Consider the following 57,671-nt stretch of genomic DNA (forward strand, 5'->3'; position numbering starts at 1 on the left):
CACACCCGTTCCCATACCGAACACGGAAGTTAAGCTCTTTAGCGCCGATGGTAGTTGGGGGCTTCCCCCTGTGAGAGTAGGACGTCGCTAGGCACAAAGTAGCCACTGAGAAATCAGTGGTTTTTTATTGTTTAAAAAACGCAGTATTAAACCCCTAAAAAATGTTAGAATTTAATTGAACAAATAAAGGGGTGTGTTGAAATGGCAACAGGGTTATATAGTGAAAATATTCAAATTGAGAAAGCAAAGCTACAAGCGTTTATTCAAAATAAGGAGCAATGGGCTGTACTAATACCCGGTTATTTACATCATGAATTTCCAAATGAACAAAATATGATTTGGGTATTTAAAGGGGACTTTGGCATTATCCAAAAAGCTGTAAAGGTTGAGCTTGAGGACAAGGAATCGAACCCTAATCAAGTTATGTTTGATTTGGTAGGCTTATCAGACCCGATAAACGGTGATGGTTATTTTGAAATTACACAAGATCAGGATGGTATATGTCAGTTAATAGGCAATTTAACAATGAAGGCAAGTGGTTTCTTAGCAGGGATGATGAATCCGGTTTTAGAGAAGTTTGTACCACAATTAGTTGAACAGCTAGTACAAGAGATGGCGGTAAAGGCTAGTATGTTGTAGAGAAATTAGAGTTAAGTACATTTTAAAATAGTTTTACTGTTAAACGTAGAATATCATGTAATATAAAAGAAAGTTGCTATTAGGTGCAATGATCCTTTTATGGTTCATCACCAAAAGTTGTGGATGACATTGTTAATACGTGTGCAGTTGATATAAGTTGATTGGAGTGAAGATTGGGCGACTCCTCTGGCATTAATGTCACAGAGAGTTCCTGCAGCGAAGTGGCTTATCGGACGCCCCGAAAAAGCGCCCAATCGGAAACGGAAATCACTTTATGATGAGGAGCTTTGGGGGAAAAGGAGGAACCATCATGGAACAATGGGTAGGTATCCAAACACTTATTTGGTTATTTCCTATTATGTTTATTCTTCATGATTTTGAAGAGATTATTATGGTTGAAAAGTGGCTAAATAAGAATTCTACTATTTTGTACGAAAGATTGCCGAAAAAAATTGCTGATCGAATTATGAAACAGTTTTCGATGTCGACAGCGCAGTTTGCGGTAGCAGTCATCGTAATATTCACGTTTGTAAGTAGTTCCACTTTTGTAGCAAATCAGTATGTGAATCATGGGCCATATGGAGAAATCTACTTTTTTACTGTTGTTACGCTAACCTACTTTCTACATGCGTTCACTCACCTTACACAGTCTATTTTTCTTCGTTCCATTACACCCGGTGCACTCACATCTTTGATAATCGTTATTCCATACAGTTTAGTTTTGTATCATTCGTTATTAGTCAATAAAGTCATAACATGGAACATTATTTTTGTATGCTTACCATTTTGTCTTTTATTGATACCTATTGCATTACTAGCACATTGGATCGGGAAAAAGGTTATATGAATTTCACTTTATTTATATCCAATCAGCAAATGTTTTCGTACCGTAAGTGTTATAATTAACTGAGAATATAACGGAAATGGGTGTATTGTTTTGCAAAAGAAAAGGCCGATTGTAGAAGGATTAGAGCGCTTTCGACAACAACAAAATATTTCCTTTCATGTCCCAGGGCATAAGCATGGAGCACTCTCCCATCTTCCTCAGCCATTTAAAGATGTAATGCGATATGACGTGACAGAATTATCAGGACTTGATGACTTACATCACCCAGAGGAAATGATATTAGAGGCGGAAAATTTGTTAGCAGATACATATGGGGCGATGAAAAGTTTCTTTTTAGTAGGGGGATCTACTATTGGAAACTTAGCGATGATTTATGCCACATGTAAAAAAGGGGATAAGATTATTGTCCAACGTAATGCACATAAGTCTATATTTCACGCAATAGAGCTTGTTGGAGCAAAACCTGTATTTGTTTCCCCGCTTTGGGATGAACGTACATTAACTGCAACACATGTTTCTTATAAAGATTTAAAAGATGCAGTTGATAATTATCCGGGGGCCCGTGCTGTCGTTTTAACGTATCCTACTTATTATGGTATGGCATCTCAAGAAATGCAGCAGCAGATTGCGTATTGTCATGAGAAGGGTATTCCTGTTTTAGTGGATGAAGCACATGGAGCCCATTTTAGTGCATGTACTTTATTTCAACCATCAGCATTGACATTTGGTGCAGATATAGTAGTACAATCTGCACATAAAACATTGCCTGCTATGACAATGGCATCCTTTATGCATGTTAATTCTGATTTAATCGATGTCGACAAAATAAATCACTATTTACGTATGTTACAATCTAGCAGCCCATCCTATCTTTTATTGGCTTCATTAGATGATGCACGCAATTATATACAGACATATATGGAGAGTGACGGTGCATATATAATAGAAAAAAGAGATCAATGGGTAGAGGCATTACAAGCTATTGGCTCTTTGGAAGTTATTGAGGTAGACGACCCTATAAAATTATTGTTACGTGTTAATGGCTATAGCGGTTTTCAATTACAAGAGGCATTAGAAGCAAAGCATGTATATGCAGAACTAGCAGATGCAAATCAAGTGTTGCTTGTGCTACCTTTATTGAAACAGGGACATAACTATCCATTTGCAGAAATACGTGTTCGTATTAAGGACGCTATAACATTGTTAGTAAGTACACCAAAGGCAGAAATAATAACAGCTTCACAAACAGCTTATAATTTTGTAGCTATTACGGAACCAGCCTACACATTTGATGAAATTGATAAGGCGGAAAAAGAATGGTTACCGTATATGCGAACAATAGGACATATCTCTGCTAATATGATTATTCCTTATCCACCAGGCATTCCATTGCTTGTTCCAGGAGAAAAAATAACAGTAGCAAAGCTAAGTCAGCTGGAGGAATTACTGGCTTGTGGTGCAACGTTCCAAGGAAATCACCGTTTAGAAGAAAAGATAATTGAGATCATTAAATAGTTGGAGGCAATAACAGCATGAATTGCAATTTATTTATTACATTTGAAGGTCCAGAGGGTGCCGGAAAAACAACAGTTATTCAAAAAATAGCCGAGCGACTTGCAGAGGAAAATATTGATGTATTAGCAACGAGAGAACCTGGTGGTATTGAAATTGCTGAGAAAATTAGGAGCATTATTTTAAACCCAGAACATACAGCTATGGATGAGCGTACAGAAGCATTATTATACGCAGCAGCAAGAAGTCAGCACTTTTTTGAAAAAGTACGACCTGCGTTGGATGCTAGTAAAACTGTTATTTGCGATCGATTTATCGATTCTTCATTAGCATATCAAGGATATGCGCGTGGTATCGGCGTTGATGAAGTATTATCTATTAATGAGTTTGCAATCGGTAAGATGTTACCTGATATGACAATATTATTTGACCTTGCACCAGAGGTTGGCTTGGCACGCATTCATGCTCATGGAGAGCGAGAAGTAAATCGCTTAGATGTTGAAAGTTTAGCTTTTCATAAGAAGGTTCGGGAAGGATATTTACAGTTAGTGGAGCGTTACCCTGAGCGTATACATGTCGTCAATGCGGATCAAAATATTGAGCGTGTTGTTGAAGATGTATGGTCATTAATATATGAAGCAATACAGTAAATGCATGAAGTTGTCTACCACAATGTGATATAATGGTAACATCTATAATCATTCAGCAAATGTTTTCTGCGCGAAAGCGAAGCGACAGCGACAAATGTTTTCTGCGCGAAAGCGAAGCGACAATAGCTGAATGCGGATATTGTTCCTATTCAGGAGATATCCAAACACCTACTGAAATAGAGGAACTCTGGCGTATACCATGGAATCGGAAAGGAGTACTTTGTGCAAGTACGAATCCGAATCCGAACACAATTATGCCTTGGCATAATTGAAAAGGTAATAAAGTTTATTTAGATGAATTTTATCAAAGGGGTGAGTGCGAATGAAGTTAGTCGTAGCTGTAGTGCAAGATCAGGATAGCAGCCGCTTATCGAATGCTTTAACGAAAAATCAGTTTCGTGCAACTAAGTTAGCAAGCACAGGAGGATTTTTACGCTCTGGAAATACGACGTTTCTTATTGGGACGGAAGACTCTCTCATACCCAAAGTTTTAGATATTATTCGTGATAATTGTCGAGCGCGAGAACAAATGGTTGCTCCTGTTTCGCCATTAGGCGGGAATACAGATTCCTATATACCGTATCCTGTAGAGGTAGAGGTAGGAGGAGCGACAGTTTTTGTATTACCAATTGAACAGTTTCATCATTTTTAAATCAATGCCACGTTAAATGAGAAATACAACACATTATATATATTTGATAGCAAGTGGGGGCGAACAGCTTGAAGATCAATCAAGATATACGTGTCGGGTTAAATACTAATCGTAAAGAGCCGCTGCATAACAATAATCAAAATAACCGATTTGGAGATATGGTCGTCAAGCAAGGAACCAAATTACAGACTGAACAGCTTACACGATTGCTAGGGGATATTTCTACAGCAGGTGATCGTGTTGCAAGATCACGTAATTTACGAGAACTTGCTCGTTTTAAAATGCTTGTTAAACGATTTCTACAAGAAACGGTAGAGCATGGTATGGATTTAAAGCAATCACATACTTGGAATCGTTTTGGTGAAGGAAGACGCTTGAAAATAATCGAAACTATTGATACGCGTCTTGTAGAACTTGCACAAGATATTTTAGATGAAGAAAAGGAAGCAATTGACCTTCTTGATAAAATCGGTGAGATTAAAGGCTTATTAATTAATTTGTATATGTAAAACCCGTGTCTCGTTCTCTTGTAGGCGCGGGCTTTTTTCGAATCTATTCAGCAGCCAAATTTATTTGTTGAATGACATAAAACCAATCTATCTGCTCTAAAGCCACAGATATTTCTGTACTAAAATTGAGCAATAGGAAACAATTATGCTAAAAGTGTAGTTTAGGAAGGAATTTAAATATATGGCCAAGAATGTTGAAGAGCTATTCACACTACAGCCAGTTGTAATGAAGCAGCTTCAAACGATTTTTGACAAAAATAGATTAGCGCATGCATACATTTTTGATGGCGAAAAAGGGACAGGCAAAGTAGATATTATGCAGTTTTTTGTCAAATTAATGCTATGTGAGCAACCAAAGCAAAATGTTCCATGTGAAACATGTCGAAATTGCAGACGTGTTGATTCGGGTAATCATCCAAATATTCATCAAATTTATCCAGAAGGTCAATTTATAAAAATTGATCAAATACGTGAATTAATTGCAGAAATGAAGATGATGGGTGTGGAAGAGGGACGTAAAATTTATGTACTTCATCATGCAGATCGTCTCAATATTGCATCTGCAAACATGATACTTAAATTTTTAGAGGAACCAGAGGGTGAAGTAACTGCAATTTTGTTAACGGAGCAAATGCAGTCAATTTTACCAACGATTCGTTCTCGCTGCCAGCACATTAAATTTCAAAAAATGCCTCGACACATATTGTTAAAGCATTTGCAAGATAACAACATTTCTTATTCGATGGCTTCTACAGTGAGCATGATGACGAACGAACTCGAAACAGCTATGATTTTAGCAAATGATGAGCAGTTTGCACATGCTCGAAAAACAGTGTTAAAATTAGTAGAGGCAATTCGCCAGAATGTACATGAGGCAATGCTTGTTGTACATGAAGAATGGTTGCCACTGTTTAAAGAAAAAGGCGAGATGGAGCAGGCATTAGATTTACTACTATTTGCTTACCGTGATATAGTGTCAATAAAAGCTAATCCCGAAGCAACTTGTACTTATCCAGACATGTTACAAACATTTAAAGAAGCTGCGCTACATTCGACTTATGAACGTCTATCAAGTCAAATGGAGTCAATTTTACAGGCACGTTCATCTTTACAACGTAACATGAATAGGACGTTAATGATGGAGCAGTTAATGCTAAATCTGCAGGAGGGATATACATTTGTATAATGTAGTGGGAGTCCGTTTTAAAAAAGCGGGTAAAATATATTACTTTGATCCAGCATCATATCTACTTGAGGACAGCCAATATGTCATTGTAGAGACAGCTCGCGGTGTAGAATATGGTAAAGTAGTTGTCCCCCAAAAGGTTGTTGGGGATAATGATGTTGTATTACCACTTAAACAAGTTCTACGACCAGCGGATGAACGTGATCGTATCCAAGTAGAGGAAAATGCAGCCGAATCAAAGCACGCATTTGAACTAGCAAGCGCAAAAATCATTGAGCATAATTTAGAAATGAAGCTCGTTGATGTTGAATATACATTTGATCGTAATAAAATCATCTTTTATTTTACGGCTGAAGGACGCGTTGATTTCAGAGATCTTGTAAAAGATTTAGCTTCAGTTTTTAGAACACGTATCGAACTTCGTCAAATTGGTGTTCGTGATGAGGCGAAGTTGTTAGGTGGAATTGGCCCTTGTGGCCGAATGCTTTGCTGCTCAACGTTTTTAGGAGATTTTGAGCCGGTTTCTATTAAAATGGCTAAAGATCAAAACTTATCTTTAAATCCATCCAAAATTTCAGGTCTTTGCGGTCGTTTAATGTGCTGCTTAAAGTATGAAAATGATGAGTATGAGGAAGCAAAAGAGGGCATGCCAGACGTTGGTGATATGACGATGACACCAGATGGCCGCGGTAAAGTTGTAGGTTTAAATGTACTAGAAAGACTCATTCAAGTATATTTACAAGAGCAGGAGCGCACAGTCGAGTATACATTAGAAGAACTGCTAGCATGCGAAAAAAATCTTATTTAAGATAGAGGATTGGACGAGGTGGCTTGGGTGAAGGACCGTAATTTCTTAGATACCGTTATGGAGTTCGAACAACAGCTCGAAGCAATGCAGGAGCAATTTAGTGCATTGAAACAATTTGTAGCGTTAATGATGGAGGAGCATAAGGCACTCGAAACAGAAAATCAACACCTTCGTACACGTCTAGAAGAACTACTTTCTAATGAAAACTCTGTACAAGCTTCTGATGAGAAGAAAGAGAATCCGTTAGATATTGGCGAAGGTTATGATAATCTAGCACGTTTATACCAAGAAGGCTTCCATGTTTGTCATGTTCATTTCGGAAGTTCCCGTAAAGGTGAAGACTGTCTGTTTTGTCTATCATTTTTAAATAAACAAAATGTGTAATAGAAGGCTGATTCCCACTATAGTGGTGTCAGTCTTTTGTTTTGTATAGTAGGAGGAAGAAAAATGGAAAATTGGTTGAAGGGTGATGAACGATTAGACTATTTATTAGCTGAGAATTTGCGTATTATTCAAAGTTCCTCCGTCTTTTCGTTTTCATTGGATGCAGTGCTACTTTCTAAATTTGTCAATGTCCCATATCATAAAGGGAAAATTGTTGATTTGTGCTCAGGCAATGGTGTTATCCCACTTTTTCTAAGCGCCAAAACGAAGGGACATATTACAGGAGTAGAAATTCAACCACGTTTATTTGATATGGCTGAGCGAAGTATCCGTTACAATAAGTTAGAAGAACAAATTCATATGGTCCTTGGTGATGTGAAGGAAATTCCTAAGGAGCTTGGTATTGAAAAATATGATGTTGTAACCTGTAATCCACCATATTTTTTAGGACATGAAGCTAGTGATAAAAATTTAAGTGAGCATTACGCTATTGCACGTCATGAACTATATTTAACGTTAGAGGAAGCAATACAATCAGCAAGCAAATTATTAAAGCAAGGCGGAAAGGCAGCTTTTGTTCATCGTCCTGGTCGGTTACTAGATATTGTTACGGCAATGCGCGCAAATCGTTTAGAGCCTAAACGTATGCAACTTATTTACCCAAAAGAAGGTAAGGAAGCCAATACACTATTAATAGAAGGAATTAAAGACGGTAAGCCCGATCTGAAAATATTACCGCCCTTGTATGTTTATAATGCGAATAATGAATATACAGCAGAAGTGAGAGAAATCCTTTATGGAAAAGAGCAATAGCCATTATTTTTATGTGTTAGAGTGTGCCGATCAATCCTTTTACGCTGGCTACACGAATAATGTAGACAGGCGTGTTGATGTGCATAATGCTGGTAAGGGAGCAAAATATACGAGAGCACGAGGTCCAGTGGAATGTATTTATGTAGAGGAATTCGATACAAAACAAGAAGCAATGCGTGCAGAATACGCTTTTAAACAGCTAACACGAAAGCAAAAAATGAAATATATAGGGAGGGATGACGCATGAAATCTCAGAAAAGTACAATGCACGGTCATACAGGTTGTTTATATTTAGTGGCAACGCCTATTGGTAACCTAGAGGATATGAGTGTACGTGCGTTACGTATTTTAAAGGAAGCAGATATTATTGCTGCCGAGGATACACGTAATACAAAGAAACTATGCAACTACTTTGATATAGAAACACCACTGATCAGCTATCATGAGCATAATTTAGAGGTAGGGGGGGAAAAGCTATTAGCCTTCTTACGTGAAGGAAAAACAGTCGCATTAGTTAGTGATGCTGGTCTACCTTGTATTTCCGATCCTGGTGCAGATATAGTCGAAAAAGCAATTGATCAAGACTTTCCAGTTGTGCCGGTACCAGGTCCCAATGCTGCAATATCAGCATTAATCGCTTCTGGATTAACACCGCAGCCATTTTTCTTTTATGGATTTTTAAATCGAGGAAAAAAGGATCGTCGACAGCAATTAGAGCAACTAAAAAAACGTCAGGAAACTATATTGTTTTATGAGGCTCCTCATCGTTTAAAGGACACTTTAAAAGATATGGAATCCATTCTTGGTAATCGTCGAATCGTATTAGCTCGTGAGTTAACTAAAAAATTCGAAGAGTTTTTACGTGGTACGTTGGCTGAAGCAGTGGAATGGTCACAAACAGAGGAAATTCGAGGGGAATTTTGTATTGTCCTTGAAGGAAACGAGAATGCCGTGGAAGAAATAAACGAAGAAGCCTATTGGATGACAATGTCTGTCGTTGAACATGTCGATTATATTATTAATGATACAGGCATTACATCAAAAGAAGCTATAAAGGAAGTAGCAAAACTACGTCAAGTAGCTAAGCGAGAAGTCTATAATGAATACCATAGTTAATGGAAAGAAAGAGGTTGCCTTAATAGGGCGACCTCTTTCTTTCCATTAACTATTGAAATGGAGGCTACTCACCAATAGTCTTCGGAATGATATTTGTTAAAACATGCCATGTGAGGCTGGGCGACTCCTTGGGGATTAGCAATAGAGGAGCGGAGGCTAAAACCATCACGTCCTGTGATAATGCCTTCGTGACCAACATCGTAATGGACGAGACCCTGGAGCGAGCAACACGAGTGATGTGGCTATCGGACGTCCCCAGGAAGCTTTGCTTTGCGCGAAAGTGATGCGTCAGTCACAAAAGCGTCAGCAACAAATGTTTTAACTGTGCGAAAGCGAAGCGTCAGCAACAACAAAACGCCTAGCCGGAACGGAAATCAACCCCACATTATTAGAGATGAGTCTATAAATCATATAAATTGATAATAATTGTAAAAAATAGTATCCTTATTCATAAAAGGTCTGACATGGACATTATAAGGGATTCAAAAATTGGGCATATTATAGTTATCTTCTATTGAATGAAGATAACGCCTGTGAACCCAATTAAGCCAAGGCGAAATTGATAAAAAAACACCTAAATCACAGTGCTTGATTTAGGTGAGTATATCAAATTATTTTTTTAAGTTAGATTGGATTTCTTTCACTAACATTTCTGCGCCTTCAGGGCTTAAAATTAATTTGCCTCCAACTAGACGGAAGTTATCATCAGAAACTTCACCAGTTACAGCACATGTCATGTTTGGCATATATTTTTTTAAGATGATTTTGTCATCATCCACATAGATTTCTAAAGCATCTTTTTCTGCAATACCTAATGTACGGCGAAGTTCGATAGGAATTACTACACGTCCTAATTCATCGACTTTACGAACGATTCCTGTTGATTTCATAATTATTTTTCCTCCTAATGTTAAAAAGTTATATTGGTATTTCGTCAAATTTCGACATAATTTCCTTGTCTGATAGTTATCATACCAAGTAATGCCATAAACGTCAATTAATTAATGCACTAAGATTATTGTTTTTAAAAAAATTTTTGAGGAGAAAACAGATATTTTGGTTATTTTAAAAGGTTTTTATTATATATTTTAATTTCTAGTAAAAAAGCTTCTCATTTAAGACATTAAATGGATTGATTCTATCATTCGACATTTTTCGCGTCCGGCATCGCCTTTGTGCTAGGTCAGTTAGCCGTTATCGCATGGATGCGATGGTTTTAGGCTAACTTCCTATATAAGAGCTCCTTTCCGATTCCGTGATATTCGCCGAGGCTTTAACTTCTCTGGAGCGAGTGTTTGGATACCCGCTGAAAGAAGTTGAAACGAATTTCGTACTTAGTTAGAATAGATAGTATACTGTGAAACAATGGAGGCAGTTCTTGTGAGCGAACAAAACAAAACATTCTATATAACAACCCCTATTTATTACCCAAGCGGGAAATTCCATATCGGTACAGCGTATACAACTGTAGCATCAGATACAATTGCACGTTATAAACGTTTACGTGGTTATGATGTACGTTTTTTAACTGGAATGGATGAGCATGGGCAAAAAATTCAAGAAAAAGCTGCAGAAGCGGGTAAACATCCCCAACAATACGTGAATGAAATTGCAGATGCTGCAAAAAAGCTTTGGGCATTAATGGACATTTCATACGATGACTTTATTCAAACGACGCAAGAGCGTCATACGAAAACTGTCGAAAAGATTTTCCAAAAGTTTTTAGATAATGGTGATATTTATAAAGGTGAGTATGAAGGGTCGTACTGTACACCATGTGAATCATTCTTTACTGAGACACAATTAGTAGAAGGTAACTGCCCAGACTGTGGTCGTCCAGTACACAAAGTTAAAGAGGAATCCTACTTCTTTAATATGAAGAAATACGCAGATCGTCTATTAGCTTATTATGAAGAAAACATTGATTTCATTGAGCCTGAATCTCGAAAAAATGAAATGATTAATAACTTCATTAAACCGGGGTTAGAAGATTTATCTGTATCAAGAACTTCATTTGATTGGGGCATCAAAGTTCCTGGAGATCCTAAACATGTCATTTATGTATGGGTAGATGCCTTAACTAACTATATCACGTCATTAGGTTATCTTTCAGAAGATGAAACATTATTCAATAAATATTGGCCGGCAGATGTACATGTAGTTGGTAAAGATATCGTTCGATTCCATACTATTTATTGGCCAATTTTCTTAATGGCACTAGATTTACCACTTCCGAAAAAAATATTTGCCCATGGTTTTATAATGATGAAAGACGGTAAAATGTCTAAATCAAAGGGCAATGTTATTTATCCTGAAATGTTAATAGAACGTTATGGGTTAGATGCGACACGATATTTCCTATTACGTGAGTTACCATTCGGATCTGATGGTGTATTTTCGCCAGAATCTTTTGTTGAACGTACAAACTTCGACTTAGCAAATGATTTAGGCAATTTATTGAATCGTACTATTTCAATGATAAATAAATATTTCGACGGCATGATTCCAACTGAAAGTCTTCAGTCGACAGAATTTGATGCGGCTTTAAAAGAACAAGCTGAATCGGTACGTATTAAATATGAAGAAAGTATGGAAAAAATGCAGTTTAGTGTCGTATTAGCAGATGTATGGACACTTGTTTCAAGAACGAATAAATATATAGATGAAACTCAACCGTGGGTACTAGCAAAAGAGGAATCAGATAAGCCAAAATTAGGAGCTGTTATGCGAAATTTGGCGGAGAGTTTACACCAAATTGCTGTCATGTTACAACCATTTATGACATCTACTCCCAAACGAATGATTGAACAATTAGGTTTGGATGACAAATTCTTAGCATGGGAAACAATTGAAACATTCGGCAATACTATTCCAGTAAACATTAAAGTGGTAGAAAAAGGTATTCCGATTTTCCCTCGTTTAGAGAGTGAAGTTGAAATTGCGTATATTCGTGAAGAAATGCGAGGCTCAGTGAAAACTCCACAAGTGGAAGAAACAAAAAATGAGCAAAAAGACGCAGAAGTTCCAGAAGTTCCTGAAATTACTATCGATGATTTTATGAAAGTTGATTTACGAGTAGCTACTGTAACAGCGTGTGAAACGATTCCGAAGGCAGACAAATTATTAAAGCTTCAAGTGGATCTTGGATATGAGCAACGACAAGTAGTTTCAGGTATTGCAAAGTTTTATTCTCCAGAAGAATTAATTGGTCAAAAAGTGATTGTAGTCACTAACTTAAAGCCGGTTAAATTACGCGGTGAATTATCACAAGGAATGATTCTAGCTGGTGAAAAAGATGGGATTTTAAAATTAGCATCGGTTGATCCGAAACTAGAGAACGGCGCAAAAGTAAAGTAATAAATTTTGAGGAAGGCCTGCTGAATGTAAAAAGTTCAGCAGGCTTTTAAAATCCGTTTCGAAAAGGAGTAGTTTATTATCTTGAAATAATTTATGCACACTATTCATTGGGTTTTTTTAGGTATATAGTAACAGGTGTGGTGTCTGAGGTTGTGAGTAATGTTATAAAACAAAATTGTTTGTAACATAATTGTAACACTGACGAAAAATATGAAATAATAATTTTTAATAAAATCTATGTTAGGAGAATGACGATGTTCATTGATACACATGTACACTTAAATGCAGATCAGTATGAAGAAGACTTACAAGAGGTTATAGATAGAGCTCTTGAAGCCAAAGTAGAAACAATGGTTGTTGTTGGTTTCGACCGCAAAACTATAGAAAAAACAATGCAACTGGTTGAACAGTATGATTTTGTTTATGGTGTCATTGGTTGGCACCCTGTTGACGCCATTGATTGTACAGAAGAGGATTTAAACTGGATTGAGGAATTGGCAGCACATCCGAAAATAGTAGGTATTGGTGAAACTGGATTGGATTACTATTGGGATAAATCCCCGAAAGATGTTCAACAAGCGCTTTTCCGCAAGCAAATTCATTTAGCGCAAAAGCTGAATTTACCAATTATTATTCATAACAGGGATGCTACTGGAGATGTTGTACAAATTTTACGTGAAGAAAACGCGGCTTCCGTGGGAGGCGTTATGCATTGTTATAGTGGCAGTGTGGAAACCGCACAAGAATGTATTGCTATGAATTTTATGATTAGTCTTGGTGGGCCGGTGACATTTAAAAATGCACGAATGCCGAAAGAAGTGGCGACAGAAATACCTTTAGAACATTTGATGATTGAAACTGATGCACCGTATTTAGCACCTCACCCATACCGAGGAAAACGTAATGAGCCAGCTTTAGTGCCATTAGTTGCAGAAGAAATTGCCCGTTTAAAAGGATTAACAATTGAGGAAATTGCACAAGTAACGACAGCCAATGCGAAAATTTTTTTTAGGATTGACAATTAACTAGCTGAGATGCCTCCAATACTGGGTTTGTGGTTGGCTAAAAAGGTAATGTCAATTTTCTTTGAAATACATTCGGGTTGACAGTGCCAAATCTAGTACGTATAATCCAACTTTGTATTAAGGAGGCGTTTTTTCATGTCAAATAATTCCATGAAAAACTTGTTCTTAGGATCATTGAGGAGTAAGCAAACAGTGATAAGCATTATTTCACTTGTCCTGTTTGTATCTGTAATTTCATTTGTACTTTATCAAGGTACTAAAAAGTCCGTAACGCTTGATGCGAACGGAGAAACAATCGAAGTAACAACACATGCCAAAACTGTAGAACAATTATTACAAGATCAAAATATAGACATAGCAGAGCATGACAAAATATCACCCTCTCTGAACACCAAAATTGTTAATGGATTAGCAATTTCATGGGAACAGGCAAAAGAAATAACTATTTCAGTTGATGGAAATCAGTCAAAAGTTTGGACAACTGAAACACAAGTGAAAGACATTTTGAAAGAAGCAAATATTGAAGTATCAGAGCATGACTCATTAGTACAAAGTCTAGATACAGAAATAGGAGCAGACAACAAGATTGATATTCAAAAGGCGTTTCAAGTATCGCTTGTCGATGGCGTAAACAAGAGACAAGTATGGTCCACTTCGACTACGGTCGCTAACTTTTTAAAACAACAAGGAATTCAACTAAATGAATTCGATCGTGTCGAGAATAACCTGAAGGACGTAATCACTCCGCAGAGTAAAATCACAGTAGTTCGCGTAGAAAAGGTTATCGATGTAGTGGAAGAATCTTTAGATTTCGCAATTGAAAAGAAGCAGGATGCTTCATTGCAAAAAGGAAAACAAAAAGTTGTAACAGCAGGCCAAAAAGGATTAATGACTAAAACGTTTGAAGTTGTGAAAGAGAATGGCCAAGTTGTAGCTAAAAATTTACAATCAGAAAAAGTTGTAAAAGAATCGCAAAAGCAAGTGGTTGCAGTAGGTACTAAAACTGTAGTAGCTAGTGCTGCGACTGTATCACGTGGTTCATCAGAGCCAGCTAGTGGTAAAGAATTTTATGTAACGGCAACCGCTTATACACCTAATTGTAACGGCTGCTCGGGGATATCTGCCACTGGAATTAATTTAAAATCAGGATCGGGGTTGAAAGTAATAGCTGTAGACCCTTCTGTTATAAAGCTTGGTTCAAAAGTTTGGGTTGAAGGCTATGGAACAGCTATTGCAGGAGATACTGGTGGTGCAATTAAGGGTAATCGGATCGACATACTTGTACAATCTGAATCCCAAGCTAGTAATTGGGGAGTAAGGAAAGTGCGTGTAAAAGTATTAAATTAAAAAAATTGTAAAATTAATCAAAAATGTTTTTCGCTATTATTAGCTTTCCTGTTTTGACTGGCGGGAAAGCTTTTTTATTTTTTTCCGTAATTTGTTTTGGAGAATCACCGATAGCAAAATTAGGGGGGGAATATTATAAAGGTGAATAGCCGTGTATTTCTGTACAATCGTACAGGGCAGTTGTAAAATGGTCTGAAGATAAGGTAGAAAAGAGGAGCCTTTTTGCAAATAAAAGAAATCATTGTTGTTGAAGGAAAAGATGATACAACAGCTATTAAGCGAGCTGTACAAGCAGATACTATAGAAACGAATGGATCGGCTATTTCAGAGGAAACACTGAAGAGAATTCAACATGCACAGGATAAAAGAGGTGTTATTGTTTTTACTGATCCAGATTATCCAGGACGTCGAATTCGTTCCATTATCGAGGAGCATGTAAAAGGTGTAAAACACGCTTTTTTACCGAAAGCCAAAACAATTGCGAAAAACGGTAAAGGACTAGGCATTGAGCATGCAGCAGATGAAGATATACGTGAGGCGCTGCAACATGTCTATACCCCAAATGAGGTTGAATCAACCACAGATGATATCACTCTCGAAGATTTAATGACGGCACATTTAATTGGCCATCCACGGGCGAAGACTCGACGTGATCGTCTTGGAGAAATTTTGAATATCGGTGCAACAAACGGCAAACAGCTTCATAAAAGATTGAAAATGTTTCAAATTACAGAAAAGCAATTTGGTGCGGCAATCGCACAGTTAGATCAGGAGGAAAACGATGCATAAGGATATTGCAACACCAATTAGAACACAGGAAATTTTAAAAAAATATGGATTTTCATTTAAAAAAAGCTTAGGTCAAAATTTTTTAATAGATCCGAACATTTTACGAAATATTGTTAGTCATGCAAATTTAACTGAAAATAGTGGTGCAATCGAAGTTGGTCCTGGCATTGGAGCATTAACAGAGCATTTAGCAAGAAGTGCAAAAAAGGTTGTATCTTTTGAAATTGATCAGCGATTATTACCTGTATTAGAAGATACACTTAGCCCATATAATAATGTAACTATTGTACATTCAGATGTTTTAAAGGCGGATGTTGCTAAAGTGATTCAGGAAGAGATGCCGGGTATTGAGGATATTATGGTTGTAGCGAATTTACCTTATTATGTGACGACACCGATTTTAATGAAATTACTCAATGACCGTTTGCCGATTCGCGGTTTCGTTGTCATGATGCAAAAGGAAGTTGCAGATCGTATTACAGCTAAGCCAGGAACGAAGGAGTACGGTTCTTTATCAATTGCGATTCAATATTATGTAAAGGCGGATATTGCCATGACGGTACCGAAAACTGTTTTTATGCCGCAACCAAACGTGGATTCTGCAGTGATCCGTCTTATTAAGCATGATGAACCTCCAGTAAACGTAATTGATGAGGATTTTTTATTCGTTGTTACTCGTGCGTCGTTTGTACAACGACGAAAAACGATCTTCAATAATTTACAATCAGGTTTACCAAATGGGAAGGTACACAAAGAAAAAATTATGGATGCTTTAAAAGCGGTAAATATTGAACCGACACGTCGGGGAGAGACCTTAACCATTCAAGAGTTTGGAAAATTAGCCGATGCACTATACCCTACATTTGCAAAGTAAAAAAATTTTGTTAACATTTTTGGGTATAAGTAAAAAAAACATGCCCTTTTTATGAAAAATAAGTTGACAAAATTTATTAGAGGCTGATAAAATATTATATTTTGTTGACATTTTTGGGCGAATCGCTTATACTATTTATTAGTGAGGTGTAAGCGAAAATGCCAAAAACTTTAGCGGACATTAAAAAGTCGTTGGATTGTCATTTGGGTAAACGTTTGCAGTTAAGAGCAAACGGAGGTCGCAAGAAAACGGTCGAGTGTGCAGGGGTATTGCGTGAGACATATCGCGCTATCTTTGTAGTTGAGCTTGATCAAGAAGACAATGCGTGCAAACGCGTATCGTATAGCTACACAGATATTTTAACTGAGGCAGTAGAGATTACATTTTTAGACGAAGCAAAAGCTGCTATCGCAAAATAGTTTCTAGTACTTTTTCTATATTTTGAAACACTCATGTAAAAACTACATGAGTGTTTTGCTTTTTCTGGGGCATACTAAAATCGTCAGTTGTTAAGGAGGAGTTTATATGCCTAGAAAAGGTATCATGTCACCTCGTTTAAAGGAAGAGATCGCTAAAGAGCTTGGATTTTATGATGTTGTGCAACGAGAAGGCTGGGGCGGCATAAAAGCTCGAGACGCCGGTAATATGGTCAAACGTGCCATCGAAATGGCTGAAAGAGCAAGTAGTGAGCAAGAGCATAATAAGTAGCCTCTTTGTGAAAATAGACCACTTATTATTTTGAAACTTCAATTACAGGATGAAAACTTCCTGTATACACAACAACACGACTGACGAAAGAGAACCGTTACACCAAATAGGGGTATACGGTTCTTTTTTTCCATTTTCACATTCCCATTATGGTAAAATAAAATGAATAATCTTGTGAAAGATGAATGAAAGTTTATCTTCATTCAGAAAATGTTTTATATAGCGAAGTGAACGCCAGTTACTGATGTTTTGTAACAGTTACAGAAGACTCCTACATCTAAAGGCAGAAGGAAGTGTAATTTTTATTCAGGGTGTATTAAAATATCAAACTGAATGATCTGTCAGATGTTACGGTTTTAAAGGACAAGCTAGGAGGTTAGCCTTAACTCTCCATGCGTGCGATAAGGCTTACTAACCTGCAATTTAAAATTAGGAGCATTGTTTATCTGTGCGAGGCGAAGTGTCAGCAAATTGCGCTAATGCGTAATTGATAAGTGTAGCTATAAGGAGGAAGAAAGATGCTTTATGTAAAGGCGCCTGCAAAAATAAATTTAACATTAGATGTGCTTTATAAAAGACCAGATAATTTCCATGAGGTAGAGATGGTCATGACAACTGTGGATTTAGCAGATCGTATTTGCCTAGAATCTCGAGAAGATGGCGTAATTGAAATAATTTCTACTGATAATTTCGTGCCAAATGATCACCGGAATTTTGCTTATCAGGCAGCGCGTCTAGTTAAAGATACATACGGCATTGGACAAGGTGTATCCATTACTATAGAAAAAGAAATACCGATCGCAGCAGGATTAGCAGGTGGCAGTAGCGATGCAGCTGCTACACTAAAGGGTTTAAATGAGCTGTGGAATTTAGGATTATCTATAGATGAGTTAGCGGAATTAGGTGCGAAAATTGGTTCGGATGTTTCATTTTGTGTCTATGGTGGCACAGCATTAGCAACGGGGCGTGGAGAAAAAATTCAGGAATTGCCTGCACCACCAAATTGTTGGGTAGTCTTAGCTAAACCTAAAATAGGTGTCTCTACTGCAGAAGTGTATGGAGGATTAAAGGTTGAAGGGTTAGAACATCCAAATACGAAGCAAATGATTCATGCTATTGAAACGGAAGATTATGACCTACTCTGTGCATCATTAGGGAATGTTTTGGAAACTGTAACTTTTAAGCTACATCCAGAAGTAGTAATGTTAAAGGAACAAATGAGGCGCTTTGGCGCAGATGCAACATTAATGAGTGGAAGCGGTCCGACGGTGTTTGGTTTAGTGGATAGTGAAGCTCGAGTGAGCCGAATTTATAATGGTTTACGTGGTTTTTGTGAAGAAGTATATGCCGTTCGGATTTTGGGCGAGCGAAATACACTTGCTTAAAACCGCAAATTTATGTTAATTTTACCTATAAATATTCGTGTTTAGGAGAGGGTCGCATGAAATGGAAGCGTAGTGAACGACTAGTTGATATGACGTACTATTTACTAGAACATCCACATCAGCTGATCCCGCTAACTTATTTTTCTGAACTATATCAATCTGCAAAGTCTTCTATTAGTGAAGATTTGACGATTGTAAAAGAAACTTTCGAAGAAAAAGGAATCGGGTTATTGATGACAGTACCGGGCGCTGCAGGAGGAGTTAAATATATTCCTAAAATGTCCGAGGCTGAGGTCCGTTTAGTTATTAATGATTTAAAGGCGGAGCTTGAGCATTCAGATCGTTTGTTACCAGGCGGTTATTTATTTATGACGGACTTACTCGGCAATCCAGATTTAATTAATCGGGTTGGAAAGGTATTTGCATCCGCATTTGCTGATCAACAAATTGACGTCATAATGACTGTCGCAACGAAGGGAATTTCTATTGCCCACGCGATTGCAAGACATTTAAATGTACCAGTTGTTGTTGTCAGAAGAGATAGTAAGGTAACTGAAGGCTCTACAGTCAGCATTAACTATGTATCGGGTTCTTCCAGAAGAATTCAGACAATGGTATTATCAAAAAGAAGCATGAAGAGTGGGCAACGAGTGCTTATTACTGACGACTTTATGAAGGTCGGTGGTACAATGAATGGCATGAAAAATCTATTAGAGGAATTTGATTGTCAGCTAGCTGGTATTGCAGTGCTTGTAGAGGCTGAGCATGCAGACGAAACTTTAGTAGATGATTATTATTCACTAGTAAAGCTTCATGAGGTCAATGAAAAAGACCGTACAATTGCATTAAGTGAAGGTAACTATTTTTCTAAAAGGGGAAATGACAAATGAAAGTAGTAGCAACAACAAATGCACCAGCAGCAATTGGACCATACTCACAAGGGATTATTGTAAATGGCATGTTTTATAGCTCAGGTCAGATTCCGCTAACAGCAACAGGCGAATTAGTGGAAGGCGATATCACTGTTCAAACAAATCAAGTATTTGCAAATTTAAAAGCAGTTTTAGCTGCTGCTGGATCATCTTTGGACAATGTTATTAAAACAACCGTTTTTATGAAGGATATGAACGACTTTGTTGCAATGAACGAAGTATATGCTAGCCACTTTGGTGATCATAAACCAGCTCGTTCAGCAGTAGAGGTTGCACGTCTGCCAAAAGATGTGCGCGTAGAAATTGAAGTTATTGCCATCGTTAAATAAGAATTTTTTAAAGCTCACTAGAAGAGAAGCTCTTTTAGTGGGTTTTTTTATTTTCATTCAGCAAATGATTGTTGTAACGTCAGCTACAAGTGTTTTCTGCGCGAAAGCGAAGCGAGTGGCGATCGCTGATAAAGACAAACCTGCTAATAAAACTCTGAAAAGTAAATCCGTTTTACTGTGAAACGTTGAATGGTTAACCCACAATTACGTTCAAAGTCATACCAATCTGAAAGGGAGACTGACAAAAAATTGTCAAATTTAAAGTAAATTAAAGGAAATATTATACTGTTGAGTATTCAAATTTTTTAGATAATTTGGTAGACTAGAAAAAGGAAAATATTCGGTAATAAAGAATATTATATTTTCATTTAGACATCTAGAAGAGAGGTGGTGAGAAAATGGAAGTTACTGATGTAAGGTTACGTCGTGTACAGACGGATGGTCGCATGCGTGCGATTGCTTCCATTACACTCGACAATGAGTTCGTAGTTCATGATATTCGTGTGATTGATGGCAATACAGGTTTGTTCGTTGCTATGCCAAGTAAACGAACGCCAGACGGTGAATTTAGAGATATTGCACATCCTATCAATTCTACTACTCGTAATAAAATTCAGGAGATAATTTTAAACGAGTACCATAATTCAAGCGAGGTAGAAGCAACAGAAAAACCAGAAGAATTAGAAGGAATTGGCGTATAGTTAAAAAGAGCTCTTCTTAATTGGAGAGTTCTTTTCATTTTGAGAATAAGAGAAAACGAGCAGTTTTAGGACATACATATTAACATTCGAGCAAAAGGTGCATTTGATTTGGAAATTCATCTTTTTGTCAAGTCAACATGCCTTGAAAATAGATGGATTTTGCTATATAGTCATAAGAGAAAATGAGCGTATTGGAGGACTTACAGATGAGCAACATTTTTGCTGTCATTTTGGCTGCAGGTCAAGGTACACGTATGAAGTCCAAATTATATAAAGTGCTCCATCCAGTATGTGGGAAGCCAATGGTACAACATGTGGTGGATCACATTCAAACGTTAGATGTGAATCGCATTGTAACGGTTGTAGGACATGGTGCAGAAAAGGTGAAACAACAGCTTGGCGATAAAAGCGAGTATGTTTTACAGGCTGAACAGTTAGGGACAGCTCAAGCTGTACAACAGGCTGAGGCAATTTTAGGTAGCGAGGAAGGGACAACACTAGTTGTTTGTGGCGATACACCACTTATTCGCCCTGAAACGATGCAAGCTTTGTTCGAGCATCATCAAGCAAAGAATGCAAAAGCAACAATTTTAACAGCTATTGCTGAAAATCCAACAGGCTATGGTCGTATTTTACGTGGCGACAATGGACAAGTGGAACAAATTGTTGAGCAAAAGGATGCTTCAGCAGAGCAGCAATTAGTTAAAGAGATTAATACGGGCACATATTGCTTCGATAATAAAGCGTTATTTGAGACATTAAAGCTTGTGAAAAATGACAATGCTCAGGGTGAGTATTATTTACCTGATGTGATTGAAATTTTACAAAAACAAGGCGATGTCGTTGAAGCATTTGTAACGGAAGATTTTGAAGAAACACTTGGTGTCAATGATCGTGTTGCTCTGTCTCAAGCAGAGACGCTAATGCGTACAAGAATTAATGAAAAGCATATGCGTAACGGTGTCACAATTATTAATCCAGAAACCACATATATTAGTGTAGATGCAATGATTGGTCGTGATACTGTCATCCAACCAGGTTCTATGATTGAAGGTACAACTGTTATCGGTGAAGATTGTATAATCGGGCCTAACACACAAATCGTAGATAGCCGTATTGGTGATCGAACAACTGTGCATTCTTCTGTTGTGCGTGAAAGCGTTGTAGCAGAAGAAACAGCTATTGGACCGTTTGCACATATTCGACCACTTTCTGACATTGGTAGCCATGTGAAGATTGGTAACTTTGTAGAAGTGAAGAAAAGTAAACTAGGTAATGACACGAAAGTATCACACTTAAGCTATATTGGCGATGCTGATATCGGAAGTAATGTCAATATTGGCTGTGGTTCCATTACAGTAAACTATGATGGGAAAAACAAGTTCCAAACAGTTATTGAAGATGATGTATTTGTAGGATGTAATACTAACTTAGTAGCGCCAGTGAAAGTTGGAAAAGGTTCATTTATTGCAGCAGGATCTACAATTACAAAAGAAGTTCCTGAGGATGCACTTGCAATCGCTCGTGCAAGACAAGAAAACAAACCGAATTACGTAAGTAAATTAAATTCAAAATAATTATCAACTAAACAGGAGGCCATCATGCCGTATCATTATGCAAACTCACAATTAAAAATATTTTCACTTAATTCTAATAATCCACTTGCTCAAGAAATTGCTCAAGAAATGGGTGTTGAATTAGGTAAATCTTCTGTTAAGCACTTCAGCGATGGTGAGGTTCAAATTAGCATTGAAGAAAGTATTCGTGGTTGTGATGTGTTTATCGTGCAATCTACTTCTGCACCTGTAAACGAACATTTAATGGAGCTTTTAATTATGGTAGACGCTGTAAAACGCGCATCTGCTCGTACAGTAAACGTTGTAATGCCTTACTATGGCTATGCTCGTCAAGACCGCAAAGCAAAAGCACGCGAGCCAATTACAGCTAAATTAGTAGCAAACTTACTTGAAACAGCTGGTGCAACACGTGTGATCGTTTTAGATTTACATGCACCTCAAATCCAAGGTTTCTTCGATATTTTAATCGACCACTTGATGGCAGTTCCTTTATTATCTGATTACTTTAAAACAAAAGGTATCCCAGAAGATGAAATCGTTATTGTTTCTCCAGACCATGGTGGTGTAACACGTGCTCGTAAAATGGCAGAACGTTTAAAAGCACCTATTGCAATTATTGACAAACGCCGTCCGAAACCAAATGTTGCAGAAGTAATGAACATTGTTGGTAATGTTGATGGTAAAGTGGCAATCTTGATTGATGATATTATTGATACTGCAGGTACGATTACAATTGGCGCGGATGCATTACGTGCAGCTGGTGCAAAAGAAGTTTATGCTTGTTGTTCTCACCCAGTATTATCAGGTCCGGCAATCGAGCGTATCGAAAACTCGTCGATTAAAGAATTAGTTGTAACAAATACAATCCAACTTCCTGAAGAGAAAAAATCTCCAAAAATTACAGAGCTTTCAGTCGCTAAATTGATGGCAGATGCAATCTCTCGTGTCTATGAAAATAAATCTGTAAGTACTCTATTTGATTAATATAAAGCAAGTTTACCTTGGCGTAATTGCGTCCGGATTTTGAATTGCGCGCGCACAATTTATTCCTTTCAAAATTCGTGATATTCGCCGGGGGCTTTATCTTCACTTAGCAGATGTGATGGAACACATCCGCATTCATCTCTCTACCTTCAAGATGAGAGTGTTCTGTTGAATGAAGATAAATAAACACCACATGCAGTAAGATGTGACGTATTAAGGACAAATCTACGTTTGCAAGTAGATTTGTCCTTTTTTATATGTCCTATTTGTTTGAATTTTCTTATAAAAGGGTATAATAGAAATTGTGACTTAATAATATTTACTCTACTTTATAAAAAATAGTTTGCCGCCTAAGGTTGGGATACATTTTGTTAAGACGTAAGTTATATGAATAAGTTGATTCGAGTGGAGGCTGGGCGACTCCTTGGGGATCAGCGTCACAGATGAGAGCCTGGAGCTCAAGCGAAGCGGCTCTCGGACGCTTCTGGTCGAAATGAAGATCAACCCCACGCCATGGCGATGAACCAAAAAAATAAAGGTAAATATTATTATAGCCTTAACAAATGTCATTAATTTAACTTATGTAGCGAAAGCAAAGCAGCAGCTACAAATGTCTTTTGTACCGAAAGCGTACAGAAGTCTCCTACCTCTTTAGGTGGTGAGATGAATGCGGATTTAAGCTGCTTTTCAGAGGGTATTCAAGCACCTGCTGAAAGAAGTAATAATTCGAAAGTAGTGACATTCTAATAAGGCGTAAATAATTTTTCTTGGAAGGGGAAGATAGATATGAGTACAGTATTAAGTGTTAAAACGCGCGAAGCTGGGCATCGTTCGACATTAACCCAACTTAGAAAAGGGGGAGCCATTCCTGCGGTTATTTACGGCTATAATTTAGATTCGACCCCAATTTCTATTTCAGCGAATGAATTCAGAAAATCCATTCAAAAGAATGGGCAAAACGGTGTGTTTTTGATGGAGTTAGATGGGAAAAAAGTGAATGTTGTTGTGTCTGAAATTCAACAATGTTCTATGAAAGATGAAGTAAATCATATCGACTTTTTAGCAATTAATATGTCCGAAGCGATAGAGTCTGAGGTGCCTATTAAACTCGTTGGAGAGTCAGTTGGTATTAGTTTAGGTGGCATATTAATGCAGCCTAACTTAGACGTAAAAATTAAAGTAAAGCCAGCAGATATCCCAGAAGCTATTGAAGTTGATATTACTGAGCTTAAAATTGGTGAAACAATTACAGTAGCAGATATTCGAGATACGATTGATTTTGAGATTATCAGTGAAGATGATCATACATTGGTAACAATTATGGCTCCAGTCGCAGCTGTTGAAGAAACGGCAGACATTGCACAGGAACAAGAGTAAAAAGATATGTTAAGGAAAGGCTACTAAGGAAGACTAAAAACTTCTTTAGTAGCCTTTTGAATTTAATGGTCGACATTATTCGTATGTTTGCTTTTGCTTCTTTAATTACGGCATGTATTATTTTACCGATATGTATGGTTAAAGTGAGGATTTCAAATAATATCAAGCCATTATTGAACTTTTACTTTCAAAAACTGTACAAACTGCTTTCTTAGCGTATGATATGGTAAAATAATGACTATTAGATTTGAAAGAAGAGGAGTACTTATGAAAATTATCGTTGGTTTAGGAAATCCGGGTAAGCCTTATGAGCATACAAGACATAATATTGGCTTCGATGTTATTGATGCATTAGCTGAAAAATGGGGTACACCTTTAACTAATTCAAAGTTTAATGGTATGTATGCAACGGTACATCGTCCAGAAGGAAAGGTTCTACTTGTTAAACCTTTAACATATATGAATTTATCGGGGGAGTGTGTTGGGCCCCTTATGAACTATTTTGATATTGATGTGGAAGACTTAATTGTTATTTATGACGATTTAGATTTAGAAACAGGAAAATTGCGCCTGCGTCAAAAAGGAAGTGCGGGTGGACATAATGGTATTAAATCATTAATTCAGCATTTAGGTACACAAGAATTTAATCGCATACGTGTTGGGGTTAATCGCCCACCAGCTGGTATGAAGGTAGCAGATTATGTGTTATCAAAATTTTCAAAAGAAGATCAAGCTATTGTTGGCGAAGCTGTTGAAAAATGTGTAGATGCTGTAGAAGAATCTCTTTCAAAGCCATTTCTTGATGTGATGAATCGCTTTAACGGGTAATAATGGATTAAAGCGTAGTGTGGATATTACAGTTGTTTTACGCCTAAAGCTGGGGAAATATTTTGTTAAAACTTATGTTATATAAATAAGTTGATCTTCGTTCCGATTGGGCGACTCCTTGGGGATCAGCAATAGAGGAACGAAGGCTACAACCATCACGTCCTGTGATAACGCTTTCGTGTCCAATATCGTGCCGCTGCGCTATCGCACAGAAGCATTTGCCGCTACCGCTGCGCTTTCGCGCAAAAAAACATTTGTTGACCTAAGCGGCTCATCGGACGTCCCTAGGAAAGCGCCCGGTTGGTACGAAAATCAACCCAAGTTTCTATATTCTAAATGGCGCTAAGGCGGAATTGGAAGTGCATAATCTGTTTTAGAAATGTCTATACTTTAAGTAGTAAGTTGCTTAAAGGAGGATGATTTGGAGATGTCAGTTCGCTATCGATGTCGTCATTGTGAAGTAGAAATAGGAACACTACCATTTGATGCAGATGATACAATTCGAAAACTACATATTTTCGAAATGGGTGAAGCGGATGATTATGTTGAGAAAGATCGGCATGGTCACACGACGGTGCACTGCATTTGTGAGCAATGTGAGGATTCACTGAAACAATATCCAGATTATCACGCACTCAATAAATGGATTCAATGATTGGAAGGATGCTTTGGCGCACATCTAGTGCGTTCAAAGCTTTTTCCATTTAAGTTTTATGTACTGAAAGCGTAGCGACAGGTACAGAAGTCTCCCACCTTTATAGGTGGTGTGATGAATGTGGTTTTAAGTCACTTTTCAGCGGGTTCCAAACAGCCGCTGAATAGAGGAACTCAGGAAGAACTCATATCCTGTGAAAATGCCTGAGTGACCAACATCGTGCTGCTGACGCTGCGTTAGCACTACGCTTTCGCGCAAAAGACATCTGTTGGCCAAAAGCCTCCGGCGGATGTCAAGGAATCGGAAAGGAGTACCTTGTGCAAGCACAAAGCCGATTCCGGACGCAATTATGCCGAGGCATAATTGATAAAAAATACAATAAAGATGCATATTATAGTACTAGATTACTAGTAATGGTGAATAGAATTATGCGCTGAGAGGAGCTTTTGACATTGGAAGTTTTACGACAGCTTGTGATGCAGGACAAACATATCACATCATTTTTACAGGAGATTCAGAGCGGTCATTCTGCAACACAGCTTATAACAGGATTAACAGGAAGCGCGCGCCCGGTAATGGTCGATGCGTTATTTGAATATGTAAAAAAACCTATTTATATTGTATCTCCTAATCTATTGCAGGCACAAAAAATGGTTGACGAGCTGGCGGGACTTTTAGGTGAGGAGCATGTTCATTATTATCCTGCCGATGAGTTTATTGCTGCAGATTTGTCTGTTGCCTCTCCAGAGTTACGAGCTGAGCGTATTGCAACGCTTGATTGCCTAGCAAGAGGCGAAAAAGCTGTTTATGTGATACCAGTTGCGGGCTTACGCAAAATAATGCAGCCTAAAGAGCATTGGCAACAGTATTTTTTACAAATTTCAGTAGGCGAAGATATTCAGATTGATGAATGGCTACAAACGTTAGTAGAGATGGGGTACGTGCGTAATTCGATGGTGACAACACCTGGAGAGTTTGCGCTACGTGGAGGGATATTAGATATATATCCACCATATTTAGAGGAGCCGATTCGTATAGAATTATTTGATACGGAAGTTGACTCGATTCGAACATTTTCTGCGGACGATCAACGTTCCATTGATAAATTGCAGAAGGTTCGTATTCTACCAGCGTCAGAAGTTATTTTGACAAAGGAAGAAAGAATGACTTTGGCAGGCCGTTTAGAAGCTGCATTAGCGACAAGTTTAAAGAAAGTCAAAAAGCAGGAGACGAAGGAATTACTGTATCAGCATATTCAATATGATATTGAATTGTTACAACAAGGGAATTTACCGGACTATGTAAATAAATATGGTTCGTTATTATATGAGAAAAAAGCCTATTTAGGAGATTATTTTGTACAGGATGGCATTGTGCTGTTTGATGAGCTAGGACGTATTCAGGAGGTTATGGATGCCTGGGAGCGTGAAGAGGATGAATGGTTTTTATCATTAATTGAAGAAGGAAAAATGGTGCATGATGTAAAGCCAGCATTCTCCTTGAAAGAAATTCTAGCAATGCTGTCTCAACAAAAACTATATTTCTCATTATTTTCACGAACTTTTGCAGGTGTATCCTTTAATAAGACGACGAACTTTTCTTGCAAGCCAATGCAACAATTTCATGGCCAAATGTCATTATTACAAAGTGAGATTGAACGCTGGCTGCTTGGTAAATTTACAGTACTAATTGTTGCGAGAGATAAAGATCGTGTTAAACGTGTACAGCAAATGCTCGGAGAATATGATATTCATACGACAATTGGTAAGCCGACAGAAGCCGGTATTTATATTGCGGATGGCTCACTATCTAGTGGCTTTGAATTACCACTACAACGCTTGGTGATTGTCACAGAGGATGAGCTATTTAAACAACAGGCGAAGAAAAAGGCACGTCCTCAAAAAATGACGAACGCAGAACGTATTAAAAGCTATACAGAAATTAAACCGGGCGACTATGTTGTACATGTACATCACGGTATTGGGAAATATATAGGCTTAGAAACATTAGAGGTAAATGGTACACATAAGGATTACTTACACATTCGATACCGTGCTGATGATAAGTTATATGTTCCAGTAGAGCAAATAGATTTAATCCAAAAATATGTAGCATCTGAAGACCGAGAACCGAAGCTACATAAATTAGGTGGAGCAGAGTGGAAAAAAGCTAAAGCAAAGGTATCCTCTGCTGTGCAAGATATCGCTGATGATTTAATTAAGCTGTATGCGAAACGTGAAGCAGAGAAAGGCCATGCATTCGCGATTGACAACGACGATCAGCGTAATTTTGAGGCTTCTTTCCCTTATGAAGAAACAGAGGATCAGCTACGGTCAATTATCGAAGTAAAACGTGATATGGAGCGTGAGCGTCCGATGGATCGTCTTGTATGTGGAGACGTAGGGTACGGTAAAACAGAGGTAGCGATTCGCGCGGCATTTAAAGCAATTCAAGATGGCAAGCAGGTAGCGTTCCTTGTGCCGACAACGATTTTAGCGCAGCAACATTACGAAACGATTTGTGAGAGATTCCAAGACTTTGCTATTAATGTAGGTCTCTTGTCTCGTTTCCGCACAAAAAAAGAGCAAACAGCGACGTTAAAGGGTTTAAAAGAAGGGCAAGTTGATATTGTCGTTGGAACGCATCGGATTTTATCTAAAGATTTAACATTCCAAGACCTTGGACTGCTGATTGTTGATGAGGAGCAACGTTTTGGTGTAACGCATAAGGAAAAAATTAAACAACTAAAGACGAATGTTGATGTATTAACGCTAACGGCAACTCCAATTCCAAGAACACTTCATATGTCGATGGTAGGTGTTCGTGATTTATCGGTAATTGAAACGCCACCAGCGAACCGTTTCCCTGTGCAAACTTATGTAATGGAGCATAGCGGTGCATTAGTGCGGGAAGCTATTGAGAGAGAAATGGCGCGTGGTGGGCAAGTATTCTACTTATACAATCGTGTAGAAGATATGGCTCGTAAGGTTGATGAAATTCAAATGCTTGTCCCAGAAGCGCGTATTGGGCATGCACATGGCAAAATGAAGGAATCAGAATTAGAATCTGTTATATTAGCCTTTTTAGAAGGTGACTATGATGTGCTTGTAACGACAACCATTATTGAGACTGGCGTGGATATACCAAACGTTAACACATTGATTGTTCATGATGCGGATCGAATGGGCTTAGCGCAACTTTATCAATTGCGGGGACGTGTTGGGCGTTCTAATAGGGTGGCGTATGCTTACTTTATGTATCAACGTGATAAAGTTCTTACGGATGTAGCTGAGCAAAGATTACAGGCGATTAAAGAATTTACAGAGTTAGGTTCAGGATTTAAAATTGCTATGCGTGACTTATCTATTCGTGGTGCTGGAAATCTACTTGGAGCGCAGCAGCATGGCTTTATTGATTCTGTTGGTTTTGACTTGTATTCACAAATGCTGGAAGAGGCGATTGCTGAGCGCCAAACAGGTGTGAAAAAAGAAGAGAAGCCTGACATTGAAATTTTATTGAGTGTGGATGCGTATATCCCGGATGTATACATCCCTGACGGCTATCAAAAAATTCAAATGTATAAACGTATAAAAGCAATGGATCAAGTGGAGGAGTACAGCGAAATCATAGAGGAATTACAGGATCGTTTTGGTGATCTTCCAATTGAAACAGAGCGTTTACTGCGAGTTGCGCGTATGAAGGTATGGGGCTTAGGTACAGGTGTTTTGTCTGTAAAAGAAAAGCAAAAAATCATCACAATATTGTTGTCAGAAGAAGGTACAGGGCAAGTTGACGGCGGTAAAATTGTGGAAGAATCTATGAAATTTGAACGTGCTGTCGGGTTTGGTATGGATGGTATGCAATTGAAATTAACGATTGATGAACGAAAGTCTGGGAAATATCAACCCTTCGATATTTTAGAAGAAATGATGCATATTATTGCTGACGCAAAAAAACAACAATAGAAGAAAAGCTGATCTTATCTCCTAGGATAATGATCAGCTTTTTATTATTAAAAACAAAAAATTACAAGGAAAACTCTGTGAATGTTGTGGCGCTTTATCTCCATTTGTTAGTTTTACTGTAGACTGTGTGGCTCCTTAGAGATCAATATTACAAATTGAGACTCAGGAGCTAGATAGTAGGGAAAATAAGGGTAAAAGTATCACTTTTTGTTATGGTTCTTTTGTGATAAACATCCTTTTGTCTTATTGACGCAATGGTGAATGTTGAATTATTATTATTTCTTGTTAAAAATATTTTATAAATTATTTATAAAAATTTGTTTTTGTGGTTAATCTAAGATAAGTTGATTGAAGTTGAAAATTCTACAGGTATTTGTTTAGGTTTTAAGGCCTTTTTTGAAAATATTGTTGGATGTGAAATCCTTTTTCTTCAGTTTTTGCATAGATTGCTTCATAAAAAACCATACTAAAATTGAAAAAATTTCATTGTAGCGAAAGCGAGGATTAAGAATGAAGGCAACAGGAATTGTTCGTCGTATTGATGATTTAGGGCGTGTGGTTATTCCAAAAGAAATTCGTAGAACGTTACGTATTCGTGAGGGAGACCCGCTAGAAATTTATACAGACCGTGAAGGTGAAGTCATTTTAAAGAAATATTCTCCAATTAACGATTTGGGGGAATTCGCAAGAGAGTATGTGGAAACATTATATGAAACGTTAGGTACTCCAGCTTTTGTAACTGACCGAGATGAAGTAATTGCTGTCTCAGGGATCGGTAAAAAAGAGTATATTAATCGTCGTATTACATCCTTTGCGGAAAGTTTTATGGACGAACGTTCAACAAAAATAGAAAAAATGGAAACAACTATCGAGATTGTTCCTGGACAATATGAGCAAGTTAAGTCTTATTGTGCAACGCCTATTATGGTAAACGGTGATCCGATCGGCTGTATTATCGTTTTGTCTAAAGTACATTTTATCGGTGAAGTTGAAGTGAAAGTTGCTGAAACAGCTGCTAACTTCTTAGCTAAACAAATGAATAGTTGATGAGAATTGAAAGTTATTGCGCTGACCTTTTTAGGCTGAACAATAACTTTTTTTCGTACATAGTTTTACGGTAGTGCTACCCGCGCGCGTCAAACTTTGGAGATATGCTATACTATTGGCATTGTTAAAGAAGGAAAGAGGGCAATTTATGTCGGAACGTTTTGGCATGAAAAGCTACATGAAGGGAGCGGCCTTACTTACAATTGCTGCTCTTGTTGTGAAGGTTCTTAGTGCAATTTATCGTGTGCCTTTTCAAAATCTTGTTGGTGATGAAGGGTTTTATATTTATCAGCAGGTGTATCCGGTTATATCTATTTTTGTCGTATGGACAGCTAGTGGATTTGCAGTAGCTATTTCTAAAATGCTTGCAGATAATGATTGTATTTTAGACCCGCTAGAGAGGGATCAGAAACGAAGCGGTATTATGCGTATTGTCTTTCGTTATTTAACAGTACTATCGTTATTGTTTTTTGTCGCTTTATTTAGTGGTGCTGAAATAATTGCACAGCTTATGGGCGATACTCAGCTTGCGCCTTTAATACGGACGGGTTCATTTATAGTACTTGTTATGCCAGCACATGCTATTTTAAAGGGCGGGTTTCAATCAAGAGGCATTATGGAGCCGATTGCTTATGCGCAAGTCCTTGAACAGGCTGTGAGAGTATCAGTCATTTTAGCAGGAACATTTATCATTATGAAGACGACAGAATCACTATATAGTGCTGGACAAATGGCTATCATAGGTACAGTTATTGGCGAAATTGTAGGCTTTGTATTACTTGCGTTTATTTTTAAAAAACGTTTTGGTTTATTTAATGATAAGAAACAACAGCGGCGTATCGAAAGTTTCCCCATTATTAAAGAGGTAACATTGCTAAGTTTAAGTGTGAGCATGAGTGGTCTATTGTTACTTGGCTATCAGTTAGTTGATTCCTTTACAATTTATTCGCTATTAATAGATGGTGGAATGAATCAGACGGTAGCTAAGGCAACAAAAGGCGTTTATGATCGCGGGCAGCCATTGGTACAGCTCGGAGTTGTCATTGCTTCTTCACTTTCACTTGCTATTGTGCCCCTTGTCGCGCATATGTCCAGACAACAGGAAGGTCGTAGTGCCATTCCGTTTATTCAACTAACGTATAAAGCGTCTGTATTATTTGGCTGGGCGGCATCTCTAGGTTTAATACTCGTTATGCCGTATATTAATGCCATGCTCTTTAAAACAGATGCACTGTCGGAAGTACTTATGGTATATGTATTACAAATTGTGCCATTGTCGGTTATTTTAACATTTACAGCTATTTTGCAAGGCTATGGAAAATTAAAAAAGCCAGCTTTATTTTTGATTATAGGTTTTATGTTAAAAATAATAGTGAATGTGCTGACAATTGGTTTATTTGGTGTATTAGGTGCAGCTATTGCTAACAATGTGGGTCTTTTGTTTACTGCTCTAATGCTTATTTTTTATTTAAAGAGAATGACTGCTATTCAATTAGCGTCAGCCAATTTTTATAAAAAAGTTGGAATTGCATCACTCAGCATGGCAGCTGTAGTGCTAGTTTGGCTGCAGTTTATACCACCGTTGTTAAACCAATTTTTATCACCTCGATTTGTCGCGGTGGTAGCCGGTTTTTCAGCCGTGTGTTTAGGAGCGTTTGTAATGATCACCATAATTGCTAAGTTACGAGTACTAGTCGAAAAAGAGTGGTACTTACTACCGTTTGGGCGCAAAATGGCAGTTTATCAATTATGGTTAAATCGGAAAAAGTAGGTGGATTGATTGAATACTTTAACAGTTATAGGTCTAGGTGCGGGTGATTTTAATCAGTTGCAAATGGGTGTCTATAAAAAACTAAAAGCGGCAAGAAAATTATATGTTCGTACAGTGGATCATCCGGTATTAGAAGAATTATCTGCTGAGGGCTTACAATTTGAAAGCTTTGACGCAGTCTATGAAAAACATAATTCGTTCCAGCCTGTGTATGAGGAAATTGCAGAAAAGCTTGTGGCTGCTACAACAAATGAAGATGTCATGTACGCTGTACCGGGGCATCCACTTGTCGCAGAGCAGACTGTACAATTGCTTATTGCTGCTGCGGATGAGGGAAAAGTAAAACTAGTCATTGAAGGTGGGCAAAGCTTTTTAGATCCAATATTTGGCGCGTTAAAGATCGACCCAATTGAGGGTTTTCAACTGCTGGATGGCACTAGCTTTTCTATGCATGACATTAACATGCGTCAACATATTTTAATAGCCCAAGTATATGATACATTTAGTGCATCAGAAGTAAAGCTAACGTTAATGGAGAAATACAATGACGAATACCCTGTTACAGTCGTTACAGCAGCAGGCTCGTCACAGGAAAAATTAGTGACAGTACCACTTTATGAGCTCGACCAAAGCGTTGAGGTGGATAATTTAACAACGGTATATGTGCCGCCTGTGAAATCACAAGAGGATGCTTTACGAGACTGGACAACTTTCCGTCAAATTATTGCTGTTTTACGAGGTCCGGATGGCTGTCCGTGGGATCAAAAGCAAACACATGAGTCACTGAAAAAATATTTACTAGAAGAAGCACACGAATATTTGGCAGCAGTAGATGCAGAGGATGACTTTGCGATGATCGAGGAGCTTGGAGATGTACTGTTACAAGTGTTCCTTCATGCACAAATCGGAGAAGATCAAGGTTACTTTACGTTGGAAGATGTATTGGCTTCGATAAGTGAAAAAATGATTCGTCGACACCCGCATGTATTTGGAGATGTATCGGTGGAAGATGCAGAGGGTGTTGTAGCAAACTGGGAAGTTATAAAAGCGGAAGAAAAGGGTATAAGTGATAAGCCACTATTAAAAGAGGAATACCGGGCGTCCTCTGCTCTACAAACAGCCTATAATTATCAGAAAAGAGCTGCGAAGGTAGGATTTGATTGGCCTGATGTAGAGGGCGCATGGGACAAGTTTGCAGAGGAATGGCAGGAATTTCGTAATGAAGTGACGAAAGGTACAAATGCGTCACGTCTTGATGAATTTGGGGATGTCTTGTTCACACTTGTGAATTTAGCGCGTTTCTATAAGCTATCTCCAGAAGAGGCTATGTTACATGCGAATGAGAAGTTTGCGAGACGCTTTGGTTACGTGGAAGCAAAGGTAAAGGAAAGTGGAAAGCCATTTTCTAATTATACATTAGAACAATTAGATGCTTTCTGGAATGAAGCGAAGCAGCAAGAAAAGGAGTAAAAATATGCGATTAGATAAATTTTTAAAAGTATCACGTTTGATTAAACGTCGTACATTAGCGAAGGAAGTAGCAGACCAAGGCCGTATTACGATTAATGATAAGGTCGCGAAAGCTAGTAGTGCTGTTAAAGCTGGGGATGAGCTAGCTATTCGTTTTGGACAAAAAATTGTGACAGCACGTGTAGAGGAATTACGTGATACTGTGAAAAAAGAAGATGCCGCAAAAATGTTTACTATTTTGAAGGAAGAGCGTCTTGAAAAAATTGAACCTGAATTTATTGATGATGAGGACTAATGAATAATAGTGTAGGAGTCTTCTGAAGTTGTCGTTTAGCTTTTGCCATAAAGGTGCTGAAGTGGAGATAAAAGTGTAACAACTTTAATAAAGTTGTCATGCTTTTAAGGTTGTCCGCATAAAGTGAACAGAAGCTAGGACGACTAAAGGAGGAAAAAAATGACGCTACATCAAGAAAGTAACCGTTACACAATTCCATCTGGAGAACATATTTTAACGATTCGTAATCGTAAAAGAATGGACATGACTTCTGTAAAATCAATTGAACGCTTTGATCAGGAAGAATTTTTCATCAAGACGTCCCAAGGGCATTTGTTAATCCGTGGAGAAGAACTGCATATCGTTCACTTAGATGTTGACAAAGGGTTATTGACGCTTGAAGGAACTGTAAAAACTTTGCAGTATGACGAGGAGGAAAGTGGCTTCTCGAAAGGTTTCCTTCATAAATTGTTTGGATGATTGTTAGTGAACAATTTGTTCAGCTATTAGTCATGGTTTTGAGCGGTATAGCAGTTGGGTTCATTATTGATAGTGTAAGACTCATTGTTTTTTCAACTCCAAAAAGGTCAAGCCTTCGAAGATGGATGATGGTATTTGAACTACTTACCTGGATTCTGCTTGGAGGTCTGACATACTATTTGTTATTTTGGCTAAAAGATGGCGCTTGGCGGGCTTATGACCCGCTAGCGCAAATAGCCGGAATTTTTTTGTATCAAACGTTTTTTCAAACTTTTTTACGTTTCGTCGCAAGGGTTTTGGTGAATATAACATGGAGACCCCTGTGGTTCATCATACGACTAATAAGTGCTATTATTCGACAAATTTTTAAATTCTTAATAAGTATTTGTGCGTTTGTTTTAAGACCTTTTGTCAAAATTTATTCGTATTTGTCCAACACTTTTTTTAAAAAAGTTCGATTTATCAAGTATAATAAAAGACAACAATAATTTTCGGAGGTGCGGGCATGACTATACGTCGTTCATCAAATGATGATCAACAAAACTATACTAAACTTGATAATGACTATGTCCGTAACACGGATAAAGCTATAAATCGTAAAATTCAAGCGCGAAAACGGAAAATGCGCCGTATTGCCTTTTTTGCGATTGTGCCAGTCGTTATTATTGCCTTTCTCTTAAATATACTTTTGAATCAAAATGAAACGCTAGCTGCAAAAGAGCAAGAAAAGGTTGAAGCGAAGAAGCATCTTTCTGAATTGAAAGATGAGCGAGATTCGTTAAATCTTAAAATTAAACAGTTAGAGGATGATGAGTATATCGCAAAATTATTACGCAAAGATTATTTTCTATCCGAAAAAGGTGAAATAATTTTCATTATACCGGACGAAAAAGGGCAAAAAGGCGATATACCGGAGAAAAAAGATAAAAAAGACAGCATATCAGAAAAGAAAGGTAAAAAAGAAGACTGAAAAGCTATGTATTGTTGACACTCTTTTATTGTTATATATAATGAAAAGAGAAACTTATTGTAGTAAAAAGTTTGATTAAATTGATTACATGACTCAAATGAGTCGCTTAATTTTTAAGGAGGAGCATTTTTTTTATGTCAATTGAAGTAGGCAGCAAGGTACAAGGTAAAGTAACAGGAATCACAAATTTTGGAGCATTCGTTGAGCTGCCAGACGGCAAAACAGGCTTAGTACACATCAGTGAAGTTGCTGACAATTATGTTAAAGATATCAATGAGCATCTAAAAGTTGGAGATGAAGTTGAAGTAAAAGTGATGAATGTTGAAGCGGACGGGAAGATCGGTCTTTCAATCCGTAAAGCAAAGCCTCAAGCAGAGAGACCAGAGCGTCCAGAGCGTCCAGAGCGTCCTGCACGTCCACGTCGCGATAATCGTTCTAATGATCGCAACGATCGTCATCAGCCGAAAGAGAATTTTGAGCAAAAAATGGCACGTTTCTTAAAAGATAGTGATGAACGCCTAGCAACACTTAAACGTGCTACAGAATCAAAACGCGGTGGTCGTGGAGCTAGAAGAGGGTAGTTTGCTGACTGTTTTAATCGTAGAAAAAGTGTATTAAATAGATTTGGGATTAGCTTTTTAATAAAGCTAATCCCTTTTTTTAATAATCTTTGCATACACCTCATCTAGCTATAAGTCGTAAAACCCTTCTAGTAGGATCTATGTGTCCTCCTAAAACGTGGATGTCGGTCTTTTCTTCTTTTTAGGAGCTTGTGCGGATGCTTGTTCTGTTAGTGTTTCTAAAGACTTTTCGGGTGGCTTAACGACCATTTTGACAAGTAAAAACACACCATAAACACTAACCGCTAATCCGGTGAGGAGTAAAAATGTTTGTACGGCAAATGGTAAATTAATAAGAATGGATACGAGAATAATCATAGAGCCACTTCCACAAATTAAAGCAGCTTTAGTTAATGAACCCAAAGGAAATAAACCTCCTAGTTTACACGCTTTTTTCATTATTAGTATGCCATATTTTTATTCTTATCACCATAACTTGGGTTAATTTTCGTTTCGGCTAGGACCTTCCGAGGGGACGTTAGGAGCAACGAGTGTTTTTTATGTGCGAAAGCGAAGCGACAGCAACAACGGGGTATTGTCTGTGTGAAGCGGTAGCAACGCAACAACAGCTGCAATAACAGAGGGAAACTGCTCATGTAACCATTATCGCAGGATGTTCCTAAACTGAATGCTCCGGGGTCTCGGGTAGTAAAAAGAATAAATAAATTCGATGTTTCTAGTATCCAACTAAATGTGCAAAAAAAATAGGCGCCTCAGAAATCGTTCTGAGACGCCTATTTGAGATGACCCCTACGGGATTCGAACCCGTGTTACCGCCGTGAAAGGGCGGTGTCTTAACCACTTGACCAAGGGGCCTACTATGGTGGCGGCCGAGGGGATCGAACCCCCGACCTTACGGGTATGAACCGTACGCTCTAGCCAGCTGAGCTAGGCCGCCATTAAATATTATGGAGCGGAAGACGAGGTTCGAACTCGCGACCCCCACCTTGGCAAGGTGGTGTTCTACCACTGAACTACTTCCGCATTTTGTCTTAAGCAACAAGTTATATAATACATGCCTTTGTAACTAACGTCAAGAGTTTTTTATAGAAAAATTAATAAAAATATATGGTTTTATAAATTATTTAACCTATTTTATACGAAAGTGAAACGGCAGTTACAAATGTTTTGGTAGCGAAAGCGAAGCGTCAGTTACAGAAGTAGTCTTCTACTGAATGAAGATAAATAGAATAAGTTTAACAAATGTCATCTACTACTTTTGGTAGTGAGCCTTGTTTATCAAACTTTTTGTTCTTAAGTAGAATATCGGTGTAATTGTTGTCTATAGTATTTTGACGAAATTGGGAGCATCGATCAATGAAAAAGAAGGGCCCAACATGCACTAGACCTCTCATGTAAAAAATTTGCAATGTTTTTATGTAGCGAAGGTGGGACTGGGTTATGTAATTTTCGTAATTTTTAAACAAATTATATAGAAAGCGATGTTTATAATGATGTGCAGCTTCTCGTTTTCGTAGATATTGTTGCCATTTCTCGTATTTATGCATATGTATTCGTCGAAATGTTTATATTTTTTTCTGTCACCGTCAGACAATCTTTCCATACATAATTTTTTATAATAGTTCCAAACGTGCAGAAAGGGGATAGTGAAATGACGAGTATTGAATGGTATAACACGGCAAATGTAGACGAACAGAAATTAGGAGTGAGAAAAAGGCAATTGTTAATAGGCTCTTTATTTTTTTTAACATCCTTCTTTTTAGCTCAGTCTGTGGTATTTGAAGCGGCCGTACCTTTCTCAGTCCCTTTTTGGGCAATTATTCGAACGAAATATAAAGAATATGCCAAATATGTTTTGTTCGGTGGTTTAATAGGGTGTTTTTTCCTCGGTTTTGGACAAGTCTTCATTTTAGCATTGCAGATCGTCTTGTATGAATGTATTATGCGCTTCCGTTATTGGCAGCTACCACAAAGTATAGCAGTATCTTTAGCGGTACTACTCGTGCAGATATTGTGGCAGGGAGCTATGTATCAAGGTTTACCTCCGATGCTTGTACAATTTTATGTAGGCTGTGAAGCGGCTTTAGCTCTTATTATGACGCTGTTCATGCAAGTGTTGTTTGTCAATTCTCATGAATGGTTTACGAGTCATTGGACTTATGAGAAGCTAGGCTCTGGATTAGTTGTATTTGCTGCTATGCTTACAGGGATGCAAGCGATTGTCATTAGCTATTTTTCACTTCCCACTTTTTTATTACAACTATTCATTTGCTTCGGTGCGTTAGTAGGAAGTGTACCATTAGCGACGGTTATCGGAGCCGTGCTCGGGACTCTCATTGGGGTTGCAAAACTTTCATTTACGGGTATGCTGTCTGTAGCCACCTTAACAGGATTGTGTGCCGGGATGGGGGCTCGTGTTGGACGATTCGGTGTAGCAATTGGCAGCATTTTGCCAAGTGTGTTTTTTTTATTTTACGATGCAACATTGCCGTTAGATAGCGTTTATTTTACATCGATTGTTGTTGGGAGTATCGTTTTTATAACTATCCCTAGTAAATATTCTGAAAAGGTGCGGGACAAGCTGTTTCCACAGCGTGAGGAGATCTTACTCGCTCGTCAAAATTGGTTAACGGAGCATGTTACGTTTAAATTGGAGCATTTTCAACATTTTGTACAGTTTATGAAGGAGCTTGTGTTTGAGCGTTTTATGACAACCCCTATAGAAGAGGCGAAGGAAGTGTCGCCGATGAATACATGCTTAAGTTGTTTTCGCTATGATCGCTGTTGGGGAGCGCAAAATAATGGAATGGACAAGCTCGTGACAGACTGGTTTCATATGAAAGGTGTAGGCAAGGATTCTGGTATTCATCGTGTCGAAGAACAAATACGCTATAAATGTGTGAAATCAACGAAAATTTTCGAGGAATTGGAAACGGAGCTGTACAGAGAGCGCATTAATGGTCAGTATTTTCATGGTAAGAAAATGATAGCGCTTCAGCTACGTGATATGAGTAATCATCTAAATCAGTTAATAGCGGAGATGCAAGAAGAGACTATTTCATTCGTTAGTGTGGAGAAGGACATTACTCAACGATTAAAAGATGCTCATATTGAATGTTTTCAACTAGATGTGCTTAGTAATAAGCCTGGAGCACGAAAAATTGTCTGTGCTTTAGCACCAGCACGAGTCAATTGGGAGGAAGACACAACAGTAGCTGAGCGGATGATATTGCCGATTTTATATGATATTTTTGAAGAACCATTTGAAATTGAAAAAGTAGTAGCAAGCGATATACCATTTCGTCACATTCAAGTAAGCTTTAGATCAGCTATTAGCTTTGAAGTAGAGTATGATATATATAGCATGTCTAAAGATGCGACGTTATATTCCGGTGATTCCCATGCATTATTTCAATTACATCCAGGACTATTTGCAATTTTATTGTCAGATGGTATGGGTCAGAGTAAAGAAGCACAGCATGAGAGTAGAAAGTTAATACACTTAATGCGAGAATGTTTAAATTACAATATGAACCCAGAGACTGCGATGCATACGTTGCATTATGTCATGTCCTTGAAGCAACAAGATGATATGTATGCAACGCTTGATTTTGCACTTGTCGATTTACAACACGGAGATTTATGGTCGTGGAAGGCTGGGGGTATGTCTACGTATATTTTACGTGGAAAAGAGGTGCTGAAGGTTGAAAGTAATGCAGCGCCTGTAGGTTTTTTATCCATTTCAGCAGTCGAGGCTGAAAAAAGAAAGCTTAAAGCTGGCGATGTAATTTTAATGCATTCTGATGGATTATTTTCAAGTGTTGATGATTGGGACGAGCAGGAAGAGATATTTTTAGCGAATGCACAGCAAGTAGCTGGAACTACTAAAACCATCCAAGAAAAACTAACAACGATTATGCAATCTTTCCAAGCTTACTATGCTATTGAAGACGATTGCACTGTATTAATGCTAGAGGTTACACATGTTGTACCTACGTGGGCTGTATTTAAGCCAGTTCAACACTCTATGAGCAATTCATCATAAAAGAGAACGAAAAGGGGAGGAGAAGCGTTTGTCACTTGAATTAAAGGTCAAAAAATTTATCGAAGAAGAGCAATTATTGCAGCAAGACGACCATCTTCTCATCGCCGTTTCGGGTGGAGTGGATTCAATGGCTTTGCTCCATTATTTTGTCAAAACAAAAGAGCAGTGGGGAATTACGATAGGAGCCATACATGTTGATCATATGCTAAGAGGTGAAGCGTCTGCTGAGGACAGAGCTTTTGTCCAAAAATATTGTGATGAGTATGGTGTATACTTATATGCAAAGGCAATTCCAATACCAGAGATTATGGCTTCAGAAAATGGGAATACACAGCTTATTTGTCGTAGAGAGCGGTATCGATATTTTAAAGAGGTCATTGAAAAAACAAATGCTAGCAAGCTTGTAACTGCACATCATGCGGACGACCAACTGGAGTCAGTATTAATGGCCCTGACAAAAAATGCAACGATAAATGGTATGCAAGGTATACGTTCACAACGTATTTTTGAAGGAAAAACATTAATTCGTCCGTTTTTAACGGTTACAAAGTTAGAAATAAGGGAATATTTACTTAAGCAAGGTTTAGATTATCGGGAAGACGCTAGCAATGCTAAGGATACCTATGTACGCAATCGTTTTAGACATCATGTGGTGCCTTTGTTGGAGGCAGAAAACCCAAGAGTAACAGAGCAGGTAACCCATTTTACAAAACAATTGCAAGAAGACGATGCCTATTTAATGACATTAGCGGAGGATGTATTTTCTAGAATAGTAAAAAGAAAAGACGGAAATACATATAGCATGGAAATTAAGGCTCTTCAATTGGTACCACTTGCTTTACAAAGGAGGCTCATTTTAATACTATTAAACTATCTTTACAAAGATTCAAATACGATACAAAGTTATGCTTTATTGACTTCAATTTCAAAGCTTTGTGATACGACAGCAGGGTATGCTGAAGTTCACTTGCCAGAAGATTTTATAGCAGTTCGCCGTTACGGAAAATTAACGATTCAGAAGAAAGAGCCATTAGAAGGTCACGCTTCTCCTGAGAAAAAGATTATTTCGACTGCTAATGGGTGGACAACACTGACGAATGGTGAACGTTTATGCGTAGTCGAGTTGCCTGATTTATCGTCTGAAATGCTGACGGATACTGCACAACTTTTTTATTTTAACGCTAGCAAACTCAAACTTCCACTCTATGTTAGGGCGCGTAAGGAAGGGGACAGAATACTGTTAAAAGGAATGGGTCAGCCTAAACGCTTATCTCGCCTTTTTATAGATGAAAAGATTCCTTTAAATGAGCGAAATAGCTGGCCGTTACTGATTTCTCAATCTGATGAGGTCGTAGCGGTAATTGGTGTGCGTATGGGAATGTTTTTTTCAACCTTTCCGCAACCAAACGATGATACAGTGCTCATCGTAGACTAAGGTCTTTGTAAAATTTCACCGCTAATGGTTGAATATTTTTTTATACACACGAGGAGGAATCGCTATGTTACAAAATGACATCGAAAAAGTTATGATTACAGAAGAACAATTACAAGAAAGAATCGCTGAGTTAGGGGCACAATTGACAGAGGAATACAAAGATTCATTCCCGTTAGCTGTTGGTGTTTTAAAAGGGGCAATGCCTTTTATGACAGACTTGATGAAACGTTTCGATTCTTTCATTGAGCTAGATTTTATGGATGTTTCTAGCTATGGCAATGCTACAGTTTCATCAGGGGAAGTTAAAATTCTAAAAGATTTAAATACAAGCGTTGAGGGACGGGATGTATTAATCATCGAGGATATTATTGATAGCGGCTTAACGTTAAGCTATTTAGTAGACTTATTTAAATACCGCAAAGCAAAATCCATTAAAATTGTTACATTGTTAGATAAACCATCAGGTCGTAAAGTAGACTTAGGTGCTGATTATGTTGGTTTTGAAGTGCCAGATGGCTTTGTTGTAGGGTATGGTTTAGACTACGCAGAAAAATACCGTAATTTACCGTATATCGGCATTTTAAAGCCGGCAGTTTATTCTTTCTAACAAGTAAGAAAGTAACGAAAGAACACCAGCTATGAAAAGTAAGAGCCTCCAGTGAAGGTCATAGATTTTTATTTTTTAACTTCATTCAACAAAGAAAGCAAAGTGTCAGCTACAAATGTTTTCTGTACCGAAAGCGCAGCGACAGGTACAGAAGTCTCCCGCCTCTATGGGTGATGAGATGAATGCGGTTTTAAGTCACTTTTCAGCGGGTTTCCAAATATCCGCTGAAATAGAGGAACTTAGTCTAAGAACGTCACGTCCTGTGGCATGAGGCATAATTGATCATAATTCAAAGATTTAGGTACATTGTTAGATACAACTACGCTGGAACATACTTGATAAATGCATAAATATTTTTCGATTTCGACAAAAATGGGACGAAACTTTTTTTATGTAGGGCTTTTCGTTGTATGATGAAATCATGATATGTTAAGATTTTACTTATAATTTTTCTGTTTGTAATGAGGAGGCTGGAGATGAATCGAATATTTCGATATACCATATTCTATTTACTGATTTTCTTAGTGATTATCGGTATATTTGGTACTTTCAATGGTGGAAAGGCGCCAACGAAAGAGTTAACTTATTCTGAGTTTCAAGATGCTCTAGATAAGAAAGAAATAACAAGTGCTACAATTCAACCTGATAAATCAGTATACATCGTTGAGGGTACGATGAAGGGGTATGAGAAGGGTCAAAGCTTTACAGCGAATATCCCTCGTGATAACCAATCTTTATTGAACCGCATCGATGAGGCTGCTAAGGATAAGAATAGTAATATTAAATATTTAACAGCGCCAGAAACAAGTGGATGGATTCAGTTCTTTACAGGGATTATCCCTTTCATCATTATCATTTTCTTATTCTTCTTCCTAATGAGTCAATCTCAAGGTGGCGGTAATAAAGTGATGAGCTTTGGTAAAAGTAAAGCCAAACTTTATGACGATCAGAAGAAAAAAGTTCGTTTTACAGATGTAGCGGGTGCTGATGAAGAGAAAGCAGAGCTTGTAGAGGTTGTTGACTTCTTAAAGGATCACCGTAAATTTACTGAAATCGGTGCCCGAATTCCAAAGGGTATCTTGCTTGTAGGTCCTCCTGGTACGGGTAAAACATTACTTGCACGAGCGGTAGCAGGTGAGGCAGGCGTACCATTCTTCTCGATTTCAGGTTCTGACTTCGTAGAAATGTTTGTCGGTGTCGGTGCATCACGTGTTCGTGACTTATTCGAAAATGCAAAGAAAAATGCACCTTGTATCATCTTTATCGATGAGATTGATGCAGTAGGTCGTCAACGTGGCGCAGGTCTTGGTGGTGGTCATGACGAGCGCGAACAAACACTGAACCAATTGCTTGTTGAAATGGATGGTTTCGGAGCAAACGAAGGTATTATTATTATCGCTGCAACAAACCGCCCAGATATTTTAGATAAAGCGTTATTACGTCCTGGTCGATTTGACCGTCAAATTACAGTAGGACACCCTGATGTAAAAGGTCGTGAAGCAATTCTAAAAGTACATGCGCGCAACAAGCCTTTAGCTGATACAGTAGATTTAGCAGCTGTTGCACAACGTACACCAGGTTTCTCAGGTGCTGACTTAGAGAACTTGTTAAATGAAGCTGCACTTGTGGCGGCTCGTAAAAGTAAACGTACAATTAATATGGCAGATATCGATGAGGCATCTGACCGAGTAATTGCAGGTCCAGCAAAAGCTAGCCGCGTTTACTCAGCGAAAGAGAAGAAACTTGTATCCTTCCATGAAGCCGGCCACGTAGTTGTTGGTTTAGAGCTAGATGAAGCGGATACAGTACACAAAGTAACAATCGTCCCTCGTGGCCAAGCTGGAGGTTACGCGATTATGTTACCGAAGGAAGAACGTTTCTTCACAACAAAACAAGAACTATTAGACCGTATTGCAGGCCTACTGGGTGGTCGTGTTGCAGAGGAAATCGTACTTGGCGAAGTATCTACTGGGGCACATAATGACTTCCAAAAGGTAACAAGTATTGCGCGTGCTATGGTCACTGAATATGGTATGAGTGAAAATCTTGGAGCAATGCAGTTTGGTTCAAGTCAGGGTGGGAATGTATTCCTTGGTCGTGACTTTAATTCAGATCAAAACTACTCTGATTCAATCGCTTATGAAATTGATAAGGAAATGCAAAAAATTATCGATTCGCAATATGAGCGTACTAAACGAATCCTAACTGAAAAACGTCATTTACTTGATTTAATTGCTAACACATTAATGCAAAAAGAAACATTGAATGCGCAAGAAATCGAGCATTTACGAGATCACGGTGTCTTACCTGAACCAGAGGTAGAAACGGTTGTGGAAAAAGCTTCTAAAGCTGAAGTTCAACCAATATTAGATGTAGTTGGTGAACAGGCAATTAAAAAAGAATTGCTTAGCAATGAGCCAGATCCAACAACAGCTGATTTACCTAAAGAAGGTAGAGAATCGAATGATACACCAAAAGGTATCGATGAAAAGCGTGATTAATATGAGAAAGACTGTTTACGATTTTAGTAAGCAGTCTTTTTCTTTGCCTTTTCTCGGTAATAGGTATTACGATGGAATCTATATTACGCAACTGCGTATATAGATTCTTAAATTTTTTTAGGACCAAAATAGATAGGAGTGTTGTAACGTGGGAAATGTAACATTGAATAATGGTTTAGAGATGCCGTTAATCGGCTATGGCGTTTTTCGAGTACCTGAAGGGGATGACTTGGCTGAGGCAGTAAAAACAGCTATTGCAAAAGGTTACCGTAGCATTGATACAGCTCAAGTATATCGCAATGAAGAAAGTGTTGGGCGAGGAATTCGCGCAGCGATTGATGAGGGCTTAGTAACACGTGAAGAACTATTCGTAACATCAAAGGTATGGAATGATGGACTCTCCTATGAAGAAACACTTGCAGCTTATGATAGTAGTTTAGAGAAATTAGGACTAGATTATTTAGATTTATATTTAGTTCACTGGCCGGGAATAGATACAAATTATATTAATGTTTATAAAGCGCTTGAAAAAATCTATCAGGATGGACGTGTACGCTCAATTGGCGTTAGTAACTTCCATGTTCAACATTTAGAAAATTTATTAAAGGAAACATCAGTTGTTCCCGTTATTAATCAAATTGAATTCCATCCTCACTTAACTCAAGAGGAAGTTCGTGCATATTGTAAGGAAAAAGGAATACAAGTAGAAGCGTGGTCGCCACTAATGAATGGTTCTTTATTGGAAGAATCATTGATTCAGCAGCTAGCTTCTAAATATGGCAAAACACCTGCACAAATCGTTTTACGCTATGATGTGCAGCATGGTGTAGTCACAATTCCAAAAACAATGACTCCTACACGAATGACTGAAAATCTAACGGTCTTTGACTTTGCGTTAACAGAGGAAGAAATGGCTCAGTTAGATGCACTAAATGATGGCTTACGTTGCGGACCAGACCCAGAAAAATTTAATTTTAAATAATTTGAAAGGAGCTACCTAATTTGAGGGTGGCTCCTTTAGTACGGTTCTTCGGCAAAACGAGGGGTTGATTTCCGTTCCGGCTGGGCGCTTTGTAGCTGACGCTTCGCTTTCGCGCAGAGCGGGGTGCGTCCGATGAGCCGCTTCACTCGCGATGTGATCTGCCCCCCAAGGAGTCGCCTAGTCTCCACTTCAATCAACCAATTCACAAAGATGTATTTTCTGGCATGGCCTAATTTATAGTTATAAAACGAAACTTCAGCAATATTGTTTATCTGTGCGTAAAGCGAAGCGTTAGCAATAACAGTTGAACAATTTCTTCTCTGTTATAAGTCGCAATATTATACACTTTTGAAATGAATAAGATTTATAAAAATTTACACTATCGCTGATTGGAGTGGAAGGCTACTCGACTCCCGTGGGAAAGCGAGACAGGCGAGACCCTGCACGGAGCGCAAGCGGAGGAAGCGGCTCGACGCTCGCCCACAGGAAAGCGAGTAGCCTGGAACGGAAATCAACTTCACGTTTTAATATGAGATTTAATTTGAAAGAGCTATCTAATATGAGGGTGGCTCCTTTTTGGAGTGAGATGAATGTTATTTCATAGAAATAAAAGTGTGGTATCATTTTCTAAAGTGTTTTAACTTCTTTCTGATTCCGGACGCAATTATGCCGAGGCATAATTAATTTGATTTTTTGTGCATGAATATGCATTGTTTTAGTTGTATCAATCGCATAGTGACAGGTACAATTACGATGAAGGGCAATAAATAGGAGGCATCAACCATGATTTTAGTTTTAGATGCAGGAAATTCGAATATCGTATTAGGTGTCTATGATGACAACGATCAATTGGCCTTCCATTGGCGTATGGTGACTGACCTTCATAAAACAGAAGATGAATACGCAATGCAAGTATTATCTTTCTTTAATCATGCAGGCATTTCATTTGAACAGGTTACAGGCATTATTATATCCTCTGTTGTACCACCAATAATGTTTTCGTTAGAAACGATGTGTCAGAAGTATTTTCGTAAAAAACCGCTCGTTGTAGGACCAGGTGTGAAAACAGGACTGAATATTAAATATGAAAACCCGCGTGAAGTTGGCTCAGACCGCATAGTGAACGCTATTGCAGCTCTTGATGTTTATAAAGCACCACTGATTATTGTTGATTTTGGAACTGCTACAACATATTGTTACTTAAACGAAAAGGGCGATTATATGGGCGGTGCTATCGCTCCAGGTATTTCGATTTCAACGGAGGCGCTTTATACACAGGCAGCTAGATTGCCGCGTATTGAAATATTGCGCTCTACACATATTGTTGGAAAGACAACCGTATCTGCGATGCAGGCCGGGATATTTTATGGCTTCGTTGGGCAAGTTGAGGGAATTGTTAATCGCATGAAAGCACAAAGTAAGGAAGAGCCTTTAGTAATTGCTACTGGAGGATTAGCAAATTTAATTGCTGGTGAGACGCAAGCTATTGATGTAGTCGATCCGTTTTTAACATTAAAAGGCTTATATAAGCTATATAAACGCAATCAATAAGAAATGAGGGACATTTCATTTATGAAAGACTATTTAGTACGAGGTTTAGGGTTCAACGGACAGGTTCGTGTTTTTGCAGCTTGTACGACAACAACTGTAGGAGAAGCACAACGTCGTCATAATACATGGCCTGTTGTGTCGGCAGCCCTTGGTCGTTCTATGACTGCTGCGGTGATGATGGGTGCCATGTTAAAAGGTGAGGAAAAAATCACTGTAAAGATTGAGGGGAACGGTCCAATCGGTCCGATGGTAATTGACAGTAACGCGCACGGTGAAGTACGTGGTTTTGTAACAAATCCCCACGTTCATTTCGATTTAAACGAGCACGGTAAGCTTGATGTTCGAGCGGGTGTTGGGGCAGAGGGTTCATTAACAGTTGTAAAAGATCTTGGTTTGAGAGACATGTTCTCTGGACAAACGCCAATTGTATCGGGTGAAATTGCTGAGGACTTTACTTACTATTTCGCTACATCAGAGCAAGTGCCTTCATCAGTTGGATTAGGGGTTTTAGTAAATCCTGATAACACAATTCTAGCGGCTGGTGGGTTTATCCTTCAATTAATGCCAGGCTGTGAAGAAGAAACAATCGACGAAATTGAGCAGCATCTTGCTTCTATAGAGCCTGTTTCAAAAATGATTGAAAAAGGTTTTACGCCGGAGCAAATTTTAGAAGCTGTATTAGGAAACGGTCATCTGCAAATTTTAGATTCCATGCCGGTAGAATTTAAATGTCAATGTTCAAAAGAGCGATTTGGTGCAGCGATTTTAGGGTTAGGGATACACGAGATTCGAGAAATGATTGAAGAGGATGGCGAAGCAGAAGCACAATGTCACTTCTGTTTAGAGACATACCACTTCTCAAAAGAAGAGTTAGAAGGATTCATCGATGAGCTCAACGCGTAATCGACGACCTTTATCCGCTGAAACACCCAACCAAACGCCCTTATTGCAACGTCGTCTGAAGACAAAACCTGCATTAACAGTTATGGCAATCTTATTATTAGGAAATATTTTGTGGTTTATAACTTGGCTAATTCCTAATAAAGACCAGGAAATTGGTAGCGACGAGCAAGTCGCTGCCGTTGACGGGGATATTATTACACGTCAAAAGTGGATGGTTGCCATGGAAGAACGCTATGGTAAAGAGACGCTACAAAATTTAGTGAATGAATCAGTGATGGAAAAGGCAGCTGAAAAGTTTAAAATAAAAGTAACGGATAAGGAGATTGATTTAGAGTTAGCCTTAATGCGTTCTGCTCAAGATAAATTTGATACTGCAATGCAAAACCTTTCATCAGAGCAACTGCGACAAAAAATTCGCTCACAGCTTATATTGGATAAGGTACTGACAAAAGATGTGGTTATAAAAGAAGGTAGTATTGAAAAATATTATGAGGAAAATCAGGCACTGTACAATACGAAAACAAGTTATCGTACGAATTTTATAGAAGTGAATTCAAAAAAAGCTGCTGAGGAAGCATTAAGTGAAATAAAAAATCCCGCTGATTTTTCGGTGCTAGCACGTGAGGTTTCAGTAGACAGTGCTTCAGCTAGCTTAGGTGGAGATATTGGTTTCCTCACAGAAAAACAGGAAAATGTCGATCCTGCCATTTTAAAAGCAGTGAAGGCTTTAAAAGCGGATGAGGTTAGTAAAGCATTTAAGCTTGCTAACGGTCATTACGGAATTGTACAAGTTCAAGAGATAACAGAAGGACAATCCTTTACATATGACGATGTGAAAGAACATATTGAACGTGAGCTTGCGTTAGAACAATTGCCACAACATGTTACACCGGAATCATTCTGGTCTGAATTCAATGCGACTTGGTATTACGGAGAAGCGAAAAAAGGTAAATAACAGATTGCTCTGAAATGAGTATCAATTATGCCTCGGCATAATTGCGTCCGGAATCGGCTTTGTGTTTGCACAAAGAACTCCTTTCCGATTCTGTGACATCCGCTGGAGGCTTTGACTTCTTTCAGCTCACCATCTATAGAGGTGGGAGACTTCTGTCGCTTCGCTTTCGCTACAAAAAATATGTGCTGAAAGAAGTTAAAGAATCTGCAAGATATCTGCGGGAAAAGTGAGCCAGGGAAACCCTGCAGACGTTAGCGTCAACAGAGTAATGGCCACCCCGGGGTATTGAGCAGATTTTTGTTTCCCTTCATTCGCCAATGTTGGCCAATAACCTTTGACGTAGGTGAAGCAATAAATATTCTGAAAATATAAGTTATATTTATTGACAATCGAATGGAAAAATTGATAAAATCAAAAATAAGTAAAACCTATAAAATTAGTAGGGATTAGGAGTGGATTGATAAATGAGTAGATTAGCAAACTCGGTAGCTGAATTAGTAGGTAAAACGCCAATTGTTAAATTAAATCATGCAACAGGTGAAAACGAAGGTACTGTTTATGTAAAATTAGAATATTTTAACCCAGGTAGCTCAGTGAAAGACCGTTTAGCTTTAGCGATGATTGAAGCGGCAGAAAAAGACGGTACATTAAAGCCTGGTGGTACAATTATTGAACCTACTTCTGGTAACACGGGTATTGGTCTAGCGATGATTGCTGCGGCTAAGGGCTATAAAGCGATTTTAGTAATGCCCGAAACAATGAGCTTAGAGCGTCGTAACTTATTACGTGCATATGGTGCAGAGCTTGTATTAACACCTGGGCCAGCAGGTATGAAAGGTGCGATTTCTAAGGCGGAGGAATTAGCTGCTGAGCATGGCTACTTCTTACCACAACAATTCACGAACCCAGCAAATGCAGTTGTTCACCGTTTAACAACAGGTCCTGAAATTGTAGAAGCATTTGAAGGTTTAAAATTAAATGCATTTGTTGCTGGTGTTGGTACAGGTGGTACAATTACGGGTGCGGGTGCTGTGCTAAAAGAGAAGTATCCAGAGCTTGAAATTATTGCTGTTGAACCAAAAGATTCACCAGTACTTTCTGGCGGTCAACCAGGGCCTCATAAAATTCAAGGTATCGGAGCTGGCTTCGTACCTGAAGTGTTAGATACAGATGTGTATTCTTCTGTATTCCCAGTTGAAAATGAAATTGCTTTCGAGGTAGCTCGTAAAGTAGCGCGTGAAGAAGGTATCTTATGCGGTATTTCATCAGGTGCAGCTATTCATGTTGCGATTGAAGCAGCAAAACGTTTAGGTAAGGGCTCAAATATTCTTGCGATCGTACCTTCTAATGGGGAACGTTATTTATCAACACCTTTATATCAATTTGAAGACTAATCCAATTATTTGAACGTAAAGGCTCCTTAAACGAGGAGTCTTTTTTATTTGTTAAAGAATCTAATTCTATTTTCAAATTATGGATTAGGAGGTGTTTCGTTCGCAAAAGAGGTGGAGCGCGTATTGTTCCTTCGGTTCTCCAACTTTTTTTGGATGTAAATATGCGCTTTAGCATATTTGTTCATCACCGATCGGATGTAGAAACATTCGGTAATTAAATTTTAAGTGGCTACCTGAAAATATTCGCTTCCAAGCAATATTCAAGTTAAGATGGAATCACATCATATGACTTAAAGGGGAATAGCGACTTGAAGACAATACTGACGAAAACAATATCGATGGATGCAGACTCGTTTTTTTATAGTTATAAGAAGCAAACAGAAGCAGAACAAGCACATGTATTTTTAGAAAGTGGACGTGGAGGGAATTTTACAATAGCTGCTTGGAATCCACTAGCTACAGCACAATCGATCGAGAATGGTTTACTTGTAAATTGGAGAAATGGTGAGACTGAAAATTTAAACGGTGAACCTCTTGCTTTGTTAGAGAAATTAGTAGAGAACTATCACATTGCATATAATTCTGAGCTTCCTGTTTTTCAAGGTGGGGCTATTGGGTTTGTAGCATACGATTACGCTCGTAAAATTGAAGTGTTACCTAATACTGCTGTGGATGATTTACATATACCAGATATTTATTTTTATATTTTTGATTGCTGGGCAGTACACGATGTGAAAACAAATAAAGTAACGCTTATGAAGCTAGCTGATTGTCATGTAGATTTGGAAGAATGGGCTAATGTGTGGCAAGGGGCAGCGCAAGAAGGATTGCTTACACGAAAATTTGAAAAAACAAGCGCTGTCGAAATAGTAAATGACGAAAGTGAATTGTTAGTATCATTTGCTGGGACTGCCTTTGAGGAAGCAGTAAGTAAAATTCAAACATACATAGCGCAAGGTGATGTATTTCAAGTGAATTTGTCGGTACGTCAATCCAAAAAATTAAACGCAACTGCAATGGATGTATATGAAGCATTACGTGCATTTAATCCTTCACCTTACATGGCTTATATAGAAGCGCCAGATTTTGCAGTTGTTTCGGGTTCACCTGAGCTTTTGGTGAAGCGTCACGGTAATGAGTTGTCTACTCGACCAATCGCTGGTACACGACCAAGAGGAAAATCGGAGGCTGAGGATTTAGCGTTAGCGCAGGAATTGATTGATAACGATAAGGAACGTGCTGAACATGTAATGCTTGTTGATTTAGAGCGCAATGATTTAGGGAGAGTATCTACATATGGGACTGTTGAGGTAGATGAGTTCATGGTGATTGAACGCTATTCACACGTGATGCATATTGTTTCCAATGTACGAGGAGAAATAGCTGAGGAGAAAACCAATGCAGACGTTATCCGTGCCATGTTCCCAGGAGGCACAATAACAGGTGCACCTAAAATTCGTACGATGGAGATTATTGAAGAATTAGAACCTGTAAGACGAGGGTTATATACGGGTTCAATTGGCTGGCTAGGTTTTACAGGTGATATGGAATTTAATATTGTTATTCGTACAGCATTTATTAAAGATGGAGTAGCACATATTCAGGCAGGAGCAGGCATTGTTATTGATTCTGTTCCGGAAAGAGAATACCAAGAATCCTTAAATAAAGCGAAGGCGATGTGGCAGGCAAAGGCAATGGCAGAGGAGCGAGCAAAATGATTTTAATGATTGATAATTACGATTCTTTTACGTATAACCTTGTACAATATTTTGGGGAATTCGGACATGAATTAGTGGTCAAAAGAAACGATGTATTAACGGTGAAAGATATTGAGCAGCTTGCACCAGATATGATTGTCATTTCTCCGGGGCCATGTAGCCCGAATGAAGCGGGTGAAAGCCTGAACATTATTAAGTATTTCGCGGGAAATATTCCGATTTTAGGCGTTTGCCTTGGCCATCAAGCCATTGCTCAAGTATTCGGAGGGAATGTTATACGAGCTGAACGTTTGATGCATGGTAAAACATCACCTGTGCTACATGCTGAAATAGGTTTGCATAAGGGGATGCCAAATCCATTTGCAGCTACTCGTTACCACTCCTTAATTGTAGAAAAGGAAACGTTACCGGCATGTTTTGAAGTGACGGCATGGACAAAAGAAGGCGAAATTATGGGCATTCGTCATAAGGACTATCCAATTGAGGGAGTGCAATACCATCCTGAATCGATTATGACGGAGCGAGGTAAAGAGCTTCTACGCCAGTTTATAGATTTGTATGTTGAGGGAGCGAAGTAAATGCTGTGCTGGATGAATGGAGACTATGTAGCGGCGCAGGATTTGCGTATTTCACCATTTGATCATGGATTTTTATACGGGTTAGGCTTTTTTGAAACGTTTCGAACATATAAGGGCAAAGTGTTTTACTGGGGAGCACATATGGAAAGGTTGCAAACCGCGCTTTCTCAATACCGTATTCATATGCCGTATACGGAAGAGGATTTACTAAAGGTTGTTCAGCAATTAAATGAACAGGCCAATGGACAAGATGGGTATTTCCGTATAAATGTCTCGGCTGGAGAACATAGTATCGGATTGCAGCCTACTGAATATAGACAACCAAATGTTATTGTCTTTCGCAAAGAATTACATGATACACCTCGAGGTATGGAAAAAAACGCACAGTGGCTTGTGACACCGCGTAATACTCCCGAAAAAGGGCTTCGAGTGAAATCGCACCATTATGGCAATAACGTTCTTGGCCGTTTTGAGATGCCATCTTTGGCGCAACAAGAGGGCTTCTTTTTAACGGGAAATGGCTTTGTTGCTGAAGGTGTAACATCAAATATCTTTTGGGTGAAAGATGATATACTATATACGCCTTCTTTAGAGGCTGGTATTTTACCTGGAATTATCCGAGCGTGGGTAATTGAGCGGGCACAATCTCTAGGGATTAAGGTAAAAGAAGGCTTCTTTACTAAAGAGGATGTAGAGCAAAGTTCAGAGTGCTTTATTACTAACTCTATACAAGAGCTTGTTCCAATTTTTAAATTAGAGAGCAAGCAGTTATTAGGCAATAAAGGGCCTGTTTATTCGCGTTTACATGAAGTATTTGTCAATGAAGTGGAACAAGAATAAAAGGAGAGTTAACATGCTTGAAAAATATACAACACCATTAACAATTAACGGGATCACGTTAGACTATACAGCAGAAACTTTTGTGATGGGTATTTTAAATGTCACACCGGATTCATTTTCAGATGGAGGAAAGTACAATAACGTTGAAGCTGCTGTTGCTCAAGCAAAAAAAATGGTAGCTGATGGCGCTAAAATTATTGATGTTGGCGGAGAATCAACACGCCCGGGTTATGAACGTATTTCCGATGAAGATGAAATTGCACGAATTGTACCAGTTATTCAAGCTTTAGTAGCTGAAGTGCCAGCGGTTATATCGGTTGATACGTATAAAGCGAACGTAGCTCGTGCAGCTATTGAAGCGGGTGCCCATATTATTAATGATATTTGGGGAGCGCAAGCTGAACCCGAGATCGCACAGGTTGCTGCAGATTTAAATGTACCGATTATTTTAATGCATAATCGAGACAACACTAATTATGGTACTGATTTCTGGATGACGGCAAAGGCTGACTTAGAGAAGAGTATTGCTTTTGCTCGGAATGCAGGTATACCAGATAATCATATTATTTTAGATCCAGGCATAGGCTTTGCGAAAACAACTGCTCAAAATATAGAAATGATGCAGCATTTAGAGGATTTAGTAGCAATGGGTTATCCTGTTTTGCTAGCGACTTCACGTAAGTCAATGATTGGTAATGTCTTAAAGCTGCCTGTTGAGGAACGTATAGAAGGTACAGGAGCAACAGTTGTTTACGGTATTGAAAAAGGCTGCCATATGATTCGTGTGCATGATGTAAAGGAAATGGCACGATCTACACATATGGCTGATATTTTAGTAGGTAAGCGTATTTATAAGGAGGAAGCATGATGGACTATATTCATTTAAAGGATATGCAGTTTTTCGGCTATCATGGCGTTTTAGCGGCGGAAACAACACTTGGCCAACGCTTCCGTGCCAATGTTTCACTTGCTGTTGATATGACAAAGGCTGGAGAGACGGATGACTTAAAACATACGGTGAACTATGCGGAGGTTTATGCGTTATGCCGTGATATTGTAGAAGGAGAGCCGTTCAAGCTTATTGAAGCGCTTGTCTCTAAAATAGCAGACAGTATTTTAGAGACATACTCAGAAAAGGTTAAGGGGGTTCGCGTGGAGCTTATTAAACCAGACCCACCAATCCATGGCTATTATAAAGAAGTATCGGTAGAAATAACGCGAGGTGATTACTAATGAATGATGTGTATTTATCGATCGGTACAAATATGGGAGATCGATTTGAAAACTTACAACATGCTGTTACCTTTTTAAAGGGCAAAGAGGAAATTGAAGTTGTACACATTTCTTCTGTTTATGAAACAGCTGCTGTAGGCTACACGGATCAGGCACATTTTTTAAATATTGCTGTTCATATTAAAACGAGTTACTCATCTTCCGAAATGCTGAAAATTTGCCAATGGGTTGAAAGCGAACTTGGGCGTGTTCGTGAATTTCGATGGGGTCCTCGCATTATAGACCTTGACATTCTACTCTACAATCACGAAAATGTTGAAACAGAGAGCTTAATTGTTCCGCATCCAAGAATGTATGAGCGAGCTTTCGTATTAGTACCACTAATAGAAATTACGCCTACACCAGTTGGACAACAACTGCAAAGGGCACATGATATAATGCAACGGATGAATTGTGAAGAGGAAGGCGTAACTTTATGGCGAGCATCAGCAGAGCTGAAAATTATGCAGTCCGTTAATTAAGTTTCTAATCCAGTGGTCAAAGATAATGGGTGTATCGGCTGCCTATAACATCTGCAGGCAAAAGCCAAATTTGGATACCATCATGCTGAGGCATAATTGATTTGAGTAGCATTAACAATTGATATATATGGAATAGGTGAAAACCTATAGAAGGAGGAAAACAGCGTTGAGTCAGACAACTGAGAAGCCGTTTCAGATTGGCGATATAGTCATGGACAACCGTGTTGTATTAGCACCAATGGCAGGAATCTGTAACTCTGCTTTCCGTTTAACGGTTAAGGAGTTCGGAGCAGGGCTAGTATATGCAGAAATGATTAGTGATAAAGGGATTGTCCAGAAGAACGAAAAAACACTAGGCATGCTTTATATCGATGAGCGTGAAAATCCACTTTCATTGCAAATTTTTGGTGGTGATAAAGCAACGCTAGTGGAAGCGGCTAAGTATGTAGATGAAAACACAACTGCCGATATTATCGATATTAATATGGGTTGCCCAGTTAATAAAATTATTAAATGTGAAGCGGGCGCCCGTTTACTTTTAGATCCAAATAAATTATATGAAATGGTAGCAGCTGTTGTAGATGCAGTAAAAAAACCTGTCAGCGTGAAAATGCGTATTGGTTGGGATGACGAGCATATCTTTGCTGTAGAGAACGCACAAGCTGCTGAACGTGCCGGTGCTTCAGCGGTAGCTGTTCATGGACGTACACGTGTACAAATGTACGAAGGAAAAGCAAATTGGGATTTCATTCGTCAAGTGAAGGAAAATGTAAAAATCCCTGTGCTTGGTAATGGCGATGTAGAAACTCCTCAAGATGCAAAACGTATGCTTGATACTACTGGGGTGGATGCAGTAATGATTGGACGCGCTGCGTTAGGCAATCCATGGATGATTTATCGTACAGTTCAATACCTTGAAACTGGCGAGTTAAAAGAAGAGCCGAGTGTACGCGAAAAAATTGATGTGTGTTTGCTACACTTTGAACGCCTTATGCAATTAAAAGGAGAAGGTGTGGCGGTACGTGAAATGCGTAAACATGCTTCATGGTATTTAAAAGGTATTCGTGGTAATGGTAAAGCGCGTAAAGCGATTAACCAAACAGAAACTGCGGTAGAGCTTCGTGTGCTATTAAATGGAATTGTACAAGACTATGAAGAGCTTGAATCTAATTTAATAGTACCAGAAGCAAAAGAATTAATTCTTTAATACACTAAATAGACGTCTCTCTGTTCGTTTTGAGACGTCTATTTTTCTGCTAACATTAATTTTTAGAATTATTAATCATTTCTTCTCTTATGGAAATTAAAACGAAACAGATGATTACAACAATAAAATTGTGTACAATAGAAATATTATGGACGTAAACGCAACGCGGACAATTTAATAAGGAGTGAAACAAGTGTCAAACATAGAAGAATTAAATGATCAGCTTTTGGTGAGACGCCAAAAAATGACGGCTATTCGAGAAAATGGTCAAGATCCATTTGGTAGTCGTTTTGAACGTACGCATTTATCAACAGAAGTGCGTGAACAATTTGCAGATCAAACAAAAGAGCAGCTAGAAGAAAACCTACAAGAGGTAATTATTGCGGGTCGTATTATGACGAAACGCGGTAAAGGAAAAGCTGGCTTTGCGCATATGCAAGACTTAGGTGGCCAAATTCAAATTTACGTTCGTCAGGATCATGTTGGCGAAGAAGCATATGAATTATTTAAACAAGCTGACCTAGGTGATATCGTAGGTATTCGAGGTAATGTATTCCGAACACAAGTAGGAGAGCTTTCAGTCAAAGCTGAAGAATTCACATTCCTATCAAAAGCTCTACGCCCTATGCCAGAAAAATTCCATGGCTTACAAGATGTTG

General features: G+C 38.4%; 56 protein-coding genes, 3 tRNA genes and 1 rRNA gene (1 of these 60 running past the window's edge). 55 read left to right on the plus strand and 5 right to left on the minus strand.

What is annotated here, in order from left to right; all coding sequences use genetic code 11:
• The 13 genes from rrf to rsmI form a co-directional block, all read left to right on the plus strand.
• A 5S ribosomal RNA gene (rrf, locus tag ACIQZA_RS23350) occupies positions 1 to 93 on the plus strand; the annotation flags it as partial.
• Positions 94 to 201: 108 nt separating this feature from the next.
• Positions 202 to 639: an SRPBCC domain-containing protein gene (locus ACIQZA_RS23355; protein ID WP_402884245.1), complete on the plus strand. Its 438-nt coding sequence runs from the start codon at positions 202 to 204 to the stop codon at positions 637 to 639.
• 310 nt (positions 640 to 949) lie between these two features.
• The gene (locus ACIQZA_RS23360; RefSeq protein WP_400941279.1) at positions 950 to 1,486 is read left to right on the plus strand and encodes an HXXEE domain-containing protein; all 537 of its coding nucleotides are present in this window, start codon (positions 950 to 952) and stop codon (positions 1,484 to 1,486) included.
• Positions 1,487 to 1,576: 90 nt separating this feature from the next.
• Positions 1,577 to 3,001 (plus strand): aminotransferase class I/II-fold pyridoxal phosphate-dependent enzyme, encoded by a 1,425-nt coding sequence (locus ACIQZA_RS23365; RefSeq protein ID WP_400941281.1) that lies wholly within the window; start codon positions 1,577 to 1,579, stop codon positions 2,999 to 3,001.
• Positions 3,002 to 3,018: 17 nt separating this feature from the next.
• Entirely contained in the window at positions 3,019 to 3,648 is a 630-nt protein-coding gene (tmk, locus tag ACIQZA_RS23370) for a dTMP kinase (RefSeq protein ID WP_400941283.1), read from the plus strand.
• Between the two features lie 322 nt (positions 3,649 to 3,970).
• Positions 3,971 to 4,300: a cyclic-di-AMP receptor gene (locus tag ACIQZA_RS23375; protein ID WP_049667342.1), complete on the plus strand. Its 330-nt coding sequence runs from the start codon at positions 3,971 to 3,973 to the stop codon at positions 4,298 to 4,300.
• 68 nt (positions 4,301 to 4,368) lie between these two features.
• Complete coding sequence (locus tag ACIQZA_RS23380) at positions 4,369 to 4,809, plus strand: YaaR family protein (protein ID WP_132364275.1); 441 nt, start codon at positions 4,369 to 4,371, stop codon at positions 4,807 to 4,809.
• 181 nt (positions 4,810 to 4,990) lie between these two features.
• The gene (gene holB, locus ACIQZA_RS23385; protein ID WP_402884244.1) at positions 4,991 to 5,995 is read left to right on the plus strand and encodes a DNA polymerase III subunit delta'; all 1,005 of its coding nucleotides are present in this window, start codon (positions 4,991 to 4,993) and stop codon (positions 5,993 to 5,995) included.
• A complete protein-coding gene (locus ACIQZA_RS23390; protein WP_132364280.1) occupies positions 5,988 to 6,803 on the plus strand; it encodes a PSP1 domain-containing protein in 816 nt (271 codons plus the stop codon). Before holB ends, ACIQZA_RS23390 begins: the two co-directional genes overlap by 8 nt.
• Before the next feature lie 27 nt (positions 6,804 to 6,830).
• Positions 6,831 to 7,187, plus strand: a complete 357-nt coding sequence (yabA, locus tag ACIQZA_RS23395; protein WP_402884243.1) for a DNA replication initiation control protein YabA — start codon at positions 6,831 to 6,833, stop codon at positions 7,185 to 7,187.
• Between the two features lie 63 nt (positions 7,188 to 7,250).
• Positions 7,251 to 8,000: a tRNA1(Val) (adenine(37)-N6)-methyltransferase gene (locus ACIQZA_RS23400; protein WP_402884241.1), complete on the plus strand. Its 750-nt coding sequence runs from the start codon at positions 7,251 to 7,253 to the stop codon at positions 7,998 to 8,000.
• Positions 7,984 to 8,247, plus strand: a complete 264-nt coding sequence (locus ACIQZA_RS23405; RefSeq protein ID WP_142510476.1) for a GIY-YIG nuclease family protein — start codon at positions 7,984 to 7,986, stop codon at positions 8,245 to 8,247. Before ACIQZA_RS23400 ends, ACIQZA_RS23405 begins: the two co-directional genes overlap by 17 nt.
• On the plus strand, positions 8,244 to 9,116 hold the full coding sequence (gene rsmI / locus ACIQZA_RS23410; RefSeq protein ID WP_402884239.1) for a 16S rRNA (cytidine(1402)-2'-O)-methyltransferase: 873 nt from the start codon (positions 8,244 to 8,246) through the stop codon (positions 9,114 to 9,116). Before ACIQZA_RS23405 ends, rsmI begins: the two co-directional genes overlap by 4 nt.
• Before the next feature lie 611 nt (positions 9,117 to 9,727).
• Here rsmI and ACIQZA_RS23415 read toward each other — a convergent pair.
• Entirely contained in the window at positions 9,728 to 10,006 is a 279-nt protein-coding gene (locus ACIQZA_RS23415; RefSeq protein ID WP_004229214.1) for a transition state genes transcriptional regulator AbrB, read from the minus strand.
• A 490-nt stretch (positions 10,007 to 10,496) separates the two neighbouring features.
• Here ACIQZA_RS23415 and metG point away from each other — a divergent pair, with 490 nt between their 5' ends.
• The 25 genes from metG (at position 10,497) to ACIQZA_RS23540 (ending at position 36,542) form a co-directional block, all read left to right on the plus strand.
• Positions 10,497 to 12,473, plus strand: a complete 1,977-nt coding sequence (gene metG, locus ACIQZA_RS23420) for a methionine--tRNA ligase (RefSeq protein WP_402884237.1) — start codon at positions 10,497 to 10,499, stop codon at positions 12,471 to 12,473.
• A 254-nt stretch (positions 12,474 to 12,727) separates the two neighbouring features.
• Complete coding sequence (locus ACIQZA_RS23425) at positions 12,728 to 13,498, plus strand: TatD family hydrolase (protein ID WP_400941299.1); 771 nt, start codon at positions 12,728 to 12,730, stop codon at positions 13,496 to 13,498.
• A 135-nt stretch (positions 13,499 to 13,633) separates the two neighbouring features.
• Positions 13,634 to 14,845 carry a resuscitation-promoting factor gene (locus tag ACIQZA_RS23430; protein WP_400941302.1) on the plus strand — a complete coding sequence of 404 codons (1,212 nt, stop codon included), beginning with the start codon at positions 13,634 to 13,636 and terminating at the stop codon, positions 14,843 to 14,845.
• A gap of 222 nt (positions 14,846 to 15,067) precedes the next feature.
• On the plus strand, positions 15,068 to 15,634 hold the full coding sequence (gene rnmV / locus ACIQZA_RS23435; protein WP_402884235.1) for a ribonuclease M5: 567 nt from the start codon (positions 15,068 to 15,070) through the stop codon (positions 15,632 to 15,634).
• Positions 15,627 to 16,508: a 16S rRNA (adenine(1518)-N(6)/adenine(1519)-N(6))-dimethyltransferase RsmA gene (gene rsmA, locus ACIQZA_RS23440; RefSeq protein WP_323657047.1), complete on the plus strand. Its 882-nt coding sequence runs from the start codon at positions 15,627 to 15,629 to the stop codon at positions 16,506 to 16,508. Before rnmV ends, rsmA begins: the two co-directional genes overlap by 8 nt.
• A gap of 158 nt (positions 16,509 to 16,666) precedes the next feature.
• On the plus strand, positions 16,667 to 16,927 hold the full coding sequence (veg, locus tag ACIQZA_RS23445) for a biofilm formation stimulator Veg (RefSeq protein ID WP_142510483.1): 261 nt from the start codon (positions 16,667 to 16,669) through the stop codon (positions 16,925 to 16,927).
• A gap of 106 nt (positions 16,928 to 17,033) precedes the next feature.
• On the plus strand, positions 17,034 to 17,216 hold the full coding sequence (locus ACIQZA_RS23450) for a small, acid-soluble spore protein, alpha/beta type (protein WP_053594103.1): 183 nt from the start codon (positions 17,034 to 17,036) through the stop codon (positions 17,214 to 17,216).
• 518 nt (positions 17,217 to 17,734) lie between these two features.
• The gene (gene ispE / locus ACIQZA_RS23455) at positions 17,735 to 18,601 is read left to right on the plus strand and encodes a 4-(cytidine 5'-diphospho)-2-C-methyl-D-erythritol kinase (RefSeq protein WP_248717603.1); all 867 of its coding nucleotides are present in this window, start codon (positions 17,735 to 17,737) and stop codon (positions 18,599 to 18,601) included.
• Positions 18,602 to 18,657: 56 nt separating this feature from the next.
• Entirely contained in the window at positions 18,658 to 19,491 is an 834-nt protein-coding gene (gene purR / locus ACIQZA_RS23460) for a pur operon repressor (RefSeq protein WP_142510485.1), read from the plus strand.
• Positions 19,488 to 19,862: a RidA family protein gene (locus ACIQZA_RS23465; RefSeq protein ID WP_142510486.1), complete on the plus strand. Its 375-nt coding sequence runs from the start codon at positions 19,488 to 19,490 to the stop codon at positions 19,860 to 19,862. The genes purR and ACIQZA_RS23465 overlap by 4 nt, the downstream gene beginning before the upstream one ends.
• A 398-nt stretch (positions 19,863 to 20,260) precedes the next feature.
• Positions 20,261 to 20,563 (plus strand): septation regulator SpoVG, encoded by a 303-nt coding sequence (spoVG, locus tag ACIQZA_RS23470; protein ID WP_132364315.1) that lies wholly within the window; start codon positions 20,261 to 20,263, stop codon positions 20,561 to 20,563.
• Between the two features lie 206 nt (positions 20,564 to 20,769).
• A complete protein-coding gene (gene glmU, locus ACIQZA_RS23475) occupies positions 20,770 to 22,140 on the plus strand; it encodes a bifunctional UDP-N-acetylglucosamine diphosphorylase/glucosamine-1-phosphate N-acetyltransferase GlmU (protein WP_402884231.1) in 1,371 nt (456 codons plus the stop codon).
• Positions 22,141 to 22,164: 24 nt separating this feature from the next.
• On the plus strand, positions 22,165 to 23,124 hold the full coding sequence (locus ACIQZA_RS23480) for a ribose-phosphate diphosphokinase (protein WP_132364320.1): 960 nt from the start codon (positions 22,165 to 22,167) through the stop codon (positions 23,122 to 23,124).
• Positions 23,125 to 23,910: 786 nt separating this feature from the next.
• Positions 23,911 to 24,501, plus strand: a complete 591-nt coding sequence (locus tag ACIQZA_RS23485; RefSeq protein WP_142510488.1) for a 50S ribosomal protein L25/general stress protein Ctc — start codon at positions 23,911 to 23,913, stop codon at positions 24,499 to 24,501.
• Positions 24,502 to 24,768: 267 nt separating this feature from the next.
• Positions 24,769 to 25,329 carry an aminoacyl-tRNA hydrolase gene (gene pth, locus ACIQZA_RS23490; RefSeq protein WP_402884229.1) on the plus strand — a complete coding sequence of 187 codons (561 nt, stop codon included), beginning with the start codon at positions 24,769 to 24,771 and terminating at the stop codon, positions 25,327 to 25,329.
• A gap of 427 nt (positions 25,330 to 25,756) precedes the next feature.
• Entirely contained in the window at positions 25,757 to 25,984 is a 228-nt protein-coding gene (locus ACIQZA_RS23495; protein ID WP_400941318.1) for an anti-sigma-F factor Fin, read from the plus strand.
• A 452-nt stretch (positions 25,985 to 26,436) separates the two neighbouring features.
• A complete protein-coding gene (mfd, locus tag ACIQZA_RS23500) occupies positions 26,437 to 29,949 on the plus strand; it encodes a transcription-repair coupling factor (RefSeq protein WP_402884228.1) in 3,513 nt (1,170 codons plus the stop codon).
• A gap of 510 nt (positions 29,950 to 30,459) precedes the next feature.
• Positions 30,460 to 30,996, plus strand: coding sequence for a stage V sporulation protein T (spoVT, locus tag ACIQZA_RS23505; protein ID WP_142510491.1), 537 nt, complete (start codon positions 30,460 to 30,462; stop codon positions 30,994 to 30,996).
• A 148-nt stretch (positions 30,997 to 31,144) separates the two neighbouring features.
• The gene (locus ACIQZA_RS23510) at positions 31,145 to 32,767 is read left to right on the plus strand and encodes a putative polysaccharide biosynthesis protein (RefSeq protein ID WP_402884226.1); all 1,623 of its coding nucleotides are present in this window, start codon (positions 31,145 to 31,147) and stop codon (positions 32,765 to 32,767) included.
• A gap of 9 nt (positions 32,768 to 32,776) precedes the next feature.
• Positions 32,777 to 34,237 (plus strand): bifunctional methyltransferase/pyrophosphohydrolase YabN, encoded by a 1,461-nt coding sequence (gene yabN, locus ACIQZA_RS23515; protein ID WP_400941328.1) that lies wholly within the window; start codon positions 32,777 to 32,779, stop codon positions 34,235 to 34,237.
• 4 nt (positions 34,238 to 34,241) lie between these two features.
• Entirely contained in the window at positions 34,242 to 34,532 is a 291-nt protein-coding gene (locus ACIQZA_RS23520) for an RNA-binding S4 domain-containing protein (RefSeq protein ID WP_132364343.1), read from the plus strand.
• A 159-nt stretch (positions 34,533 to 34,691) separates the two neighbouring features.
• A complete protein-coding gene (gene yabP / locus ACIQZA_RS23525; protein WP_004229167.1) occupies positions 34,692 to 34,991 on the plus strand; it encodes a sporulation protein YabP in 300 nt (99 codons plus the stop codon).
• On the plus strand, positions 34,988 to 35,479 hold the full coding sequence (gene yabQ, locus ACIQZA_RS23530) for a spore cortex biosynthesis protein YabQ (RefSeq protein WP_400941332.1): 492 nt from the start codon (positions 34,988 to 34,990) through the stop codon (positions 35,477 to 35,479). Before yabP ends, yabQ begins: the two co-directional genes overlap by 4 nt.
• Positions 35,480 to 35,496: 17 nt before the next feature.
• A complete protein-coding gene (locus ACIQZA_RS23535; protein WP_400941334.1) occupies positions 35,497 to 35,961 on the plus strand; it encodes an FtsB family cell division protein in 465 nt (154 codons plus the stop codon).
• 134 nt (positions 35,962 to 36,095) lie between these two features.
• Positions 36,096 to 36,542, plus strand: coding sequence for a S1 domain-containing RNA-binding protein (locus tag ACIQZA_RS23540; RefSeq protein WP_054612548.1), 447 nt, complete (start codon positions 36,096 to 36,098; stop codon positions 36,540 to 36,542).
• Positions 36,543 to 36,692: 150 nt separating this feature from the next.
• Here ACIQZA_RS23540 and ACIQZA_RS23545 read toward each other — a convergent pair whose 3' ends face one another.
• From ACIQZA_RS23545 to ACIQZA_RS23560, 4 genes are all read right to left on the minus strand, one after another.
• Complete coding sequence (locus ACIQZA_RS23545; protein ID WP_400941337.1) at positions 36,693 to 36,944, minus strand: hypothetical protein; 252 nt, start codon at positions 36,942 to 36,944, stop codon at positions 36,693 to 36,695.
• Between the two features lie 381 nt (positions 36,945 to 37,325).
• A tRNA-Glu gene (locus tag ACIQZA_RS23550) sits at positions 37,326 to 37,397 on the minus strand.
• Between the two features lie 5 nt (positions 37,398 to 37,402).
• Positions 37,403 to 37,479: transfer RNA gene (locus tag ACIQZA_RS23555), tRNA-Met, on the minus strand.
• 11 nt (positions 37,480 to 37,490) lie between these two features.
• Positions 37,491 to 37,565 (minus strand) — tRNA-Gly (locus tag ACIQZA_RS23560).
• A 628-nt stretch (positions 37,566 to 38,193) separates the two neighbouring features.
• Here ACIQZA_RS23560 and ACIQZA_RS23565 point away from each other — a divergent pair.
• From ACIQZA_RS23565 to lysS, 17 genes are all read left to right on the plus strand, one after another.
• Positions 38,194 to 40,587 carry a SpoIIE family protein phosphatase gene (locus tag ACIQZA_RS23565; protein ID WP_402884223.1) on the plus strand — a complete coding sequence of 798 codons (2,394 nt, stop codon included), beginning with the start codon at positions 38,194 to 38,196 and terminating at the stop codon, positions 40,585 to 40,587.
• Positions 40,588 to 40,615: 28 nt separating this feature from the next.
• Complete coding sequence (tilS, locus tag ACIQZA_RS23570) at positions 40,616 to 42,022, plus strand: tRNA lysidine(34) synthetase TilS (protein WP_400941340.1); 1,407 nt, start codon at positions 40,616 to 40,618, stop codon at positions 42,020 to 42,022.
• Between the two features lie 64 nt (positions 42,023 to 42,086).
• Positions 42,087 to 42,629 carry a hypoxanthine phosphoribosyltransferase gene (gene hpt, locus ACIQZA_RS23575; RefSeq protein ID WP_132364364.1) on the plus strand — a complete coding sequence of 181 codons (543 nt, stop codon included), beginning with the start codon at positions 42,087 to 42,089 and terminating at the stop codon, positions 42,627 to 42,629.
• A gap of 476 nt (positions 42,630 to 43,105) precedes the next feature.
• On the plus strand, positions 43,106 to 45,130 hold the full coding sequence (ftsH, locus tag ACIQZA_RS23580) for an ATP-dependent zinc metalloprotease FtsH (RefSeq protein ID WP_402884222.1): 2,025 nt from the start codon (positions 43,106 to 43,108) through the stop codon (positions 45,128 to 45,130).
• A 148-nt stretch (positions 45,131 to 45,278) separates the two neighbouring features.
• Positions 45,279 to 46,112, plus strand: a complete 834-nt coding sequence (locus tag ACIQZA_RS23585) for an aldo/keto reductase (RefSeq protein WP_402884220.1) — start codon at positions 45,279 to 45,281, stop codon at positions 46,110 to 46,112.
• A 783-nt stretch (positions 46,113 to 46,895) separates the two neighbouring features.
• Positions 46,896 to 47,663: a type III pantothenate kinase gene (locus ACIQZA_RS23590; RefSeq protein ID WP_142510501.1), complete on the plus strand. Its 768-nt coding sequence runs from the start codon at positions 46,896 to 46,898 to the stop codon at positions 47,661 to 47,663.
• Positions 47,664 to 47,684: 21 nt separating this feature from the next.
• Positions 47,685 to 48,566 carry an Hsp33 family molecular chaperone HslO gene (gene hslO, locus ACIQZA_RS23595; protein ID WP_400941347.1) on the plus strand — a complete coding sequence of 294 codons (882 nt, stop codon included), beginning with the start codon at positions 47,685 to 47,687 and terminating at the stop codon, positions 48,564 to 48,566.
• Positions 48,550 to 49,521 carry a peptidyl-prolyl cis-trans isomerase gene (locus ACIQZA_RS23600; protein WP_400941349.1) on the plus strand — a complete coding sequence of 324 codons (972 nt, stop codon included), beginning with the start codon at positions 48,550 to 48,552 and terminating at the stop codon, positions 49,519 to 49,521. The genes hslO and ACIQZA_RS23600 overlap by 17 nt, the downstream gene beginning before the upstream one ends.
• Positions 49,522 to 49,985: 464 nt before the next feature.
• Entirely contained in the window at positions 49,986 to 50,915 is a 930-nt protein-coding gene (cysK, locus tag ACIQZA_RS23605; RefSeq protein ID WP_402884219.1) for a cysteine synthase A, read from the plus strand.
• Between the two features lie 308 nt (positions 50,916 to 51,223).
• Entirely contained in the window at positions 51,224 to 52,633 is a 1,410-nt protein-coding gene (locus ACIQZA_RS23610; RefSeq protein WP_402884217.1) for an anthranilate synthase component I family protein, read from the plus strand.
• Positions 52,630 to 53,211 (plus strand): aminodeoxychorismate/anthranilate synthase component II, encoded by a 582-nt coding sequence (gene pabA, locus ACIQZA_RS23615; protein WP_142510505.1) that lies wholly within the window; start codon positions 52,630 to 52,632, stop codon positions 53,209 to 53,211. The genes ACIQZA_RS23610 and pabA overlap by 4 nt, the downstream gene beginning before the upstream one ends.
• Entirely contained in the window at positions 53,212 to 54,051 is an 840-nt protein-coding gene (pabC, locus tag ACIQZA_RS23620) for an aminodeoxychorismate lyase (protein ID WP_400941358.1), read from the plus strand. It begins immediately after the preceding gene.
• Between the two features lie 13 nt (positions 54,052 to 54,064).
• Positions 54,065 to 54,919, plus strand: coding sequence for a dihydropteroate synthase (gene folP, locus ACIQZA_RS23625; RefSeq protein WP_402884215.1), 855 nt, complete (start codon positions 54,065 to 54,067; stop codon positions 54,917 to 54,919).
• Positions 54,919 to 55,284, plus strand: coding sequence for a dihydroneopterin aldolase (gene folB, locus ACIQZA_RS23630; protein ID WP_402884247.1), 366 nt, complete (start codon positions 54,919 to 54,921; stop codon positions 55,282 to 55,284). Before folP ends, folB begins: the two co-directional genes overlap by 1 nt.
• Positions 55,284 to 55,805, plus strand: a complete 522-nt coding sequence (gene folK, locus ACIQZA_RS23635) for a 2-amino-4-hydroxy-6-hydroxymethyldihydropteridine diphosphokinase (RefSeq protein ID WP_400941363.1) — start codon at positions 55,284 to 55,286, stop codon at positions 55,803 to 55,805. The genes folB and folK overlap by 1 nt, the downstream gene beginning before the upstream one ends.
• 166 nt (positions 55,806 to 55,971) lie before the next feature.
• A complete protein-coding gene (dusB, locus tag ACIQZA_RS23640; RefSeq protein WP_402884213.1) occupies positions 55,972 to 57,012 on the plus strand; it encodes a tRNA dihydrouridine synthase DusB in 1,041 nt (346 codons plus the stop codon).
• A 184-nt stretch (positions 57,013 to 57,196) separates the two neighbouring features.
• On the plus strand, positions 57,197 to 57,671 hold the beginning of the coding sequence (gene lysS, locus ACIQZA_RS23645) for a lysine--tRNA ligase (RefSeq protein WP_323657008.1). 1,028 nt of this gene lie beyond the right edge of the window; only the first 475 of its 1,503 coding nucleotides appear in the window; it begins with the start codon at positions 57,197 to 57,199; its stop codon lies beyond the right edge, outside the window.

This window comes from Lysinibacillus sp. NPDC096382 (assembly GCF_044762845.1).
Taxonomy (GTDB): domain Bacteria; phylum Bacillota; class Bacilli; order Bacillales_A; family Planococcaceae; genus Lysinibacillus.

What these genes read in the sequence shown, in the direction of transcription:
- ACIQZA_RS23355 (WP_402884245.1), top strand. Translation starts at nt 202, where the DNA reads ATGGCAACAGGGTTATATAGTGAAAATATTCAAATTGAGAAAGCAAAG.
- ACIQZA_RS23360 (WP_400941279.1), top strand. Translation starts at nt 950, where the DNA reads ATGGAACAATGGGTAGGTATCCAAACACTTATTTGGTTATTTCCTATT.
- tmk (WP_400941283.1), top strand. Translation starts at nt 3,019, where the DNA reads ATGAATTGCAATTTATTTATTACATTTGAAGGTCCAGAGGGTGCCGGA.
- ACIQZA_RS23375 (WP_049667342.1), top strand. Translation starts at nt 3,971, where the DNA reads ATGAAGTTAGTCGTAGCTGTAGTGCAAGATCAGGATAGCAGCCGCTTA.
- holB (WP_402884244.1), top strand. Translation starts at nt 4,991, where the DNA reads ATGGCCAAGAATGTTGAAGAGCTATTCACACTACAGCCAGTTGTAATG.
- ACIQZA_RS23400 (WP_402884241.1), top strand. Translation starts at nt 7,251, where the DNA reads ATGGAAAATTGGTTGAAGGGTGATGAACGATTAGACTATTTATTAGCT.
- ACIQZA_RS23405 (WP_142510476.1), top strand. Translation starts at nt 7,984, where the DNA reads ATGGAAAAGAGCAATAGCCATTATTTTTATGTGTTAGAGTGTGCCGAT.
- rsmI (WP_402884239.1), top strand. Translation starts at nt 8,244, where the DNA reads ATGAAATCTCAGAAAAGTACAATGCACGGTCATACAGGTTGTTTATAT.
- ACIQZA_RS23415 (WP_004229214.1), bottom strand. Translation starts at nt 10,006, where the DNA reads ATGAAATCAACAGGAATCGTTCGTAAAGTCGATGAATTAGGACGTGTA.
- ACIQZA_RS23425 (WP_400941299.1), top strand. Translation starts at nt 12,728, where the DNA reads ATGTTCATTGATACACATGTACACTTAAATGCAGATCAGTATGAAGAA.
- ACIQZA_RS23430 (WP_400941302.1), top strand. Translation starts at nt 13,634, where the DNA reads ATGTCAAATAATTCCATGAAAAACTTGTTCTTAGGATCATTGAGGAGT.
- rsmA (WP_323657047.1), top strand. Translation starts at nt 15,627, where the DNA reads ATGCATAAGGATATTGCAACACCAATTAGAACACAGGAAATTTTAAAA.
- veg (WP_142510483.1), top strand. Translation starts at nt 16,667, where the DNA reads ATGCCAAAAACTTTAGCGGACATTAAAAAGTCGTTGGATTGTCATTTG.
- ACIQZA_RS23450 (WP_053594103.1), top strand. Translation starts at nt 17,034, where the DNA reads ATGCCTAGAAAAGGTATCATGTCACCTCGTTTAAAGGAAGAGATCGCT.
- ispE (WP_248717603.1), top strand. Translation starts at nt 17,735, where the DNA reads ATGCTTTATGTAAAGGCGCCTGCAAAAATAAATTTAACATTAGATGTG.
- purR (WP_142510485.1), top strand. Translation starts at nt 18,658, where the DNA reads ATGAAATGGAAGCGTAGTGAACGACTAGTTGATATGACGTACTATTTA.
- ACIQZA_RS23465 (WP_142510486.1), top strand. Translation starts at nt 19,488, where the DNA reads ATGAAAGTAGTAGCAACAACAAATGCACCAGCAGCAATTGGACCATAC.
- spoVG (WP_132364315.1), top strand. Translation starts at nt 20,261, where the DNA reads ATGGAAGTTACTGATGTAAGGTTACGTCGTGTACAGACGGATGGTCGC.
- glmU (WP_402884231.1), top strand. Translation starts at nt 20,770, where the DNA reads ATGAGCAACATTTTTGCTGTCATTTTGGCTGCAGGTCAAGGTACACGT.
- ACIQZA_RS23480 (WP_132364320.1), top strand. Translation starts at nt 22,165, where the DNA reads ATGCCGTATCATTATGCAAACTCACAATTAAAAATATTTTCACTTAAT.
- ACIQZA_RS23485 (WP_142510488.1), top strand. Translation starts at nt 23,911, where the DNA reads ATGAGTACAGTATTAAGTGTTAAAACGCGCGAAGCTGGGCATCGTTCG.
- pth (WP_402884229.1), top strand. Translation starts at nt 24,769, where the DNA reads ATGAAAATTATCGTTGGTTTAGGAAATCCGGGTAAGCCTTATGAGCAT.
- ACIQZA_RS23495 (WP_400941318.1), top strand. Translation starts at nt 25,757, where the DNA reads ATGTCAGTTCGCTATCGATGTCGTCATTGTGAAGTAGAAATAGGAACA.
- spoVT (WP_142510491.1), top strand. Translation starts at nt 30,460, where the DNA reads ATGAAGGCAACAGGAATTGTTCGTCGTATTGATGATTTAGGGCGTGTG.
- ACIQZA_RS23510 (WP_402884226.1), top strand. Translation starts at nt 31,145, where the DNA reads ATGTCGGAACGTTTTGGCATGAAAAGCTACATGAAGGGAGCGGCCTTA.
- ACIQZA_RS23520 (WP_132364343.1), top strand. Translation starts at nt 34,242, where the DNA reads ATGCGATTAGATAAATTTTTAAAAGTATCACGTTTGATTAAACGTCGT.
- yabP (WP_004229167.1), top strand. Translation starts at nt 34,692, where the DNA reads ATGACGCTACATCAAGAAAGTAACCGTTACACAATTCCATCTGGAGAA.
- yabQ (WP_400941332.1), top strand. Translation starts at nt 34,988, where the DNA reads ATGATTGTTAGTGAACAATTTGTTCAGCTATTAGTCATGGTTTTGAGC.
- ACIQZA_RS23535 (WP_400941334.1), top strand. Translation starts at nt 35,497, where the DNA reads ATGACTATACGTCGTTCATCAAATGATGATCAACAAAACTATACTAAA.
- ACIQZA_RS23540 (WP_054612548.1), top strand. Translation starts at nt 36,096, where the DNA reads ATGTCAATTGAAGTAGGCAGCAAGGTACAAGGTAAAGTAACAGGAATC.
- ACIQZA_RS23565 (WP_402884223.1), top strand. Translation starts at nt 38,194, where the DNA reads ATGACGAGTATTGAATGGTATAACACGGCAAATGTAGACGAACAGAAA.
- hpt (WP_132364364.1), top strand. Translation starts at nt 42,087, where the DNA reads ATGTTACAAAATGACATCGAAAAAGTTATGATTACAGAAGAACAATTA.
- ftsH (WP_402884222.1), top strand. Translation starts at nt 43,106, where the DNA reads ATGAATCGAATATTTCGATATACCATATTCTATTTACTGATTTTCTTA.
- ACIQZA_RS23590 (WP_142510501.1), top strand. Translation starts at nt 46,896, where the DNA reads ATGATTTTAGTTTTAGATGCAGGAAATTCGAATATCGTATTAGGTGTC.
- hslO (WP_400941347.1), top strand. Translation starts at nt 47,685, where the DNA reads ATGAAAGACTATTTAGTACGAGGTTTAGGGTTCAACGGACAGGTTCGT.
- ACIQZA_RS23600 (WP_400941349.1), top strand. Translation starts at nt 48,550, where the DNA reads ATGAGCTCAACGCGTAATCGACGACCTTTATCCGCTGAAACACCCAAC.
- cysK (WP_402884219.1), top strand. Translation starts at nt 49,986, where the DNA reads ATGAGTAGATTAGCAAACTCGGTAGCTGAATTAGTAGGTAAAACGCCA.
- pabA (WP_142510505.1), top strand. Translation starts at nt 52,630, where the DNA reads ATGATTTTAATGATTGATAATTACGATTCTTTTACGTATAACCTTGTA.
- pabC (WP_400941358.1), top strand. Translation starts at nt 53,212, where the DNA reads ATGCTGTGCTGGATGAATGGAGACTATGTAGCGGCGCAGGATTTGCGT.
- folP (WP_402884215.1), top strand. Translation starts at nt 54,065, where the DNA reads ATGCTTGAAAAATATACAACACCATTAACAATTAACGGGATCACGTTA.
- folB (WP_402884247.1), top strand. Translation starts at nt 54,919, where the DNA reads ATGGACTATATTCATTTAAAGGATATGCAGTTTTTCGGCTATCATGGC.
- folK (WP_400941363.1), top strand. Translation starts at nt 55,284, where the DNA reads ATGAATGATGTGTATTTATCGATCGGTACAAATATGGGAGATCGATTT.